This is a genomic window from Variovorax paradoxus (assembly GCF_000834655.1).
Lineage (GTDB): Bacteria > Pseudomonadota > Gammaproteobacteria > Burkholderiales > Burkholderiaceae_C > Variovorax > Variovorax paradoxus_F.
Map to the genome: position 1 here is coordinate 57,672 of NZ_JXQQ01000084.1, position 54,777 is coordinate 112,448.

General features: G+C 65.8%; 57 protein-coding genes and 1 tRNA gene (2 of these 58 running past the window's edge). 20 read left to right on the forward strand and 38 right to left on the reverse strand.

Annotated elements, in window-relative coordinates; genetic code table 11:
- On the reverse strand, window positions 1-207 hold the 5' end (the start) of the coding sequence (locus tag RT97_RS26700) for a LysR family transcriptional regulator (protein WP_042581883.1). It extends 669 nt beyond the left edge of the window; 207 of the gene's 876 nt are visible here — the first part of the coding sequence; its start codon is at window positions 205-207; its stop codon lies beyond the left edge, outside the window.
- Window positions 208-333: 126 nt separating this feature from the next.
- On the opposite strand from RT97_RS26700, the gene RT97_RS26705 reads away from it, so the two are divergent.
- Entirely contained in the window at window positions 334-570 is a 237-nt protein-coding gene (locus RT97_RS26705) for a hypothetical protein (protein WP_042581884.1), read from the forward strand.
- A 12-nt stretch (window positions 571-582) separates the two neighbouring features.
- On the opposite strand, the gene oxlT is transcribed toward RT97_RS26705, so the two are convergent.
- Window positions 583-1,911 (reverse strand): oxalate/formate MFS antiporter, encoded by a 1,329-nt coding sequence (gene oxlT / locus RT97_RS26710; protein ID WP_042581885.1) that lies wholly within the window; start codon window positions 1,909-1,911, stop codon window positions 583-585.
- A gap of 651 nt (window positions 1,912-2,562) precedes the next feature.
- Here oxlT and RT97_RS33550 point away from each other — a divergent pair.
- Window positions 2,563-2,739, forward strand: coding sequence for a hypothetical protein (locus tag RT97_RS33550; RefSeq protein ID WP_172672257.1), 177 nt, complete (start codon window positions 2,563-2,565; stop codon window positions 2,737-2,739).
- A 50-nt stretch (window positions 2,740-2,789) separates the two neighbouring features.
- Here the strand turns inward: RT97_RS33550 and RT97_RS26715 are convergent, their stop codons facing one another.
- From RT97_RS26715 to oxc, 11 genes are all read right to left on the reverse strand, one after another.
- Entirely contained in the window at window positions 2,790-3,737 is a 948-nt protein-coding gene (locus RT97_RS26715) for a LysR family transcriptional regulator (protein ID WP_042581886.1), read from the reverse strand.
- 117 nt (window positions 3,738-3,854) lie between these two features.
- The gene (gene pyk, locus RT97_RS26720; RefSeq protein WP_042581887.1) at window positions 3,855-5,276 is read right to left on the reverse strand and encodes a pyruvate kinase; all 1,422 of its coding nucleotides are present in this window, start codon (window positions 5,274-5,276) and stop codon (window positions 3,855-3,857) included.
- Window positions 5,277-5,448: 172 nt separating this feature from the next.
- Window positions 5,449-6,462: a 2-dehydropantoate 2-reductase gene (locus RT97_RS26725; RefSeq protein WP_042581888.1), complete on the reverse strand. Its 1,014-nt coding sequence runs from the start codon at window positions 6,460-6,462 to the stop codon at window positions 5,449-5,451.
- A 57-nt stretch (window positions 6,463-6,519) separates the two neighbouring features.
- Entirely contained in the window at window positions 6,520-7,296 is a 777-nt protein-coding gene (locus tag RT97_RS26730; RefSeq protein ID WP_042581889.1) for a fumarylacetoacetate hydrolase family protein, read from the reverse strand.
- 62 nt (window positions 7,297-7,358) lie between these two features.
- Window positions 7,359-8,258 carry a succinate--CoA ligase subunit alpha gene (sucD, locus tag RT97_RS26735; protein ID WP_042581890.1) on the reverse strand — a complete coding sequence of 300 codons (900 nt, stop codon included), beginning with the start codon at window positions 8,256-8,258 and terminating at the stop codon, window positions 7,359-7,361.
- A gap of 1 nt (window position 8,259) precedes the next feature.
- Window positions 8,260-9,429, reverse strand: coding sequence for an ADP-forming succinate--CoA ligase subunit beta (sucC, locus tag RT97_RS26740; RefSeq protein WP_042581891.1), 1,170 nt, complete (start codon window positions 9,427-9,429; stop codon window positions 8,260-8,262).
- Between the two features lie 4 nt (window positions 9,430-9,433).
- The gene (locus RT97_RS26745; protein WP_042582001.1) at window positions 9,434-9,763 is read right to left on the reverse strand and encodes a hypothetical protein; all 330 of its coding nucleotides are present in this window, start codon (window positions 9,761-9,763) and stop codon (window positions 9,434-9,436) included.
- Window positions 9,764-9,990: 227 nt separating this feature from the next.
- Complete coding sequence (gene frc, locus RT97_RS26750; RefSeq protein WP_042581892.1) at window positions 9,991-11,238, reverse strand: formyl-CoA transferase; 1,248 nt, start codon at window positions 11,236-11,238, stop codon at window positions 9,991-9,993.
- 16 nt (window positions 11,239-11,254) lie between these two features.
- A complete protein-coding gene (locus tag RT97_RS26755) occupies window positions 11,255-11,689 on the reverse strand; it encodes a PAS domain-containing protein (protein ID WP_080898445.1) in 435 nt (144 codons plus the stop codon).
- 35 nt (window positions 11,690-11,724) lie between these two features.
- Window positions 11,725-12,981, reverse strand: coding sequence for a formyl-CoA transferase (gene frc, locus RT97_RS26760; RefSeq protein WP_042581893.1), 1,257 nt, complete (start codon window positions 12,979-12,981; stop codon window positions 11,725-11,727).
- Between the two features lie 34 nt (window positions 12,982-13,015).
- Window positions 13,016-14,839: an oxalyl-CoA decarboxylase gene (oxc, locus tag RT97_RS26765; protein ID WP_042581894.1), complete on the reverse strand. Its 1,824-nt coding sequence runs from the start codon at window positions 14,837-14,839 to the stop codon at window positions 13,016-13,018.
- 152 nt (window positions 14,840-14,991) lie between these two features.
- Between oxc and RT97_RS26770 the strand changes: the two genes are divergently transcribed.
- Window positions 14,992-15,600 carry a Crp/Fnr family transcriptional regulator gene (locus tag RT97_RS26770; RefSeq protein WP_013543563.1) on the forward strand — a complete coding sequence of 203 codons (609 nt, stop codon included), beginning with the start codon at window positions 14,992-14,994 and terminating at the stop codon, window positions 15,598-15,600.
- Window positions 15,601-15,759: 159 nt separating this feature from the next.
- Here the strand turns inward: RT97_RS26770 and RT97_RS26775 are convergent, their stop codons facing one another.
- From RT97_RS26775 to RT97_RS26790, 4 genes are all read right to left on the reverse strand, one after another.
- A complete protein-coding gene (locus RT97_RS26775; protein ID WP_042581895.1) occupies window positions 15,760-16,596 on the reverse strand; it encodes a cytidylate kinase family protein in 837 nt (278 codons plus the stop codon).
- A gap of 27 nt (window positions 16,597-16,623) precedes the next feature.
- Window positions 16,624-18,156, reverse strand: coding sequence for a tripartite tricarboxylate transporter permease (locus RT97_RS26780; protein ID WP_042581896.1), 1,533 nt, complete (start codon window positions 18,154-18,156; stop codon window positions 16,624-16,626).
- A 19-nt stretch (window positions 18,157-18,175) separates the two neighbouring features.
- Window positions 18,176-18,697: a tripartite tricarboxylate transporter TctB family protein gene (locus RT97_RS26785; RefSeq protein ID WP_042581897.1), complete on the reverse strand. Its 522-nt coding sequence runs from the start codon at window positions 18,695-18,697 to the stop codon at window positions 18,176-18,178.
- Between the two features lie 160 nt (window positions 18,698-18,857).
- On the reverse strand, window positions 18,858-19,895 hold the full coding sequence (locus RT97_RS26790) for a Bug family tripartite tricarboxylate transporter substrate binding protein (protein ID WP_216595190.1): 1,038 nt from the start codon (window positions 19,893-19,895) through the stop codon (window positions 18,858-18,860).
- Window positions 19,896-20,149: 254 nt separating this feature from the next.
- Here RT97_RS26790 and RT97_RS26795 point away from each other — a divergent pair.
- Window positions 20,150-20,224: transfer RNA gene (locus RT97_RS26795), tRNA-Arg, on the forward strand.
- A gap of 49 nt (window positions 20,225-20,273) precedes the next feature.
- On the opposite strand, the gene RT97_RS26800 is transcribed toward RT97_RS26795, so the two are convergent.
- From RT97_RS26800 to RT97_RS26810, 3 genes are all read right to left on the reverse strand, one after another.
- A complete protein-coding gene (locus RT97_RS26800; RefSeq protein WP_042581898.1) occupies window positions 20,274-20,609 on the reverse strand; it encodes a YnfA family protein in 336 nt (111 codons plus the stop codon).
- A gap of 279 nt (window positions 20,610-20,888) precedes the next feature.
- On the reverse strand, window positions 20,889-21,080 hold the full coding sequence (locus tag RT97_RS26805) for a hypothetical protein (protein WP_042581899.1): 192 nt from the start codon (window positions 21,078-21,080) through the stop codon (window positions 20,889-20,891).
- 106 nt (window positions 21,081-21,186) lie between these two features.
- Complete coding sequence (locus RT97_RS26810) at window positions 21,187-21,693, reverse strand: STM3941 family protein (RefSeq protein ID WP_042581900.1); 507 nt, start codon at window positions 21,691-21,693, stop codon at window positions 21,187-21,189.
- Between the two features lie 212 nt (window positions 21,694-21,905).
- Between RT97_RS26810 and RT97_RS26815 the strand changes: the two genes are divergently transcribed.
- The 3 genes from RT97_RS26815 (at window position 21,906) to RT97_RS26825 (ending at window position 23,150) form a co-directional block, all read left to right on the forward strand.
- Window positions 21,906-22,091, forward strand: coding sequence for a hypothetical protein (locus RT97_RS26815; RefSeq protein ID WP_042581901.1), 186 nt, complete (start codon window positions 21,906-21,908; stop codon window positions 22,089-22,091).
- A gap of 262 nt (window positions 22,092-22,353) precedes the next feature.
- Window positions 22,354-22,563, forward strand: a complete 210-nt coding sequence (locus RT97_RS26820; protein ID WP_042581902.1) for a hypothetical protein — start codon at window positions 22,354-22,356, stop codon at window positions 22,561-22,563.
- Between the two features lie 215 nt (window positions 22,564-22,778).
- Entirely contained in the window at window positions 22,779-23,150 is a 372-nt protein-coding gene (locus tag RT97_RS26825) for a hypothetical protein (protein ID WP_042581903.1), read from the forward strand.
- 9 nt (window positions 23,151-23,159) lie between these two features.
- Here RT97_RS26825 and RT97_RS26830 read toward each other — a convergent pair whose 3' ends face one another.
- The 7 genes from RT97_RS26830 to RT97_RS26860 all read right to left on the reverse strand — a co-directional run bounded on the left by RT97_RS26830 (window position 23,160) and on the right by RT97_RS26860 (window position 28,842).
- On the reverse strand, window positions 23,160-23,447 hold the full coding sequence (locus RT97_RS26830; protein ID WP_042581904.1) for a hypothetical protein: 288 nt from the start codon (window positions 23,445-23,447) through the stop codon (window positions 23,160-23,162).
- Window positions 23,448-23,813: 366 nt separating this feature from the next.
- On the reverse strand, window positions 23,814-24,560 hold the full coding sequence (locus tag RT97_RS26835) for a lysophospholipid acyltransferase family protein (protein WP_042581905.1): 747 nt from the start codon (window positions 24,558-24,560) through the stop codon (window positions 23,814-23,816).
- Between the two features lie 21 nt (window positions 24,561-24,581).
- Entirely contained in the window at window positions 24,582-25,865 is a 1,284-nt protein-coding gene (locus RT97_RS26840; protein ID WP_042581906.1) for a dihydroorotase, read from the reverse strand.
- 139 nt (window positions 25,866-26,004) lie between these two features.
- A complete protein-coding gene (locus RT97_RS26845; RefSeq protein ID WP_042581907.1) occupies window positions 26,005-26,967 on the reverse strand; it encodes an aspartate carbamoyltransferase catalytic subunit in 963 nt (320 codons plus the stop codon).
- 88 nt (window positions 26,968-27,055) lie between these two features.
- Complete coding sequence (gene pyrR / locus RT97_RS26850) at window positions 27,056-27,556, reverse strand: bifunctional pyr operon transcriptional regulator/uracil phosphoribosyltransferase PyrR (protein ID WP_080898446.1); 501 nt, start codon at window positions 27,554-27,556, stop codon at window positions 27,056-27,058.
- A 142-nt stretch (window positions 27,557-27,698) separates the two neighbouring features.
- Window positions 27,699-28,124: a Holliday junction resolvase RuvX gene (gene ruvX, locus RT97_RS26855; protein WP_042581909.1), complete on the reverse strand. Its 426-nt coding sequence runs from the start codon at window positions 28,122-28,124 to the stop codon at window positions 27,699-27,701.
- A 118-nt stretch (window positions 28,125-28,242) separates the two neighbouring features.
- Window positions 28,243-28,842 carry a YqgE/AlgH family protein gene (locus RT97_RS26860; RefSeq protein ID WP_042581910.1) on the reverse strand — a complete coding sequence of 200 codons (600 nt, stop codon included), beginning with the start codon at window positions 28,840-28,842 and terminating at the stop codon, window positions 28,243-28,245.
- Between RT97_RS26860 and RT97_RS26865 the strand changes: the two genes are divergently transcribed.
- From RT97_RS26865 to RT97_RS26900, 8 genes are all read left to right on the forward strand, one after another.
- Window positions 28,843-30,351: a cryptochrome/photolyase family protein gene (locus RT97_RS26865; protein WP_042581911.1), complete on the forward strand. Its 1,509-nt coding sequence runs from the start codon at window positions 28,843-28,845 to the stop codon at window positions 30,349-30,351.
- Between the two features lie 92 nt (window positions 30,352-30,443).
- Entirely contained in the window at window positions 30,444-32,567 is a 2,124-nt protein-coding gene (locus RT97_RS26870) for a type VI secretion system Vgr family protein (protein ID WP_080898447.1), read from the forward strand.
- Window positions 32,525-33,070: a DUF4123 domain-containing protein gene (locus tag RT97_RS26875; protein ID WP_155403898.1), complete on the forward strand. Its 546-nt coding sequence runs from the start codon at window positions 32,525-32,527 to the stop codon at window positions 33,068-33,070. The genes RT97_RS26870 and RT97_RS26875 overlap by 43 nt, the downstream gene beginning before the upstream one ends.
- Before the next feature lie 5 nt (window positions 33,071-33,075).
- On the forward strand, window positions 33,076-33,603 hold the full coding sequence (locus tag RT97_RS26880; protein ID WP_042581913.1) for a hypothetical protein: 528 nt from the start codon (window positions 33,076-33,078) through the stop codon (window positions 33,601-33,603).
- On the forward strand, window positions 33,600-34,301 hold the full coding sequence (locus RT97_RS26885; protein WP_042581914.1) for a hypothetical protein: 702 nt from the start codon (window positions 33,600-33,602) through the stop codon (window positions 34,299-34,301). Before RT97_RS26880 ends, RT97_RS26885 begins: the two co-directional genes overlap by 4 nt.
- Window position 34,302: 1 nt before the next feature.
- Complete coding sequence (locus RT97_RS26890) at window positions 34,303-35,019, forward strand: hypothetical protein (protein WP_155403899.1); 717 nt, start codon at window positions 34,303-34,305, stop codon at window positions 35,017-35,019.
- 8 nt (window positions 35,020-35,027) lie between these two features.
- Window positions 35,028-35,381, forward strand: coding sequence for a hypothetical protein (locus RT97_RS26895; RefSeq protein WP_155403900.1), 354 nt, complete (start codon window positions 35,028-35,030; stop codon window positions 35,379-35,381).
- On the forward strand, window positions 35,378-35,641 hold the full coding sequence (locus RT97_RS26900; RefSeq protein WP_042581917.1) for a PAAR domain-containing protein: 264 nt from the start codon (window positions 35,378-35,380) through the stop codon (window positions 35,639-35,641). Before RT97_RS26895 ends, RT97_RS26900 begins: the two co-directional genes overlap by 4 nt.
- 79 nt (window positions 35,642-35,720) lie before the next feature.
- On the opposite strand, the gene RT97_RS26905 is transcribed toward RT97_RS26900, so the two are convergent.
- The 6 genes from RT97_RS26905 to RT97_RS32795 all read right to left on the reverse strand — a co-directional run bounded on the left by RT97_RS26905 (window position 35,721) and on the right by RT97_RS32795 (window position 45,883).
- The gene (locus RT97_RS26905) at window positions 35,721-41,771 is read right to left on the reverse strand and encodes an Hpt domain-containing protein (protein ID WP_042581918.1); all 6,051 of its coding nucleotides are present in this window, start codon (window positions 41,769-41,771) and stop codon (window positions 35,721-35,723) included.
- A gap of 184 nt (window positions 41,772-41,955) precedes the next feature.
- Entirely contained in the window at window positions 41,956-44,274 is a 2,319-nt protein-coding gene (locus tag RT97_RS26910) for a methyl-accepting chemotaxis protein (protein ID WP_042581919.1), read from the reverse strand.
- A 42-nt stretch (window positions 44,275-44,316) separates the two neighbouring features.
- Window positions 44,317-44,850 carry a chemotaxis protein CheW gene (locus RT97_RS26915; RefSeq protein ID WP_042581920.1) on the reverse strand — a complete coding sequence of 178 codons (534 nt, stop codon included), beginning with the start codon at window positions 44,848-44,850 and terminating at the stop codon, window positions 44,317-44,319.
- A 19-nt stretch (window positions 44,851-44,869) separates the two neighbouring features.
- Window positions 44,870-45,235, reverse strand: coding sequence for a response regulator (locus RT97_RS26920; protein ID WP_042581921.1), 366 nt, complete (start codon window positions 45,233-45,235; stop codon window positions 44,870-44,872).
- Window positions 45,235-45,633, reverse strand: coding sequence for a response regulator (locus RT97_RS26925; protein WP_013543588.1), 399 nt, complete (start codon window positions 45,631-45,633; stop codon window positions 45,235-45,237). Before RT97_RS26925 ends, RT97_RS26920 begins: the two co-directional genes overlap by 1 nt.
- A 79-nt stretch (window positions 45,634-45,712) precedes the next feature.
- Window positions 45,713-45,883: a rubredoxin gene (locus RT97_RS32795; protein WP_007838397.1), complete on the reverse strand. Its 171-nt coding sequence runs from the start codon at window positions 45,881-45,883 to the stop codon at window positions 45,713-45,715.
- A 111-nt stretch (window positions 45,884-45,994) separates the two neighbouring features.
- Between RT97_RS32795 and thiD the strand changes: the two genes are divergently transcribed.
- Genes thiD through RT97_RS26940 form a run of 3 tightly spaced genes read left to right on the forward strand, consistent with a single transcriptional unit; the run spans window position 45,995 to window position 48,733 of the window.
- On the forward strand, window positions 45,995-46,957 hold the full coding sequence (gene thiD, locus RT97_RS26930) for a bifunctional hydroxymethylpyrimidine kinase/phosphomethylpyrimidine kinase (RefSeq protein WP_042581922.1): 963 nt from the start codon (window positions 45,995-45,997) through the stop codon (window positions 46,955-46,957).
- Between the two features lie 3 nt (window positions 46,958-46,960).
- Window positions 46,961-48,241: a glutamate-1-semialdehyde 2,1-aminomutase gene (hemL, locus tag RT97_RS26935; protein WP_042581923.1), complete on the forward strand. Its 1,281-nt coding sequence runs from the start codon at window positions 46,961-46,963 to the stop codon at window positions 48,239-48,241.
- A gap of 3 nt (window positions 48,242-48,244) precedes the next feature.
- Window positions 48,245-48,733 carry a hypothetical protein gene (locus tag RT97_RS26940; RefSeq protein ID WP_042581924.1) on the forward strand — a complete coding sequence of 163 codons (489 nt, stop codon included), beginning with the start codon at window positions 48,245-48,247 and terminating at the stop codon, window positions 48,731-48,733.
- A 118-nt stretch (window positions 48,734-48,851) separates the two neighbouring features.
- Here the strand turns inward: RT97_RS26940 and purH are convergent, their stop codons facing one another.
- Genes purH through dusB form a run of 3 tightly spaced genes read right to left on the reverse strand, consistent with a single transcriptional unit; the run spans window position 48,852 to window position 51,789 of the window.
- Window positions 48,852-50,459, reverse strand: coding sequence for a bifunctional phosphoribosylaminoimidazolecarboxamide formyltransferase/IMP cyclohydrolase (gene purH / locus RT97_RS26945; RefSeq protein WP_042581925.1), 1,608 nt, complete (start codon window positions 50,457-50,459; stop codon window positions 48,852-48,854).
- A gap of 15 nt (window positions 50,460-50,474) precedes the next feature.
- A complete protein-coding gene (locus RT97_RS26950; protein ID WP_007838304.1) occupies window positions 50,475-50,711 on the reverse strand; it encodes a Fis family transcriptional regulator in 237 nt (78 codons plus the stop codon).
- Window positions 50,712-50,730: 19 nt separating this feature from the next.
- A complete protein-coding gene (gene dusB / locus RT97_RS26955; protein WP_042581926.1) occupies window positions 50,731-51,789 on the reverse strand; it encodes a tRNA dihydrouridine synthase DusB in 1,059 nt (352 codons plus the stop codon).
- Between the two features lie 174 nt (window positions 51,790-51,963).
- Between dusB and RT97_RS26960 the strand changes: the two genes are divergently transcribed.
- On the forward strand, window positions 51,964-52,434 hold the full coding sequence (locus tag RT97_RS26960; protein ID WP_042581927.1) for a YqaA family protein: 471 nt from the start codon (window positions 51,964-51,966) through the stop codon (window positions 52,432-52,434).
- Between the two features lie 7 nt (window positions 52,435-52,441).
- Here RT97_RS26960 and RT97_RS26965 read toward each other — a convergent pair whose 3' ends face one another.
- A complete protein-coding gene (locus RT97_RS26965) occupies window positions 52,442-53,116 on the reverse strand; it encodes a glutathione S-transferase (protein WP_042581928.1) in 675 nt (224 codons plus the stop codon).
- A gap of 135 nt (window positions 53,117-53,251) precedes the next feature.
- On the opposite strand from RT97_RS26965, the gene RT97_RS26970 reads away from it, so the two are divergent.
- Entirely contained in the window at window positions 53,252-54,235 is a 984-nt protein-coding gene (locus RT97_RS26970; RefSeq protein ID WP_080898448.1) for a trypsin-like peptidase domain-containing protein, read from the forward strand.
- Between the two features lie 125 nt (window positions 54,236-54,360).
- Here RT97_RS26970 and ychF read toward each other — a convergent pair whose 3' ends face one another.
- A protein-coding gene (gene ychF, locus RT97_RS26975; RefSeq protein ID WP_042581929.1) for a redox-regulated ATPase YchF crosses the window boundary here: on the reverse strand, window positions 54,361-54,777 show its 3' portion. The gene runs 675 nt beyond the window's last position; only the last 417 of its 1,092 coding nucleotides appear in the window; the start codon falls outside the window, past its right edge — the gene reads right to left on this strand; its stop codon occupies window positions 54,361-54,363.

Here is a 54,777-nt window from a genome sequence, read left to right on the forward strand (position 1 = left end):
GGTCGCATGCGGAAGAAATTGTTCGCCCGCGCGCGTGAGGGCTGCCCCGGACTTGTTGCGCACGAAGAGCTTGCGGCGCAGCAACTCTTCGAGCGTTCGCACGCGTGCGCTCACCGAGGTCTGCGTCACATGCAGGCGTTCCGCGGCGCGCTGGAAGCTGCGTGTCTCGACGATCGCGAGGAAGGTCCGGGCCAGGTTGATGTCCATCGAGGCGCCCTCTTTGAATGCATTATTTTTGCATTCAACCGGCAATTAATCTCGTTTTACTTATGCGGTGGCCGGACAGAAGATGAAGGCTCTTTTCAAAACCCCAACGCAACCCGGGAGCCATTCATGCCCACACTCGGTCACTCCATTCAGGCGAAGGGCGCCGAGCGCTTCGCCGATGCGCTCAGGGGCCTCGCCGACGAGGCCTTCATGCTCGCGGAGGCCTTGCTCAGCCCCCGAAAGCTCATCGAGGACGTGGAGCAGATGCACGCCTTGCAGGTCGCGGCGGACACCATCGAAGCCACCGACCCGTGGCGGGCCGATGTGCTGCGCTCGCGCGCATCGCGCATCGGCCTTCGCTGAAGCGCGATGGAACTACGAGGCCAGGCGGCTTTTCTCGATGTGCTTGCGGCGCATCGGGCGCAACACGAACCAGGCCATCAGCGCGGCCGCGGCATTGACCGCGCTCGCGACGATGAATACCGCATGCCAGCTGCCGGTGGATGCGGCGAGCACGCTGGAGAGCGGCACCAGCAGCGACGCCGTGCCCTTTGCGGTGTAGAGCATGCCGGCGTTCGATGCGGCGTACTTGGAGCCGAAGGTGTCGGCGCAGGTCGACGGGAACAGGCTGTAGATCTCGCCCCATGCGAAGAACACCATGCCGGTCAGCAGCACGAAGAGGATGGGGTTCTGGCCGTAGTGGTACAGCGCCAGGATGCCGACCGCTTCGAGCGCGAAGGCGATGAACATCGTCTGCTCGCGGCCGATCTTGTCGGAGACCCAGCCGAAGAAGGGTCGCGTGAGGCCGTTGAGCACGCGGTCGATGGCCAGCGCGAAGGTCAGCGCGGGCAGCACAAGGCCCATGATGTTCACAGGCACGTCCATGATCTTGAAGTCCTGCGCAATGGGCGCGAGCTGCGCGGTGGCCATGAGGCCGCCGGCCGCCACCATCACGAACATCGCGTACATCACCCAGAAGATCGGCGAGCGCAGTACTTCGGACGGCGCGTAGTCGCGCTGCGACTGCTGCACGTTGCGGCTGTTCGACGCCTTCGCATGATCGGGTGCACGCGTCAGCAGCCAGGCCAGGGCAAAGACGATGACGCCCTGGCCGATCCCAAAATAGAGAAACGCAGACTCGTAGCCGCTGGTCTTGATCATCACGGAGATCGGGATGATCGTGAGCGCCGAGCCGGCACCGAAGCCCGCGGCGGTCATGCCCGCTGCGAGCCCGCGGCGATCGGGGAACCACTTGAGCGCATTGCCCACGCAGGTGCCGTACACCGCACCCGCGCCGATTCCGCCGACGGCCGCTGCGAAGTAGAGCATCGGCAGCGATGCGGCGAACGAATTCATCACCCAGCCGAGGCCGCAGAGCACGCCGCCCACGAGCACCACGGGGCGCGGGCCGAAGCGATCGACCAGGTAGCCCTCGATGGGCACGAGCCAGGTTTCGGTGAGCACGAAGATGGTGAAGGCCACCTGGATCGCGGCGCGGCTCCAGCCGTGCTTTTCAGCGATGGGGTTGACGAAGAGCGTCCAGCCGTACTGCAGGTTCGCGATCATCGCCATGCAGACGATGCCGATCAGCAACTGTCCCCATCGGTAGGCCTCGGATCGTTTGGCGGTGACGCCGTGGGTGGAATCCGATGGTGGATACATCGCGGGGTTGGAACCCGCAATCGTGGTGGTTGGCCGAGTCATGGAGTTGTCCTTAATGTTTTGATGAGTCCGACGGTCTCGGGAAAGACGACGCAATCAGAGTGAAAAAAAGAGAAATGAATCACTTGTTTTTGCGCGTGGATGACTGTCGGACTGCACGACTCAAAAACTCTTGACCGCAGTCAAGTTCACACGAATCGCGAGTTGTTGAGACCCCCGTGATATCCCTAGCACTCGACCATCTGCGTGCGCTTGTGTTGCTCGTTTTTTCGCTGCTGTTCAGGGCTGCACTCGCGCCGACGGTGGGCCCTGTTTCGCGAATGTCCTCCGGCCTGCGGCTTCCCCCTTGATTTCGCGAAACAGGGCCCACCATCAGCGCGAGCGCTTTCAGGGCAGTCGGTTGATCGGCCGTTCGCACAGAGCGCGTCCCAGTGCGCAGGGCATCGGGTGCTCCCCGCAGCGAAATCAAGGAGGAGGGGCGAAGCCCCGGGGGACATTCGCGGAGGGGAGTACCCGGTGGCCTGTGCACCCGTCCTGAACATAGGACTCGATACAGGCCTGCTCCCATCCATCGAGAGAAAAATTGACCTAGGTCAAGAAACGCGAAATCAGCGTTTGCGTGCGTCTAGGGTAAACCCTAAAATTGCGGGTAATCCCTTCAGTCTTTTTGATTCAACCTTCAGGAGCATTTCCGTGAACAACACCACCCTCGATTCCCGCGCGATCCGCAATGCATCGCCCGCTGCCGCCACCAACGAAGATGCGCTGCGCGACCTGGTCGCCGCGATGCCCATCGTGATCATGTTCAAGGCCGCCCGCGCCGCACTCGTGCAACACCGCAAGAGCATCCGCAGCGCACTGACCCAGTGATCGTGCCCCGCCCCAAAGACAAAGAGCGCTTCATGCGCTCTTTTGTTTTTTCAGGGCGCCAGCGGCTGTAGCTGCAGCGACTTGAACGGCACGATCTGCGAGATCAGCGATGCGCCGTCGCTCAGCAGGAAGTCCTTGAAGGCCTGCGCCACCGGCGGCAGGCGCTTGGTGCGGCGATGCACCACGTACCAGTTGAGCATCAGCGGAAAACCCTCCACGTCGAGCACGCAGAGGCTGCCCGACTTCAGCTCCTGGCTGATGGTGTGCGCAGAGACGAAGCTCACGCCCATGCCCGCGATCACCGCCTGCTTGATCGTCTCGGTGCTGCGGATCTCCATCGCGATGTTGATGTTCTCCAGTTCGCGGCCGAAGCCGTCTTCCATCGAATGCCAGGTGTCCGATGCCCTCTCGCGCACGACGAAGGGCTCGCGCATCAGGCGCTTCAGGGGAATGCCCGGCACGCCCACCAGCGGATGCGTCGGCGGCGCGACGATCACGTAGGGATGCGGCGCAAAGGCCTGGTTCGATGTGTCCAGGTCGATGGGCGGCCGCACCATGATCGCGAGGTCGGTGAGGTTCTCCGCGATGTGGGTCAAAAGGCCTTCGCGGTTGTGCACGGTGAAGTTCAGCGTCACGCCGCGGTGGCGGCTCGCGAACTCCACGAGGAGGCGCGGAAAGAAGTAGTCGCCCGCGCTGATGACCCCCACGTTGAGCTTGCCGCCCGAGACGCCCTTGAACTGCATCATCGCGTTCTCGGCGGCCTCGAACTGCTGGATGATCGCGCGGCTGATCTGCAGCAACTCGGCGCCCGCGGGCGTGAGAAAGATCTTCTTGCCGAACTGCTCGAACAGCACGTTGCCCGCATGCTCCTCGAGCTTGGCGACCTGCGTGGAGACCGCAGGTTGCGTGAGATGAAGCTCTTCTGCCGCACGCGAAAAACTCAAGAGCCGCGCAACGGCCTCGAAGACCTTCAACTGGCGCAGGGTCGCGTGCTTCATCGGTAGGGGTCCGGAAAACCGTTCGGGTTGAGCTTGTCTAAACCTCGCGCGGCGCTTCGACAAGCTCAGCGTGAACGGTGGGTGGCGTGTCCAATCTATCTTCCCACGCTCCTGGCATCAGTTCGGTATCCGTGCGACGTGCAACAGGTTCGTCGTGCCCGATAAGCCGAACGGCAACCCGGCCACCACCACCACGTCGTCGCCCGCCTTCGCGAAGCCTTCGGCCTGTGCGGTGCGGCAGGCGCAGTCGATCATCTCGGCCACGTCGTGCACGTCATCGACCAGTGCCGCATGCACGCCCCAGACCATCGCCATGCGGCGCGCGGCCGCCACGTCGGGCGTGAGGCTCAGGATCGGCACCGCCGGCCGCTCGCGCGCGGCGCGCAGGCTCGTGAAGCCCGAGGAGGTGTAGGTGACGGTGGCTGCCGGCGCGAGCAGCGCGGCCACCTGGCGCATCGATGCGCACACCGCATCGGCGGTGGTCGACAGCGCCGCATCGTGCGTGGCGTCGATGCCGGTGCGGTACGACGGGTCGGCCTCCACGCGCGCGACGATGCGGTCCATCATGCCGACCGCTTCGAGCGGGTACTTGCCCGAAGCCGATTCGGCAGAGAGCATCACCGCATCGACGCCGTCGTAGATGGCGGTGGCCACGTCGGACACTTCGGCGCGCGTCGGCACGGGCGCGGCGATCATCGATTCGAGCATCTGCGTGGCCACCACCACCGGCTTTCCGTGCTGGCGGCAGGCGCGCACGATGCGGCGCTGGAGTTCCGGCACCTGCTCGGGGGGCAGCTCCACGCCGAGGTCGCCGCGCGCGACCATGATGCCGTCGGCCAGCGCGACGATGCCGTCCAGGTGCTCGATGGCCGCGGGCTTCTCCAGCTTGGCCATGATCCATGCGCGCTTGCCGATGACCTCGCGCGCCTCGGCGATGTCCTCGGGCCGCTGCACGAACGAGAGCGCCACCCAGTCCACGCCCATCGAGAGCCCGAAGTCCAGATCGTCGCGGTCCTTCGGCGTGAGCGGCGAGATCGGCAGCAGCACGCTCGGCACGTTCACGCCCTTGCGGTCGGAGATCGGCCCGCCGACGATGACTGTGGTCTCCGCGAAATCGGCGCCGTGGCTCTCCACCCGCAGGCGCAGCTTGCCGTCGTCCAGCAAGAGGTCGGTGCCGGCCTGCAGCGCCGCGAAGATCTCGGGGTGCGGCAGCGGCGCGCGGCGGTAGTCGCCGTTGGTCTTCGTGTCCATGTCGAGGCGAAAACGCCGGCCCGCCTCCAGCTGCGAACGCCCGCCCTCGAAGGTGCCCAGCCGGAGCTTGGGGCCCTGCAGGTCGAGCAGCACGCCGATGGGCCGGCCGAACTCTTTCTCGAGCCGGCGAATCGCCTCCAGCCGGCGCGCATGGTCGTGCTGCGAGCCATGGCTGAAGTTCAGCCGGAACACATCCACGCCACGCTCGAACAGCGCGCGAATGGCTTGCTCGTCGGGCGTGGCCGGGCCGAGCGTGGCGACGATCTTTGCGCTGCGTGTGCGTCTCATGGCATGGCCTTGGTTTTCGGATAGCCGCCCGCGGCGCGGCTGTTGCTCCCTCTCCCCTTGGCGAGAGGGCCGGGATGAGGGCCGGCGGCGATGGCAACGGCGGCGTGCGTGTGAAGGCCTATGCCCTCACCCCTGCCCTCTCCCCAAGGGGAGAGTGAGAGAGGCACAGCACTCATGCCGCGACCTCGTGAAGCTTCACGCGCCCGCGTTGCTCTTCCATGGTCCGAGCCAAAAGCTTCACCAGCGTGTACACGGTATCGATGTGCGGCGTCGAGGTGTCGGTGAGCCGCGCCAGCTCGACCACCGCGCCCACGAGCGCATCGATCTCCGGCGCGCGGCCGGCTTCGACGTCCTGCAGCATCGAGGTCTTGTGCTTGCCCACCTTCTCGGCGCCGGCGATGCGCTTTTCCAGCGTCACCCGGAACTCGATGCCCAGCTTGTGCGCGACGGCCTGGGCCTCGCGCATCATCGCTGCGGCCAGGTCGCGAGAGGGCGGGTACTGGCATATGTCGACCAGCGTCGAATGCGAGAGGCTGCTGATCGGGTTGAAGGTGAGGTTGCCCCATAGCTTGAGCCAGATCTCGGCGCGGATGTTGTCCAGCACCGGCGCCTTGAAGCCCGCGCCGGTGAAGCAGGCCGCGACGCGGTTCACGCGTTCGCTCGAGGAGCCGTCGAGCTCGCCGACCGGGAAGCGATCGCCTTCGATGTGCTTCACCACGCCCGGTGCGATGAGCTCCGATGCGGGATACACCACGCACCCGATCACCCGCTCGGCCGGCACCTTCGCGCTCACCAGCCCCGTCGGGTCGACGCTGCGCACCGGCGTGCCCGCGAGCGCGCCGCCGTGGTCGTGGAAGTACCAGTACGGAATGCCGTTCTGCATCGTCACGACCATCGTCCCGGGGCCGAAGAGCTTGGGCACGTCGTTCGCCACGGCCTCGACCTGGTGCGCCTTCATCGCGAGGATGACGATGTCCTGCGGGCCGGCCTCGTCGTAGCTGTCGGTGGCCTTCACGTTGCGCGCCACCTGCTCCTCGCCCTCGGCCGAGACCAGCTTGAAGCCGTTGGCCTTGATCGCCGCGAGGTTCGCGCCCCGCACGATGAACGTGACGTCCTCGCCGGCCAGCGCGAGTTTCGCGCCGACCAGGCCGCCGATGGCGCCCGCGCCGATGACTGCAATCTTCATGTCGATCCCCAGTAGTTTTGAATGCGTTGCGCGAGGCCGGCAGCCTTCTTCGCCGTCTCAACCGAAGCGGTTGGAGAGCTTGCCGATGCCTTCGATGCCGATCTCGACCTGGCTGCCCGGCTTCATCGAGCCGACGCCCACCGAGGTGCCGCACAGGATCACGTCGCCGGGGTTCAGCGTCATGTCCTGCGAGATCAGGCTGACCAGCCGCTGCACGGAAAAGCGCATGTCGCTGATCGGATAGTTCTGGCGCTCTTCGCCGTTGAGCACGGTGGTCACCACAAGCGTCGCGGGGTCCAGGCCCGTGGCCACCACGGGGCCCATCGGGCAGAAGGTGTCGAAGCCCTTGGCGCGCACCCACTGGGCGAAGGATGCGTCGCGGTTCAGGATGTCGGCCACGGTCACGTCGTTGGCGCAGGTGTAGCCGAACACGTGGTCCAGCGCATCGGCCTCGGCCACGGCGGTGGCGGTCTTGCCGATGACGATGCCCAGCTCGCCCTCGAACACCACCTTGCCCTCGCACAGGGGTTTTTTGATCGCATCGCCGTGCGCCGCGAAGGAGTTGGGCGCCTTCAGCAGGTACAGCGGCTCCGCCGGCACCGGCAGGCTCAGCTTGGCGCCGAGCGCGTGGAAGTTGTTCCACAGCGCGATCACCTTCGTGGGCTCGCTGGGCGTGAGCAGCTTCAGGCCCGCGAGCACGAACACGCGGCCCGTGGGTTCGCAGCTTGCGTACATGTCGCCCTGGTGCTCGTGCACCGCATCGCCCACGACGGTCCCGAAGGTGGCCTTGCCGGCGTCTTCGAAACGGACCCACTGCGCTTTCTGCTGTTTCATTTGTTGTGTGCTTTCTTGAAATCTGCGAAACCGTGCCACGAGCGTTCGACGGATCGGGACGATCAGTCGAACGGGAGGTAGTCGGGAACGACGAGCGATGCGAGCAGCTTTCCCATCTCCGCCGGATTGCCGGTCACGTGGATGCCGCATTCCTTCATGACCGCGAGCTTTTCCTGCGCGGTGCCGCGCCCACCCGAGACGATGGCGCCCGCGTGGCCCATGCGCTTGCCGGGCGGCGCAGTGGCGCCGGCGATGAAGCCGACCACGGGCTTGCGCATGTGGTCCTTGATCCAGCGCGCGCAGACCTCTTCTTCGTTGCCGCCGATCTCGCCGACCATGATCACGGCGTCGGTGCGCGGGTCGTCGTTGAACATCCTGAGCACGTCGATGTGCTTGAGTCCGCCCACCGGATCGCCGCCGATGCCCACCACCGTCGATTGCCCGATGCCGAAGCGCGCGAGCTGGCTGGCCGCCTCGTAGGTCAGCGTGCCCGAGCGCGACACCACGCCGATGCGCCCGCGCTGGTGGATGTGCCCCGGCATGATCCCGATCTTGATTTCGTCGGGCGTGATGAGCCCCGGGCAGTTCGGCCCGAGCAGCAAGGTCTTGCTGCCCTCCATGCGGTGGCGCGTGCGGATCATGTCGCGCACCGGGATGCCTTCGGTGATGCAGATGACCAGGTCGAGCTCGGCATCGACCGCCTCGTCGATCGCGGCGGCCGCGAACGGCGGCGGCACGTAGATCACCGACACGGTGGCGCCGGTCTCGGCCTTCGCGTCCTTCACAGTGCCGAAGACCGGAATGCCGTCGAACGACTTGCCCGCCTTGTTCGGGTTCACGCCCGCGACGAAGCACTTCTGGCCGTTGCCGTAGTCGCGGCACATCGCGGTGTGGAACTGCCCGGTCTTGCCGGTGATGCCCTGCGTGATGACGCGGGTGTGCTTGTTGACGAGGATCGACATCTCAGTGGTTCCTCCGCGCCGCGGCGACGGCCAGTTGGGCGGCATCCGCCATGTCGTCGGCCGTGATGATCGGCAGGCCCGATTGCACGAGGATCGTGCGGCCCAAGCTCTCGTTCGTGCCCTTCATGCGCACGACCAGCGGCACCGAAAGCTCGACCTCGCGCGCGGCGGCGATCACGCCCCGCGCGATCACGTCGCACTTCATGATCCCGCCGAAGATGTTGACCAGGATCGCGCGCAGCTTGGGGTTTTGCAGCATCAGCTTGAAGGCCTGCGTGACCTTCTCGGCCGTCGCGCCGCCGCCCACGTCGAGAAAGTTGGCGGGCGAGCCGCCGTAGAGCTTGATCACGTCCATCGTCGCCATCGCGAGGCCCGCGCCGTTCACCAGGCACCCGATGTCGCCGTCCAGCGCGATGTACGAAAGGTCGAAACGCGAAGCCTCGAGCTCGGCCGGGTCTTCCTCGTCGAAGTCGCGCATCGCCACGATCTCGGGCTGGCGAAAGAGTGCGTTCGCATCGAAGTTGAACTTGGCGTCCAGCGCGATCACGCGGCCGTCGCGCGTCACCACGAGCGGGTTGATCTCGGCGAGCGACGCATCGCTCGCATCGAACGCCTGGTAGAGGTTCTGCATCAGGGTGCGCGCCTGCATCACCGACTTGCCCGAGAGGCCGATGCTGCGCGCCACGATATCGGCCTCGCTGCCCTTGAGGCCCGTGGCCGGATCGATGAGCACCTTGTGGATCTTGCCGGGCGTGCGCGCCGCGACTTCCTCGATGTCCATGCCGCCTTCGCTCGACGCCATCAGCGCCACGCGGCCCGATTCGCGGTCGACCACCATGGCCAGGTACATCTCCTTGTCCACCTCGATGCCCTCCTCCACCAGGAGGCGCTTGACCACGCGGCCTTCGGGGCCGGTCTGGTGGGTCTTGAGCGTCATGCCGAGCATCTGGCCTGCGTGCCGACGCACTTCGTCGACCGACCACGCGAGCTTCACGCCGCCGCCCTTGCCGCGGCCGCCGGCGTGGATCTGCGCCTTCACCACCCAGGCGCGGCCGCCCAGGCGGGTGGCGGCGTCGGCGGCTTCGTCGGCCGATGCGCAGGCGAATCCACGGGGCGTGGTCACGCCGTATTTGCGCAATACGTCCTTGCCCTGGTATTCGTGGATATTCATTGAATTACGCGCCGATCTCTGCGCCGTGGCTTTCGGCCCAATTGAAATAACGCCGGCTGCCGAGCCCCTCGCTCAATTCGCGTTGCTGGTGAATTTCCTTCTTCTGCTCGATCACCTCGGCCAGCGATTTGGCGTCGTAGGCGCGCAGCAGATGCGGCTGGTGCGTGCTGAGGTAATGGCACAGCCGCTCGGGGCCGTCCTGGCTCAGGCGCAGCAATTGGCAATAGGTTTCGCGGTCCCAGTGCCAGCGAAGGCCCAGCTCGTGGAAGGCGGCGTTGTAGGCGTTGCGCTCCGTCTCGGAGCTCCAGTATTGAATGGGCGCATCATCGATCATCATGAAATTTCTCCTGGAAATTAATGCCGGGCGACAAATGGATGGCGGGTCGGCATGATCAAAATGTAGATTCGATGATCGATAAATAATAGTTAAACTATTTTATTGAATGCATTTGCCATGCGTTATATGTGAATTGGCAAAAAAGAGCGCGGCTGTCCATTGCAAATGGCTTTCGCCATTTGCAAAAAACTCTTTATTTATCGATCGGCCGGCGTGCTGTTAATTCAAATCACACGCTCGGTGCGCAGCATGGCGATCTCGTCCACGCCATAGCCCAGCTGACGGAGCACTTCTTCGGTGTGCTCGCCCAGCAAGGGCGCCCGTGTCACCTCGGTCCGGCTGTCGGACATCTTGATGGGGTTGCCCACGGTCAGGTACTTGCCGCGCGTCGGGTGGTCCACCTCGACGATGGTGCCGGTCTCGCGCAGCGATTCGTCCGCGGCGATCTCCTTCATCGAGAGGATCGGGCCGCACGGAATGTCGAACTCGTTGAGGATGTCCATGGCCTCGAACTTGGTCTTGGTCATGGTCCATTGCTCGATGCGCGCGAAGATGGGCTTCAGGTGCAAGAGGCGCGCGGCGGGCGTGGCGTAGGCCTCGTCGGTGATCCAGCCCTCCTCGCCGATCACCTTGCAGACAGCCGGCCACACCGCGCCCTGCGTGATGAAGTAGATGTACGCGTTCGGGTCGGTCTCCCAGCCCTTGCACTTGAGGATGGAGCCCGGCTGCCCGCCGCCCGATGCGTTGCCCGCGCGCGGCACCGCGTCGCCGAACTTGCCGTCCGGGTACTGCGGGTATTCGTGCATGGTGCCGGTGCGCTCCAGGCGCTGCTGGTCGCGCATCTTCACGCGGCACAGGTTCAGCACGGCGTCCTGCATGGGCGCCAGCACCTGCTGGCCACGCCCGGTGTTGTTGCGCTGGTAGAGCGCGGCGACGATGCCCAGCGCCAGGTGCAGGCCGGTGCCGCTGTCGCCGATCTGCGCGCCGGTGACGACGGGCGGGCCGTCCTCGAAGCCGGTGGTCGACGCGGCGCCGCCCGCGCACTGCGCCACGTTCTCGTAGACCTTGCAGTGCTCGTACTTGCCGGGGCCGAAGCCCTTGACCGAGGCGACGATCATCCGCGGGTTGAGCTTCTGGATGTGCGCCCAGGTGATGCCCATGCGGTCGAGCGCGCCGGGCGCGAAGTTCTCCACCAGCACGTCGCAGGTCTTGATCAGCGTATCGAGGACCTGCTTGCCCTTGGGGTTCTTGGTGTCCAGCGTGATCGAGCGCTTGTTGTGGTTCAGCATCGTGAAGTAGAGGCTGTCCACGCCGGGAATGTCGCGCAGCTGGCCGCGCGTGGCGTCGCCTTCACCGGCGCGCTCCACCTTGATCACGTCGGCCCCGAACCAGGCCAGGAGCTGGGTGCAGGTGGGGCCCGACTGCACATGGGTGAAGTCGAGGATGCGGACGCCTTCGAGTGCCTTGCTCATCGTGTTGTCTCCTGTCTTATTTGTTCGTCGCGGCTTCGACTTCTACCAGACGGGCGCGCAGTTTGCGCTCCTCGGCGAAGCGGGCAGTCTCGTCGCGCACGATGGCGACGATGCCCGAAACCGTTTGATCGGGGGCGAACAGCATGGAGACCGTGAAGGCGATGGAAATCGTGTGCCCGTCCTTGTGGAGCGCGGGCACGCGCAGCACGTCGGCACCGTATTTGGTGACCGCCGTTTCCATCGTCTTGTGATAGCCATCCCAATGCCTCTGGCGTTGTCGCATGGGGATGATGATGTCCAGCGACTGCCCGAGCGCTTCGGCTTCGGTAAAGCCGAAGATGCGCTCGGCAGCCTTGTTCCACAGCGTGATGGCACCCTTGGCGTCGCAGACCATGATGGCGTCGCCGGCACCGGCAACGAGTTGGTTCAGATCGACGGTCGATGACGACAAGGTGTGCTCCCGCTTCTTTCTCTTCTGCAACGGCCTCAGACGGCCTTGGCTTCGCGCAGGTTGTCGATCTGGGCCTTGGAGTAGCCCAGCTCGGCCAGCACTTCGTCGGTGTGCTCGCCCAGGAGCGGCGAACCGGTGATCTCGGGCTTGAGGTCCGAGAACTTGATCGGGCTGCCCACGGTGAAGTAGCTGCCGCGCTCCTTGTGCGGCACTTCGACGATGGAGCCGCTGGCGCGCAGCGATTCGTCGTTCAAGAGTTCCTTCATCGTCAGCACCGGTGCGCACGGAATGTCGAACTTGCGCAGGATGTCGACCGCCTCGAACTTGGTCTTGTCCTGCAGCCAGCCTTCGATGGTCGCGAAGATGTCGGTGATGTGCGGCTGGCGCGCCTTGGCGGTCATGTAGTCGGGGTCGGTCTTCCACTCGGGCTTGCCGATCGCGTCGCAGATCGGTGCCCAGGCGTGGCCCTGCACGGTGAAGTAGATGTAGGCGTTCGGGTCGGTCTCCCAGCCCTTGCACTTGAGCACCCAGCCCGGCTGGCCGCCGCCGCCCGCATTGCCGCCGCGCGGCACCACGTCGCTGAACGTGCCGTGCGGGTATTGCGGGTATTCCTCGAGGTAGCCCAGGCGGTCCAGGCGCTGCTGGTCGCGCATCTTCACGCGGCAGAGGTTGAGCACCGCGTCCTGCATCGAGCAGGCCACGCGCTGGCCCTTGCCGGTCTGCTCGCGGCCGATGATGGCCGTCAGGATGCCGATGGCCAGGTGCATGCCGGTGTTGCTGTCGCCCAGCGCCGCGGCGCTCACGGTCGGCGGGCCGTCCCAGAAGCCGGTGGTCGATGCGGCGCCGCCTGCGCACTGCGCGACGTTCTCGTACACCTTCAGGTCGTCGTAGTGGTGGCCGTCGCTGAAGCCCTTGACCGAGGCGACGATCATCTTCGGGTTCAGTTCCTGGATGCGTTCCCAGCTGAAGCCCATGCGGTCGAGCGCGCCGGGGCCGAAGTTCTCCACCAGCACGTCCGACTCCTTGATGAGCTTCTCCAGCACCAGCTTGCCTTCGGGCTGCTTGGTGTCCAGCGTGAGCGAGCGCTTGTTGCTGTTGAGCATGGTGAAGTAGAGCGCATCCACATCCGGGATGTCGCGCAGCTGCGAGCGCGTGACGTCGCCGGCGCCGGGGCGCTCGACCTTGATGACGTCGGCGCCGAACCAGGCCAGCATCTGCGTGCAGGCGGGGCCTGCCTGCACGTGCGTGAAGTCGATGATCTTGATGCCGTTGAGGGGTTTGTTGTCGCTCATGTGATATCTCCTGGATGCTGAATGCGGGATGGGATTACTTCTTCTTCGCCGTGGCGGGATTCAGGCTCGTGATGCGCCCGCTCTCCGTGCCCGCGGTCTCGTCGATGACGGCGTTGATGAGGGTCGGGCGGCGCGAGGCGACGGCCTCGGTCAGCGCCTTCTGCAGCTCGTCGGCAGTGGTGGCGTTGACGCCCACGCCGCCGAAGGCTTCCATCAGCTTGTCGTAGCGCGCGTTCTTCACGAACACGGTGGGCGCCACGTCGGAGGTGCCGCTCGCGTTCACGTCGGTGCCGCGGTACACGCCGTTGTTGTTGAAGACGATGATGCAGATCGGCAGGTTGTAGCGGCAGATGGTTTCCACCTCCATGCCGCTGAAGCCGAAGGCGCTGTCGCCCTCGATGGCGATTACCGGCTTGTCGGTGACCACGGCGGCGGCGACGGCAAAGCCCATGCCGATGCCCATGATTCCCCAGGTGCCCACGTCCAGGCGCTTGCGCGGCTCGTACATGTCCACGATGCTGCGTGCGAAGTCCAGCGTGTTGGCGCCTTCGTTCACCACGATGGCATCGGGCCGCGCCTTCACCTGGTCGCGGATCACGCTGAGCGCGCTGTGGAAGTTCATCGGCGACGGACGCGCGGCGAGCGTCACGGCCATCTTGGAGAGGTTCTTGTCCTTGCGCTCGGCGATGGCGCCGGTCCATTCGGTGGGCGGCTTGGCCCACTTGGCATCGATGCCGCCCAGCAGCGCCGCGACGCACGAGCCGATGTCGCCGATCACCGGCGCGGCGATGGCCACGTTGCTGTCGATCTCGGTCGGTGCGATGTCGATCTGGATGAACTGCTTGGCGCCCTTGTCCTGCGCCCAGGTCTTGCCCTTGCCGTGCGAGAGCAGCCAGTTCAGGCGCGCGCCGATGAGCAGCACCACGTCGGCCTCTTGCAGCACGTAGGAGCGTGCAGCGGCGGCCGATTGCGCGTGCGTGTCGGGCAGCAGGCCCTTGGCCATCGACATCGGGAGGTAGGGAATACCCGTCTTCTCGACCAGCGCGCGGATGTCGGCGTCAGCCTGTGCATACGCGGCGCCCTTGCCCAGCAGGATGAGCGGCTTCTTCGCACCCTTGAGGAGGTCGAGCGCGCGCTTGACGGCATCGGGTGCGGGGATCTGGCGCGGTGCCGGATCGACCACCTTGATGAGCGAGGCACGGCCCTTGGCCGCGTCCATGGTCTGCGCGAAGAGCTTGGCCGGCAGGTCCAGGTACACGCCGCCGGGGCGGCCCGAGAGTGCCGAGCGGATGGCGCGCGCGATACCCACGCCGATGTCTTCGGCATGCAGCACGCGGAAGGCGGCCTTGCACAGCGGCTTGGCGATGGCCAGCTGGTCCATCTCTTCGTAGTCGCCCTGCTGCAGGTCGACGATTTCGCGCTCGCTCGATCCGCTGATGAGGATCATCGGGAAGCAGTTGGTGGTCGCGTTGGCCAGCGCCGTGAGGCCGTTGAGGAAACCGGGGGCCGACACCGTGAGGCAGATGCCGGGCTTTTGCGTGAGGAAGCCCGCGGCCGCGGCGGCGTTGCCCGCGTGCTGTTCGTGGCGGAACGAAATGACCCGCATGCCCTCGGCCTGCGCCATGCGCGTGAGGTCGGTGATCGGGATGCCGGGCAGGCCGAAGATGGTGTCGATGTCGTTCAGCTTCAGCGCATCGATGACCAGGTGGAAGCCGTCGGTCGTTTCGGCCTCCGGTGCGTCGTCCGCCACCGGTTTGAGGGCTCGCACGACCGCATCGCCGTCAACGGCCCGGCTCGTGGGCTTGAGGGCGTCGTCCAGGGTCGTGGATGCCTCTTTGTCCGTTCTTACTGAAGACATGTCTCTCCTTCTGCTTTGGTGAATGGCCGAGGCCCGAGCCGGGACTATGATTCGGGGGCATGCTTTCGAACGTTGACCTCGGTCAACTTTCCGGAAAACGGCACCGGCCAGATGAACCAGAAGTTGTTGCGAATTCGAGCAAGACGGGACCCATGACGTTGTTGGAAAACCACCCGGAAAAAAACATCATTCGCGCGCAGCTCCGGCAGAACGTCCTGCTCAAGGACCTGAGCGAGAGCGACCGCGCCGAACTGGAAGCCCACCTCGTGATCGTGGACGGCAACAAGGGCGATTTCCTGTTGCACCAGGGGGTGCGCGAGATGGAGCAGTACTTCATCCTCGACGGCATCCTCAAACGCGTCGTGAGCAACCCGGAAGGCAAGGAAATGATCCTTCGCTTCGCCGACGAGCACGACATGGAAACCAGCTATGCGGCACTGCGGCTGGGCACGCCGACGCCCTACGGCATCGTGTGCGTCACCAAGGCCCGCGTGGCGAGCCTGCCGCTCAAGGAATGGATCACCTTTCTCAACCGGCATCCCGAGACCAAGGAGCTGTTCGAGTACCTGGTGATGAAGGGGATGAGCGAGATCATGGCGCACACGATCACGCTGCATCTGCTGGATGCGCCGGGGCGGGTGCACCGGTTCATGCGCAAGCACCCCGAGCTGGAAGACCGGATTCCGAGCAAGGAGCTGGCTTCGTATCTCAATCTCTCCGCGGAAACCCTTAGCCGGCTGCGCAAGCGCGGAAAAATCTAGGCGCGGCCTCGAGATTTACTCCCTCCCTCTCCGGGGGAGGGTTGGGGTGGGGGCAACCGGCACTGGAACTGCTGGCCGCGCTTCGATGAAAGCCGCCGTGCCCCCACCCCAGCCCTCCCCCGGAAGGGGACGGAGCAAGGCAGGAAGCGCTCCCAAAAATCACGTCTGTTTGGCAGAAGCGAAGCGGCGCGAAGTCGCCATCAGCCGCAACTGGTTGTGCACACCTGTCACACCGGTCACCGCAGCCGCCACCGCTTCGGTCTGCGCGCGCTCTTCGGAGTTAAGGACGATCCCGCGCAGGATCACCTCCCCCTGGTTCGCATCGACCGTGACACGGATGTCGCTCGTCTCCGTCTGCTCCTTCAACGCCGCTTTCACGCGCGCCTGCAGCGCCATGTTCTTGAGCAGCGCGCGCGACGCAGGCGTCTCCGCGAACTCGGGGCGCGCCACCAGTTGGCTGATTTGCGCGACGCAGCTGTCGACCGTCACGCGGTCGGTGTTGAGCACCAGGTCGTAGAGCACCGGGTCGCCCCAGGTCACGCCGAACTGCGCATGCATGCGCGCAGCATGCGCCTGGTCGCTGCGGCGGATCTCGGCTTCGGCGAACGCGGCGTCGTCGGTCTCCAGGTCGCCCATGAGCCACTCGACGCGCTTCTCGAGCGAGCGCGTGATGCGCACGCACACCACGTGCGGCACGGGCCGCAAGAGGCAGGTCGCGCCCCATCCGCGCAGCACCACGTTGCCTCGGTCGGCGAGCGCGAAGAGCTCGTCGGCCGAGTAGAGCGCAACGCTGCGCTGGTCGGTCTTCAGGCGCTCCAGGAGGCCGGCCTTGCCGCCGCGCAGGCGGCCGATGAGGCTCTTGGAGACCTGCATCTTCTCGGCCAGGTGGTCGATGACTTCATGGCGCATGACGGCGAGCGAGAGCGTTTCCGCAAGCTTGACCGAAACATCCTTGGCGAGGGAACCCATCTCCTGGGTCAGTGCGATGACTGGCATGTGCGTGCTCCTTATTGTTCTCGCCGATCAATCCACGGGCCGCTCGACGGCGAACTCGTCGGGCTTCTTCGGCGGCTTGATGAGCGCGATGCCCTTGGAGATCAGCGGCCAGAACAGCAGCACCAGAGCCAGCGTCGTGATGCCGCCCACCAGCGGGTTCGAGAACATGATCATCACGTCGCCTTGCGAGACCAGCATCGCCTGGCGGAACGAGTCTTCGGCCTTGTCCCCGAGCACCAGCGCCAACACCAGCGGCGCAAGCGGGAAGTCGAGTTTCTTGAACAGGTAGCCGATCACGCCGAAGCCGAGCATGAACCAGATGTCGAGCATCGCGTTGTGCACGGTGTAGGCACCGATGGCGCAGATCACGATGATCACCGGCGCGATGATCGAGAACGGAATGCGCAGGATCGAGGCGAAAAGCGGCACCGTGCTCAGCACCACGATCAGGCCCACGATGTTGCCCAGGTACATGCTGGCGATGAGGCCCCACACGAAGTCCTTCTGCTCCACGAAAAGCAGCGGTCCGGGCTGCAGGCCCCAGATCAGCAGGCCCCCCAGCAGCACAGCGGCGGTCGGCGAACCGGGGATGCCCAGCGCCAGCATCGGCAGCAGCGCGCTGGTGCCCGCGGCGTGCGCCGCGGTCTCGGGGGCGACGACGCCTTCCATCTGGCCGGTGCCGAACTTGGAGCCCTTCTTCGACATCTTCTTCGCGAGGCCGTAGGCCATGAACGAAGCCGGTGTGGCGCCGCCGGGCGTGATGCCCATCCAGATGCCGATGAGCGAGCTGCGCAGCGACGTGACCCAGTACTGCGGCAGCTGCTTCCAGGTCTGCAGCACGACCTTGGGGTCGATCTTGGCGCTCTTGCCGGAGAACTTCAGGCCCTCTTCCATCGAGAGCAGGATTTCGCCGATGCCGAAGAGGCCGATCACCGCGATCAGGAAGTCGAAGCCGCGCATCAGCTCGGGCTGGCCGAAGGTCAGGCGAAGCTGGCCCGTGACCGTGTCCATGCCGACCGACGCCAGCGCGAAGCCCAGCGCCATCGACGCGAGGATCTTGAAGGGCGAGCCCTTGCCCATGCCCACGAAGCTGCAGAAGGTGAGCAGGTACACCGCGAAGAATTCGGGCGAGCCGAACTTGAGCGCGAACTTGGCCACCAGCGGCGCGAGGAAGGTGATCATCACCACCGCGATGAACGCACCCACGAACGACGAGGTGAAGGCCGTGGTGAGCGCGGCGCCCGCATGGCCCTGCTGGGCCATCGGGTAGCCATCGAAGGTGGTGGCCACCGACCAGGGCTCGCCGGGGATGTTGAACAGGATCGAGGTGATGGCCCCGCCGAACAACGCACCCCAGTAGATGCACGACAACATGATGATGGCCGAGGTCGGCGACATCGTGAAGGTGAGGGGCAGCAGAATCGCCACCCCGTTGGCGCCGCCCAGCCCCGGCAGCACGCCGATGAGCACGCCAAGAATGATCCCCACGAACATCAGCGCGATGTTCATCGGGGTCAGGATCACTGCAAAGCCCTGCATCAGGGCGCTGATTTCGTCCATTTCGCTGTGCTCCGTGAGTTCAGTAGCCGAGGAACCGGAGGGGGTCGAGCGAGCCTTTGAAAAGCGGCACCTTGAACCACACCTCGAACATGCAGAAGAAGACCGTGTTGACCGCGAGGGCCGCGATCACGCTCTTCACCCACGAGTACTTGCCCAGCACGATCATGAAGAGCGCGATGTAGATCGCAGACGCCACATAGATTCCCAGGAACGTGATGGCCAGCACATACACCGTGGCCGGCACCAGCACCGAGAGCACGCGCTTCAGCTGCACCGAATCGACGAACACCTCGGTGTTCCGGTTCTTGCCGAGCAGTGCCTGGTACAGGATGCCGGCGCCCGAGATCGTGATGATCACGCCGATGAAGAACGGGAAGTAGCCCGACCCCGGCCCGTCGCTCGTCCAGCCCGCGCCCAGCTTGCGGGCCTCGAACACCACCACCAGTCCGATGATGAGCAGCAGCACCGCCACCACCGCCTCGACCACGTAGGTGGCAACGCCCGAACGCGCCGCCCCATCGGAAATTTCTTCGTGCTCCATGGAGCCCCCGTCATGTTTGTAAGAGAAGGAAGACAGCGCGGTGCTCGACGCACGCTGACAGACCACAACCCGTTCACGCTGAGCCTGTCGAAGCGCTGCGCAAGGCTTCGACAAGCTCAGCCCGAACGGCTGTCGTCAATTCATCGGCCCCGAGTCCGGCTTACTTGCTGCTGGCCAGGAAGCCCGCGTCGGACATCAGCGTGCGGTGCGTCGTCTCGGCGGCGGTGAGCCAGTCGGCAAACGGCTTGCCGGTCATGAAGGTCGGGTTGAAGGCACCCTTCTCCATGTACTCCTTCCACTCGGGCGTGGCGGCCACCTTGGTGAGCAGGTCGGTGTAGAACTTCAGCTGCTCGGGCGTGACGCCGGCGGGCATGAAGATGCCGCGCAGCATCGTGTACTTGGTGGGCACGCCCGCCTCCTTGCAGGTGGGCACGTCGTTCCACGATTGCGTGTCGGTCACCTTCGCCTTGAAGGGCATGCGCTCGTCGTCGAACACGCACAGCGCGCGCAGCTTGCCGGCGCGCCATTGCGCCACCGCCTCGATCGGGTTGTTGACCGTGGAGTGCACGTGGCCGCCCACCAGCTGCACCGCCACTTCGCCGCCGCCCTTGAAGGGCACGTAGATGAACTTGGTGCCCGTGGCCTTCTCGAGCGCGACGGTGATGATCTGGTCTTCCTGCTTGGAACCGGTGCCGGCCATCTTGAACTTGTTGGGGCCCGCGGCCTTGGTGGCCGCGATGTATTCGCTGGCCGTCTTGTAGGGCGCGTCCACGTTGGTCCACAGCACGAACTGGTCGAGCGCCAGCATCGCGACGGGCGTCATGTCCTTCCAGTTGAAGGGCACGCCCGTGGCCATGGGCGTGGTGAACAGGTTCGACAGCGAGATGATGATCTTGTGCGGATCGCCCTTGGCCTCCTTCACCGCCAGGAAGCCCTCGGCGCCCGCGCCGCCCGACTTGTTGACGACGATGAGCGGCTCCTTCATGAGCTTGTACTTGATGACGATGCCCTGCAGCAGCCGCCCCATCTGGTCGGCGCCGCCGCCAGTGCCGGCGGGGATGACGAACTCCACTGGTTTGGTGGGTTCCCAGGCGAAGGCCGGGGCGGCAACGGTGGTGGCACCCAGCGCCAGCACGGCCGCGCCAATGGCTTTCGCAGGCCAGCTGCGGGCGCGCGAAGCGATGTTCTTCATCGTCATGTTTGTCTCCAGTCGGTGTAGGGTGCGCCCGTTGTTATTGTTGGATCTGAGCGGAGATACGAACAGGGCGGATGTTGCGCGCAGGCGTTCCGCGTCGACTTGACCGTGGTCAACTTCTTGGAGATTTCGTATCGGGGTTAGCCCGCGCTGACGGGTTTTTTGCAGTGCAGCGAAGTCGCGGCGCGAACCCTATAAAATCGCGGCGCGCACCGGCAACCCCTCGCCGGCCGGGCACCGAGCCCCTCGCGCCAGTCGTCTTCGTAGTTCAATGGATAGAACGGGGTCCTCCTAAGACTCAGATACAGGTTCGATTCCTGTCGAAGGCACCACCACCAGCACCAACATCGACACCGGCAAGCCGGCGTCGAGCCCGCCGGACTAGGCAGTCGGCCTCGGGCCGAACATGATGATCGCCATGCCGGCGAGACTCACCGCCACGCCGACCCAATCGGTGGTCGTCGGCCGGATGCCATCCACCGACCAGAGCCACAGCATCGCCACCCCGATGTAGACGCCGCCGTACGCGGCATAGACACGGCCGGCCGCCGCCGGGTGCAGCGAAAGCAGCCAGGCAAAGAGCGCCAGCGCGATCCCCGCAGGCACCAGCAGCCACGCCGACCGATCCTGCTTCAGCCAGAGATAGGGCAGATAGCAGCCGACGATTTCCGCCAGCGCCGTCACGATGAAAAGGGAGAGGGTCTTGAGCACTTCCATCCGGCGATTGTCCTGGCCTGCGACACCGAGGGCCTTCGTTGCCGCGCGCGAACGTGTCGTGACGCTCGATGCAACGCGTAGCCGCGCGCCGAATCCATCAGCCTTGCGCGATACGTGCCATACGTATCCGCCAGCGGCTCGGGAAATGCTCGGGGTGCCGGTGCGGCTCCGGCGCGGGACGCGGCGACCAGCACGACCGGTCAGTTCGCATTTCACCGCCCCGCTGACAGCGTGCACCCGCCAAAGCCGATCGGACCCGGGCCTCGCAGCGCCGTTCGTTCAAAGAGGGTCCGGCACCGTCCGCTCTTCGATCCAGTGCGTGCCTTCGCCGAAGACCTCGTTGCCCACCTCGACCATGATCTCCAGGTCGCGGCGCAGCACGGCCGTGTCGGGCTTCCAGCTTGCGGCCGCCTGAATCTGGTGCTTGAGGTGACTGACGTCGCGCGACCAGCCCAACCGGATCTCTTTCATGGCAGCCATCATTGAACAACGCGCGCCGCGGGGCAAATGCGGGAGCTGTTGTCCCTTCGGGGAGCACCCAAACTAAGGTTTACCTGCACGTGGCGCCATGCGCCATCTACGGCTCGGCGCGCCGGAAGCGCTCGATGTGCCCGAGCAGTTCCTCGAGCGGCACGGGCAGCGATATCTGCGGAATGTTGATGACGAAGCCCACCAGCGACGAGTTCGCCTTCATCAGCGTGCGCTTGAGCGGCGACGCCTTGGCCAGGTAGTCCTTCGGGTTGCGCAGCGACACCCCGAGAAATTTTTGCTGCTGAAACCTGATGACCTGCGCATCGGCGATATCGGACCACGGGATGAATCCCGCGGACAGCCCGGAGGCGTTGTCGGTGATGCCGCTGCGATCGATGGTGATCGCAGGCTTCCTCGACACGAGCCGGCTCAGTGCAAAAAGCGCGACCGCGCCGAGGAACACGATGCTTGCCCAGCCGATCAGCCAGCCCATGGCCTCGTCGCCCCGGATCGGATTCCTCAGCAGCCAGACGCCTCCTGCAACGAACAGTGCCGAGCCCGCAAAGAGCAGGCCGACGCGCAGGCGGCTGGGATAGATGACGACAGGAGTCATGGGAAGCGGGTCCTGGAGATGAAGGCTGCGGCAGGTTAACGCCTCCGCGCGGCAACGCAAAACAGAGGCCCCGCACGCCCCGGACGGCACCCATCGCGCGGTTCAAGAAGTTCTTGCAATTGAGACAGGCCTTTGCGGCAAAACGTCTCACTGCAATTCCTCCCTCGCATCCCCTCCTCGCCTACGCTGGGCGCACAGGAAGGAAGCAACGAATGACGAAGAAGCAAGACACCGAAGAACGCCCGCGAAGGGGCCGCCCGACATTGCCGGACGACGTGCGCGCAGTGCATGGTTCGGTCCGCCTGACGCGTGACCGCTGGGCCAAGTTGAGGCGGCTGGGCACGGCGTGGCTCAGCGGGGCGATCGATCGAGCGAAGGAGCAGGCGCCCAGGAAATGAACGCCGCGTATCAGGGCGTGTTGCGGTCTCAGCGGAGGCCGCGATCTTCTGAGGCAATTCAGGCGGCTGGAACGATGCGCAAACATCGAACCAGCCTGACCACAACGTGCAACCACCTTTGAAAGAACCCGCACATCATGGCTACCAGGAAGTCTAGCAAGCCCCCGACAAAGACCCCCACCGCTGCCAAGCCGATCGACACGACACCGCAGCCCCCGAAGAAAAGGACTTCCTCGACGCCGAGCGGCGCGACGTGATCCGCATGGCATCGTACGAAGCGCTCGACTGGATCGCCATCCTCCAGTCGCTCTCCGAGTCCGACACCTTCGACCCGCCGACGCTGGCCCGCCGGCTCCCCGACATCCTCAGGTGGCTCGATGAACTGAACGGCATCGTTCTTTCCGCCATCGACGACCCGAGCGACGAGACCGCCGCGCTGCGCCAGCGCCTGCGCCGAGGCGGCGCGACATGACGAGCCGGTAATGAATCGGGCCGCAGGGATCCTGCGGCCTTTCGCCGGCTCCTCGCGAACATAGGCTGACCCCGCATTGCTGAACGACGGTCGCTTCTTCGTGCCGCGGCGTCACATTTGGGAACGCATCTTCACCTTCGCGATGTGAGCGCGCGCCTGCCGCTGGGCGTTGAATGGTGCATCAGGGCTGTTTGTCGCCCGCTTCAGGAGATGAAATGTTGAATCCCCGAACCGTTCTCAAGCTGGCCGCGGCTGGTGTCGTTGCCGCAGGTGCCTTGTTCGCCGGTGCATCGGCCAATGCGGAAACCCACTGGTCCGTTGGCGTCAACCTGCCGGGCGTCGTCGTGAGCACGCCGGCCCCCGTCTACTATGAGCCAGCACCCGTCTACTCGCGGCCGGCGCCGACGTACTACCAGCCCCCGGCGCCCGTGTATTCCGCGCCCGCGCCTGTGTATTACGAACCGGGCTCCCGTTGGGAAGACCGGCGCGCGGAGCGTTGGGAAGAGCGCCGTGCAGAGCGCCGCGAATGGCGTCGCCGGCAGTGGGAGCGCGAGCAGCATCGCCGCTATTACGAAGATCGCGACTGATCGTTCAGTTCACCTGCGCACATAGCTCTTCGCGCCGCTGTCGCTCAGGCAGTACCGGCCTCCGCGCGGGCCCGTGCAGATGCGGCCGGAGCGGCACGCGCAATCTCCCGCGCTGGTTGCCTGCTGCGGCGCCAACAGGCCGCGCACCGCGCCGCCGTCTTGGGGGCCGGTGCAGACCTTTTTCGAGCCGCTGATCGATCCGTCATTGCAGACGAACAGCGCGCCCGCGCAGTCAGACACGCCGCCCTTGTCGCCCGAACGCGGGTAGTTGGTTTCGGCGTCGAATGCCGCGAGCAATCCACCGTGGGGCCTGCGGCTCTGCGTGGCGCTGGCGCTGTCCTGGCTGGTGGCGATCGGCCTCTTCGTCGTCCGGCGCTTGTAGGCACGCGCCCACGCGCAGGGTTTGCCTTCTCCCGCAAGCGCCGGCCAGGCGCGCGGCCAATGTAGAGGCCTACTTACCTCACGGAGACCCCGATCATGAAAAGCATCATCCTTTGGCTCTGCGGCGTGCCGCTGATCGTGATCATCGGCTTGAAGGTCTTCGGCATTCTCTGACCACCAGAAACCCGAGACACGTTCGATCCCCGGTTCCTCCTCACGGCGCCTCCGTGCGCCGTTCAAGCGTCCCCCAGGGGGCGCTTTTTTTGTGTGCGGGCCGGTGCCTCAGTGGGTTTCGCGGCGAAGCTGCTGCACGTCTTCATGCAGCGACTGCGCCCAGGTGCGGCGCTCGCGGCCGTGCGAATCCTGCGGTTCGCCGAATCGCACGATGGCCAGCAAGGGTGGCGCGCGGAGGGTGTTCCACAGCGACGTGAGCAGGTTGTCGTCGTCGATGTAGCGCGGCGCCTGGCTGGTCTCGCCGGTGGCGGCATCGGCGAAGCGCAGCGCGGCGGGCAGCACCGGCGCGCCTGACGAGATCGCGGCCTGCAGCAAGTTGGCGTGGAAGGGCAGCAGCCCACGGCCATCGCTGGTGGTGCCTTCGGGGAACACCCCGATCAGGTCGCCCTCGCGCAGCGCCTCGGTCATGTGGTGCACCACGCGCAGCGCATCGCGCCGGCGTTCGCGCTCGATGTAGAGCGAGCCCGCGCCGGTGGAGAGCGTGCCGATCAGAGGCCAGTGCTTGACGCCCGACTTGGACACGAAGCGCACATGGCGTGCCGCGTGGATGGCGGTGATGTCGAGCCACGAAAGGTGGTTGCTGATGAGCAGCACCGGCCCCGCGGGCGGCGGTGTGCCCTGCACCTTGAGCGTGATGCCCATGATCTCGAGCATGCGGCGAGACCACTCCTGAACGCGCGCATTGCGCTCGGCCTGCGTGAGGCCGGGAAAGGCGAAGCGGATCGTCCACCACCCGGCCAGCGCATGCCCCACCGCGTGCAGCAGGCGCCAGCAGGCCTTCAGCGAATGAACCATGGGAAGCGGGCTCTCTCTTTTTCAGCCGTGGACGACGCGGCCAGCAACCAGCGTGTGGCGCGCGCGGCCCTGCACCGGGTAGCCGGCGAACGGCGTGTGCTTGCCCTGGCTCTTGAGCGCATCGGGCTCGACCTGCCATTCGAGCGCCGGATCGAAGATGCAAAGGTCTGCGACGCCGCCTTCGGCGAGGCGTCCGATGCCGGTGCCCGCATCGGCGGCGGCCAGCAGACGCGCCGGCGCGGACGTGACGACCTCGATCGCCCGCGCGATGCCAGCGCCGCTGCGCTCGCCCCACTGCAGCGCGAGCGGCAGCAGCAGCTCCAGGCCGGTGGCGCCGGGCTCGGCTTCGGCAAAAGGCAGCGTCTTGGCGTCGGCCTCGACCGGCGTGTGGTCGGACACCAGCGCGTCGATGGTGCCGTCGGCCAGGCCCGCCGAGAGCGCGTCGCGGTCGCCCTGCTGACGCAGCGGCGGGTTCAGGCGCGCGCGGCTGTCGAAGTAGCCGATGTCGGTGTCGGCCAGGTGCAGCGAGTTGATGCTGACGTCGCAGGTCAGCGGCAGCCCCTGGGCCTTTGCTGCGCGCACCAGCGCCACGCCCGCGGCGCTGGAGATGCGGCACAGGTGCACGCGCGCGCCGGTGCTCTTCATGAGCTCGACGATAGTGAAGATGGCAATCGTCTCGGCCGAGACGGGCACGCCCGAGAGGCCCAGCCGCGTGGCGAGCGGGCCGCTGGCGGCCACGCCCTTGCCGAGGTCGCGGTCCTGCGGACGCAGCCACACGGTGTAGCCGAAGGTGCTTGCGTAGAGCAGCGCGCGCTGCAGCACCTGGGTGTCGGCCAGCGGCACGTCGGCCTGGCTGAAGCCGATGCAGCCGGCCTCGGTGAGTTCGGCCATCTCGGTGAGCACGCCGCCGGCCAGGCCGCGCGTGAGCGCGCCGAGCGGAAAGAGGCGCGCGCACTGCAGCTTCTCGGCGCGGAACTTGAGCATCTCGACCAGGCCGGGCTCGTCGAGCACGGGGTCGGTGTCGGGCGGGCACACGAGGCTGGTCACGCCGCCCGCGATGGCCGCGGCCATCTCGCTCTCCAGCATGCCTTCGTGCTCGTAGCCCGGTTCGCGCAGGCGCGCGGCGAGGTCCACGAGGCCGGGCGCAACGACGCAGCCCGCGGCATCGATCGTGCGGTCTGCCTTGAAGCCGGCGGGTACGTTGCCGATGCCGGCGATCTTGCCGTCGGCGATGGCGATGTCTGTCTTCTTGTCGGTGCCCGATGCGGGGTCGATGACGCGGCCGTTGGTGATGAGGATGTTCATGCGTCTGTACTTCCGGTGGCCGTCAGGGCCTTTTCGGGGAACACCGTGGAACCGGCTTCGCCGGGCCACTGGTGTTGCCCCCGGTAGGGGGTTGGCGAAGCGACACGAAGTGCGCGAAGACTGGGAGCGAGCAACATGTCTAGGCTTCGTTTCCTGCCACGATGCTCATCACCGCCATGCGCACCGCGATGCCGAAAGTGACCTGCGGAAGGATCACGCTCTGCTTGCCGTCGACCACGGCGGAGTCGATTTCCACGCCGCGGTTGATCGGCCCCGGGTGCATCACGATGGCATCCGACTTGGCCAGCTGCAGCTTCTCGGGCGTGAGCCCGTAGGTCTTGAAGAACTCCTGCGACGAGGGCAGCAGCGCGCCGCTCATGCGTTCGTTCTGCAGGCGCAGCATGATGATCACGTCGCAGTCCTTGATGCCCTCTTCGAGCGTGTGGCACACGCGCACGCCCATGCCGGCCATGTCGTTGGGCACCAGCGTCTTGGGGCCGACCACCCGCACTTCGGCGCAGCCGAGCGTGGTGAGCGCGTGGATGTCGGAGCGCGCCACGCGCGAGTGCAGCACGTCGCCGACGATCGCGACCGTGAGGTTCGCGAAGTCTTTCTTGTAGTGGCGGATCGTGTACATGTCGAGCAGCCCCTGCGTGGGGTGCGCGTGGCGGCCGTCGCCGGCGTTCACCACGTGCACGTGCGGTGCCACGTGCTGCGCGATCAGGTAAGGCGCGCCCGATTCGCTGTGGCGCACCACGAAGAGGTCGGCCGCCATCGCGCTCAGGTTGGCGATGGTGTCCAGGAGCGACTCGCCCTTGGTGGCCGAGGAGCGCGCGATGTCCAGGTTGATGACGTCGGCACTCAGGCGCTTGGCCGCGATCTCGAAGGTGGTGCGGGTGCGCGTCGAGTTCTCGAAGAACAGGTTGAACACGCTCTTGCCGCGCAGGAGCGGCACCTTCTTCACTTCGCGGTCGCTCACGCTGGTGAAGTTGGCGGCAGTGTCGAGGATGTGCGTGACGATGTCCTTGGGCAGCCCCTCGATCGACAGCAGGTGGATGAGTTCGCCGTGCTTGTTGAGCTGTGGATTTCGCTTGTAGAGCATTACTTGCAGGCCTCCCGCCGGGCCGCCCCAAGGCAGGCCTGCGCCCCCTCGGGGGGCAGTGAATACACGAAGTGATGAACGTGGGGGTTCACTTGTTCTCCTCCACCTTGAGGCTGAAGGCGCCGTCGTCGGCGCGGGCGAGCGCGAGGAGTTGCGTGTCCGGGAGCGTGAGCCTGGCAGCGGCGAAATCGGCCGCCACCGGCAGTTCGCGTCCACCGCGATCGACCAGCACCGCGAGCCGCACGCAGGCGGGACGGCCGAAGTCGAACAGCTCGTTGAGCACCGCGCGGATGGTGCGGCCGGTGTAGAGCACGTCGTCCAGAAGCAGCACGTCGGTGCCGTTCACGTCGAAGGGGAGCGAAGTCTGCGCGCTCGCCGAGAGGCCGCGGCGCGCGAAGTCGTCGCGGTGCATGGCCGACGAAATGACGCCGGGCGCACCGGGCAGGCCCAGGTCTTTCTGCAGCCGCTCGACCAGCCAGGCGCCGCCGGAGGTGATGCCGACCAGTTTGGTTTCAGGGCGCAGCAGCGCCTTCACGCCGGCCAGGAGATCGAGATACAACAACTCCGCGTCGGGAACGACAGGGCTCACGATGATTGCTCCAGGAAAAGGCAAGGGGAAAGAAAAGTTCGGGAAACGCCGTGGAACCGGCTTTGCCGGGCCACAGGTGTTGCTCCCGGTGAGGGGGAAGGAGAAGCGACACAAAGTGCGCCAAGCCTGGGGGAGCGCTTCATCATTGGAGACTCCTCAAAAATTGCTCCAGGATGATGCAGGCGGAGGCGGCATCGGCATCTTTTGCGCCGGACGCCAGTGCCTCGGTCGTGCTGTAGCGCTCGTCGACCTCGAACACCTGCAGGTTGAATCGGCCCCGCAGCTGGCGCGCGAACTTCTGCGCGCGGCGGGTGTTCTCGTGCGGGGCGCCATCGGGGTGATAGGGCACGCCGATCACGAGCGCGTCGGGCTGCCACTCCTTGATGCGCGCCTCGACCTGGGCGAAGCGGGCATCGCCCTCGGCCTTGATGGTGGCCTGCGGCGTGGCCGTTCGAAGCAGCCTGTTGCCGCTGGCCACGCCCGTGCGCTTCAGGCCGAAGTCGAAGGCCAGGAAGGTCTGGAAGTGGGACGGGACGGGAACAGATGAGGACGCAGCACTGTCGGACATCGCCGGTCCACTCACAGGGGGCCGCCGCGCACGGCCGCCCGAAGCGGCCGGCCCGCCCCCGGTAGGGGGGTGGCGAAGCGACACGAAGTGCGCGAAGACTGGGGGCGAGCCGAGGTCATCATGCGTGTCCGGCGTCGGGGGAGAGCTTCCAGGCTTCCAGGCCCAGCAGCAGGAGCGCCCGGTCGTAGCGCTGCTCGATCGGCGTATCGAAGATCACCGCCGGGTCGGCCAGCACGGTGAGCCAGCTGTTCTCGGCCAGCTCGGACTCCAGCTGGCCCTCGCCCCAGGCGGCGTAGCCCAGCGAAACCAGCACCTTGCGGGGGCCGGCGCCGGTGGCCAGGGCCTCCAGCACGTCCTTGGAGGTGGTCATCTCCAGCCCGCCGGGGATGGTCATCGTCGAGGCGTAGACCGATTCCTCGGGCTTCTCGGCCTGGGTGAAGACCGGCTCGTGCAGCACGAAGCCGCGCTCGGTCTGCACCGGGCCGCCCTGGAAGACCGGGGCGTCGCCCAGCTCGGGGCGGGCCAGGTGCAGCTCGATCTTCTCGAACAGCACCTTCAGGTTGATGTCGCTGGGTTTGTTGATCACCAGGCCGAGCGCACCGCGCTCGCTGTGTTCGCAGAGGTACACGACGCTGCGGTTGAAAGTTTTGTCTTCCATCCCGGGCATCGCTATCAAAAAGTGATGCGTGAGGTTCATCGGGGCAGAATCGGCAGCCATATGCCACCCATTTTACTGGCCGTCGACAAGACCTACCCCAAGGGGCTCATGTGGTTCCGCCGCGACCTGCGCGTGGACGACAACGCAGCCCTCTATCGCGCGCTGCGGGCCTGCCGCCAGCTCGTCTGCGTTTTCGTGTTCGACAAGGCGATCCTGGAGGGGCTGCCCAGCGCCGACCGGCGCGTCGAATTCATCCGCGAATCGCTGCTGGAACTGCAGGCCGAACTGGACGCCTTGGGCGGCGGGCTGATCGTGCGGCACTCCCACGCGGTGCAGGAAATCCCCGCGCTCGCGAGCGACCTGGACGTGCAGGCCGTGTTCGCCAACCGCGACGACGAGCCCGATGCGCTGGAGCGCGACGCCAAGGTGCTCGGCGCGCTGGCCAACGCCGGCATCGCCTTCCACACCTACAAGGACTCGACCGTCTTCGACCGCGACGAGGTCATGACCAAGACCGGCCAGCCCTACACGGTGTTCACGCCCTACAAGCGGGCGTGGCTTGCGAAGGTGGACTCGTTCTTCCTCAAGTCCTACCCCGTGCGAAGCCACGCCGAGGCGCTGGTGCCGCCGCCTCAGGCCTACCGGGAGCCGATGCTGTCGCTGGGCGAGCTCGGCTTCGAGAAGACCAACCTGGGCACGCTGGAGATCCCGACCGGCTCGCTCGGGGCCGGCGTGCTGTTCGAGGATTTCTTCGAGCGCATCGACCGCTACGAAGAAGCGCGCAACTTCCCCGCCGTGCGCGGCCCCAGCTACATGGGGGTGCACCTGCGCTTCGGCACGGTGTCGATCCGGCAGGTGGCGAGCGTGGCGCACCAGCTCTCGCTGCAGGGCAACCCGGGCGCGGCGACGTGGCTGAGCGAGCTGATCTGGCGGGACTTCTACTTCCAGATCCTCATGCACTTCCCGCACGTGCACACGGACGGCGAATCGAAGAGCTTTCGCCCCGAGTACGACAAGATCCAGTGGCACCACGGCAAGCACGCCGACCAGCTCTTCGACGCCTGGTGCGAGGGCCGCACCGGCTACCCGCTGGTCGATGCCGCGATGCTGCAGATCAACCAGAGCGGCTACATGCACAACCGGCTGCGCATGGTGGTGGCGAGCTTTCTCTGCAAGGACCTGGGGCTGGACTGGCGCCGCGGCGAGCGCTATTTCGCAGTGCACCTGAACGACTTCGAGCTGGCCTCCAACAACGGCGGCTGGCAGTGGGCGAGTTCGAGCGGGTGCGACGCACAGCCCTACTTCCGCATCTTCAACCCGGTGACGCAGAGCGAGCGCTTCGACCCCGAGGGCAAGTTCATCCGCCGCTACCTGCCGCAGCTGGCGGGGCTGTCGAACGCCGCCATTCACGCGCCGTGGATGGCGTCGCCGGTGGAGCTGGAGGCCGCGGGCATCAAGCTCGGCGAGACCTACCCCGCGCCCGTGGTGGACCATGCCGAGGCGCGCGAGAAGACGCTGCAGCGCTACGGCGTGGCGCGGGCCAAGGCGCTGCAGGGCGGTGGGCGCTAGGCGCGGCGCGCAACCTATTGTGTTATTGGCATAACAAGTTGCCCTCGCTACGATCACTTTGGCCAGTCCAAAGTATCCAGGGGGGAATTTCCATGCCCAACGGCTCCGCGCAGCTTGCGCGCGTACTCAGCGTCTCGTCGTCCGCCATGCCCGCGCTGGGCAACGGGCCGGCGCTGGAACCCGTCGCCATCGAGGGCGCCGAGGGGCTGAGCAGCCTGTTCCACTACACCCTGACCCTGGCGACGCCCGAGCGGCAGGGCTACAACGAGCGCCAGGCGGCCAACGTGGCCATCAAGCAACTGCTGGGCGAGATCCTCACCACGCACATCGTGCTCGATGGCCGCCCCGGCAAGGGCTCCGATCAGCGCCATATCTCGGGCCTGGTGACGCGGGTGCGATTCATGCGGCTGGAGAACCGGCGCGCGCTGTACGAGGCCGTGGTCGAGCCTTGGCTCACGCTGGCCACGCGCACCAGCGACTACCGGATCTTCCAGAACCAGGACGTGCTGGCCATCGTGAACGAGGTGCTCGGCAAGTACGGCATGCCGTTTGCGATCCGCGCGAGCCGCAGCTATCCGCCGCGCGAATTCCAGGTGCAGTACGGCGAGAGCGACTTCGACTTCGTCGCGCGCCTCCTGCACGAGTGGGGGCTCTACTACTACTTCGAGCACGAGCAGGGCGCGCACCGGCTGGTGGTCGTGGACGACATGGCCTCCCACCAGCCGTTCGCCCACGCGGGCTACCAGACCGTCCCCTTCCACGCCGCGGAGGCCACCGTGCGCGAGGAGCACTGCGACCGCTTCAACGCCTTCGAAGAGTTGCAGAGCGGCCGCTGGGTGAGCGACGATTTCGACTTCAAGCGCCCCCGGGCGGAACTGCAGCAGGTGAGCGCCATGCCGCGCAAGACCGCGCAGAACACCTGGGAGCGCTACGGCTGGCCCGGCGACTACGTGGTGGAGTCCGAGGGCGAGCAGTTGGTGCGCACGCGCATGGAAGAAACCGGCAGCCAGGGCGAGCGCGCGAGCGGAGCGGGCAACCTGCGCGCGGTGGTGCCGGGGTGCCTTCTCACGCTGGAGCGCCATCCGCAGAACGAATCGAACCGCCAATACCTGGTGACCCACGCGCGCCTGCGGCTGCAGGACGTGGGCGATGCGAGCGCGCAGCAGGAATTCGAGTGCCGGGTGGATTTCGAGGCGATCCCGGCCAGCAAGGTCTTCCGCGCGCCGGTGCCGCCCGCGCCGCGCCCGCGCACCACGGGCCCGCAGACGGCCATCGTCACGGGCCCGGCGGGCCGCGAGATCTGGACCGACGAATACGGCCGCGTGAAGCTCAGCTTCCACTGGAACCGCTACTGCACCAAGGACGAGAACAGCTCCTGCTGGGTGCGCGTGTCCTCGCCCTGGGCCGGCACCAATTTCGGCGGCATCCACATCCCGCGCATCGGCCAGGAGGTGATCGTCGATTTCGAGAACGGCGACCCCGACCGCCCCATCGTGACCGGGCGCGTCTACAACGCCGACAACATGCCGCCGTGGGCACTGCCGGCCCAGGCGACCCAGAGCGGCCTGCTCACGCGCAGTTCCGAAGGCGGCAACGAGTCCAATGCCAATGCCTTTCGCTTCGAGGACAAGAAGGGCCAGGAGCAGGTCTGGCTGCACGCCGAGCGCAACCACGACATCGAGGTGGAGAACGACGAGACCCACTGGGTGGGCCGCGACCGCGCCAAGACCGTGGACCACGACCAGTCCGAGCGCATCGGCAACAACAAGTCGATCACCGTGGGCGCCAACCACGTCGAGGAAATCGGCGAGAACAAGACGCTCACGGTCAAGCAGCACATGAGCCGCAACGTGCTCCTGACCTCCAGCGAGAAGGTCGGGCTCATCAAGAACACGGTGGTGGGTGTCGCGCAGAACTCCATGGTGGGCGTGGAGCGCATCGACATCGTGGGCAAGCAATACGACCTGAAGGTGGGCGACGAATTCAACATCAGCGCGGGCTCCGACATCCTCCATTACGCGAAGAACAACAACACCTTCGGCACCGAGAAGATCCTCCTGAGCGGCCCCGGCGGCTTCATCCAGATCGACGACAAGGGCATCGTCATCAACGCCAGGCACATCTGGCTGAAGTCGGACCAGATCGACTTCACCGGCCGGCAGTCGAACAAGGAATGCCTCTCGAGCAAGAAGCCCCGGATCAAGAGCGCCAAATGAGCCGCCTCAAGACCCGCGTGATCCACATCGCGGACGCCGAGCAGTTCGCCTCGGTCATCGGCGCGCATGCCGGGGGCAAATACATCCTGCTGGACCCTTCGGACGCGGTGCAGTACGAGGTGATCAAGGAAGTGAACAGCGCGCACAGCCGCTGCCTTTTCGACGGCGAAGAAAAGGAGGCAGCCGGTCTCTCCGCCCCCTATCTCCTCGACTGGGAGGCGATCCGGCCGGGCAACCGCGCGGGAATTGCCGCCTACGTCGCGGCCGGGCACGGCGTGGTCATCATCTCGGCGCTCGCGCCCGATGCGCTCAAGCGCCGGCTGAAGGTGCGGCTGCATCCCAGGGGCAACTACGGGCAGCTCAACAAGTTCTATACGGCGATCAATGCCAGTTTCTTCTTTGAATCCGAGGAGCGGTTCAGCGAATTGCTCCAGCATGCATCGAAGATCTATTGCCGCAATTTCCGGGAACGGCACGATTACCTCGTCTACGAGGCGCAATAGGAACCATGGCCACCTTCGACAACGCCATTCCCAAGACGCATCCGGAAAATTCCTCGCTTCGCAAGACGCTGCGCGAATGCGACGGCGACGCCTGTACCTGCCTGAAGGAAAAGATCGAGGAAATCGCGAATTCCAACAAAGGGCCCGGCAGCCCGAAGGGATTGGCGACGCGGTTCGCGGAACAGGTGCAAAAAGGCGCGCAGCCGCCGGGTACGACTTCGTGGGCCAATCACCAGAACGAAATTGCACGCCAGCAAAAGAATTTGCAGGACCATATCGACGAATACGATCAATCTGGGTGTCCCAATGGCCAATTGCCTTCGGGTGTGCGCCAATTGGCGTCCCGCCCCTTGCCCACGCAGGCCGATTGGGATGCGAACAACGTACCGATGCAGGGCATCGACCCGACGCCCGCGTATTGGGTGGGCGGCGCGGCGGTTGCCGGGTATGTAGGGTACAAGGTCATCCGCGCCATTGGCGTGTCTTTCTTTACTTCTCCGGTGGGAGGCGCCGTGAGCCTTGCCTTGCCATGAATGCGACCGACACGCCAGACTTTCACGCCGATCGCATCTGGGGAGAAGCGGCTATTTATTTCAGCCTCGACCTGTCCTCGGCCCTTTGGGAATTTCTGGAGACCGACCTGGATTACAAGGACGTGCTGCAGATCAATAGAAAATCGATTCTTGAAAACAGAAAGAAAAACGAAAAATCCCAGTCTTCGGACGATAGAGTGAAGTCGCAGATATCGATAATTGCGAGGACGCACGCGGCCGCACTTCGAGCCGGCACCGCATCCTATTCCCGGTTTGTGGAAGAGAAATTTTCCGGCTTTCAAGGCTATAGTCGCAACGCATATTTCTTCAATCCCGCGCTGTTCGACTGCCTGAATTTCAAGGAAAACTTCCGCAAGCAACTGAAGTCCGAATTAGGCGACGAATTTGACCTCAACCTTGCCAACCGCTCGTTCGACGACCATCGGGCCATGCAACTGCACCGCGAGGCGCTGCAAATCGACCGCACCATCGAAGCCGGCAGCCTGTCGGCCTGGGACCGGGAACTGCTCGCGAAACACCGGGGCGTGCTGGGTGCGGTCGATCCGCTCGGAACGGTCGTTCAACTAGCAATTCTCCAATTGAAAAATCAAGCCGTGGAAAAATCGATCGCCAAGATGAAACCGGATATCGTAGACAAGTTGCAGTCGATTTTCAAACGCACCATCGGAATTCATTGACATGAGCAGACAAGCGCGCCTCGGCGAATTGATCGCCATTCTTTCTCTGGAAGATATGAAGGAGATTTATCCTTATATCGACCTGGAAGGCGATGCCGACTCCATTTGCGCCCTCTTCAGGGATGCATTGCTCGATGCGGGTTATTCGCAAGACTACGAGAAAATAGCTGCATCGTTCCAACAATTGGTCTTGCCGAAAAAAGACCGGGACGCGCTGGACGCCTGGAGCCGCAGGCTCTATTTCGGCGTCCATGCCGAGGACATCGACGTCTCGTGCTGGCTGAAGATACTCAATGCGCTGCAGTTCCGGGGTGTCGAAGTGCAGGATGCCGATCCAGCCGGCAAAGCGCTTGTTTCGAAGATGCTCGCGGAATACAAGCGCATCCAGGACGACGGATATGCCCGGGACGTGGACCGCATCAAGCAATCTCCCATCCTGAATTCGCTCGACAAGAAAATAGCCGAAACATACAACTTCAATTATTTCGACGATTTCGCCGGCAACGATCCCTTTTTGACCGTCAAGGCAGTTCGCTCGGGCTTTCATCTCATTCGCTTCGTTGAAACAGCCGATGTCTTTGCCGAAACCGAATTTCCTTTCGATGCCCTGCGCGCGACGGGGCAAAAACTCATCGATGAAGATGGCATATGGATGCCGCCCAAAACCAGCGTGTGCGACATCCGCGCCGTGGCCGATCGCAACAAGATACGCCCTTGATTTTTTCCATGGACTTGGCACCGGAAATCAGCGGTAAAAGCCCGATTGAAATTGCCACGCGCAATTTCTTCGAGCGGCATATTTTTCGTTTGACCGAATTCGTCTACGGCGAATACTTTTCGGACCGCGAATATCCGTTCTACCTGCTCCTTTCGGAAATCAGGACACTGGTCAGGGCGTGCGAGGAATTCGGGCTCGACGATATCGACTGGCTCGAGAAGGTCGTGCAGGATTTCTACTCGCCGCACCCGTCGCGATTCAGCCCCGAAGACATGAGCTACCTGATGTCGATCGTCGCGAGCAATTCATCCTCCGAAGGCAAAAGTGCGGCCATTGCCTCCTTCACCAAGAACCTCAGATGAGCGATCTCATCGTCTGCGTGGGCGACACCACGACCCACGGCGGCACCGTGCTCGAAGGCTTCTCGTCGTTCTCGATCGACGGAAAGATCCCCGCCGGCGTGGGCCACATGGTCGCCTGCCCGCTGTGCAAGGGCGTGTTCCCGATTTCGAGCGGCGGCCGCCGGGCCAAGGTGCAGGGCATGGAGATCGCGGTGGACGGCATGAAGACGGCCTGCGGCGCCGCGCTGATCGCGTCGCAGAGCCGCGCGGGCATCGAATAGCCAGCACGGCGGCGCGCCAAAGAAAAAAGGCCCCGAAGGGCCTTTTTTCTTTGGCGCGGTGCAAGACCCGCCAGGGGCGTCAGGCAGCGGCCGCGAGCGTCGACTCGGTGGTGTACGCACGCACCAGGCGCAGCAGTTCCTCTTCCGAGTACGGCTTGCCCAGGTAGTGGTTCACGCCCAGCGTGCGCGCATAGTCGCGGTGCTTCTCGGCGATGCGCGAGGTGATCATGATGATCGGCAGTTCGGCCAGCGCGGCATCGGCGCGGATGTTTCGGGCCAGGTCGAAGCCGTCCATGCGCGGCATCTCGATGTCCGACAGCACCACCGACGGACGCTCCTGCTGCAGCCGCTCCAGCGCCTGCAGGCCGTCGGCCGCGAGCGACACGCGATAGCCTTCGCGCTGCAGCAGACGCTGCGTGACGCGGCGCACGGTGATGGAGTCGTCCACCACCAGCACCAGCGGCACCTGCGGCGCCACGGGGGCCAGCACCGGCATCGGCACCTGCGGTGCGTCCTGGTCGGCCGTGGCCGATGCGGCATGCGCCGGCACCGCGAGCGCGGCAGCCTGGCGCTGGCGCGCCTGATCGCCGTGCACTGCAGCGAGCGCCACCGGGTTGTAGATCAGCGCCACCGCGCCCGAGGCCAGCACCGAGATGCCGGCCAGGCCGGGCAGCCGCGCGAGCTGCGGGCCGAGGTTCTTCACCACGACTTCCTGGTTGCCCAGCACTTCGTCCACGTGCAGCGCAACGCGCTGTGCCGCGCTTCGCACGATCACGAGGGTGTTGTTCTTGGCACCGGCATGCTCGCTGCGGGTCGAGGCCTGCAGGAGCGCGCCGGCCCAGTAGAACGGCACCTGTTCGCTGCCGAACGGATGGCTGTTGTGCAGATAGGCCGCTTCCAGGTCGGTTCCGCCCACGCGCTGCACCAGTTCCACCAGGTTCGACGGCACGCCGATCGACACCTCGCCGGCACGCAGCATCACCACGTGCGTCACGGCGGTGGTCAGCGGCAGCACCAGCTTGAAGGTGGTGCCCTGGCCGGCGGTGCTGTGCGTTTCGATGCGGCCGCCGAGCGCCGAGATCTGCGCGCGCACCACGTCCATGCCGATGCCGCGGCCTGCCAGTTCGGAGACCTGTCCGGCCGTCGAGAAGCCCGGCTTGAAGATGAGCTCGGTGGCTTCTTCCGGCGTGAGTTCCTGGTCGCCCGCCAGCAGTCCGAGTGCGCGGGCGCGCTCGGCAATGCGTTTCTGGTCGAGGCCGGCGCCGTCGTCGCGGAAGCTCACCGAGACGTCGTTGCCTTCATGGTGCAGGTCGATGACGATCAGGCCGCTGGCGTCCTTGCCGGCTTTCTCGCGCGCCGCCGCATCCTCGATGCCGTGCGCCACGCAGTTGCGCAGCAAGTGCTCGAAGGCGGGCGTCATCCGGTCCAGCACGCCACGGTCCATTTCGATGGAGCCGCCGACGATGTCCAGGCGCACTTGCTTGCCGGTGTCCTTGGACGCCTGGCGCACCACGCGGTAGAGGCGGTCGGAGATGCCTTCGAACTCCACCATGCGCGTGCGCAGCAGGCCGCGCTGCAGTTCGCGGGTCTGGCGTGCCTGCACGCTCAGATCGTCTTCCGTCGCCTGCACCGTCTTTTGCAGGGTGCGCTGCACGGTGGCCACGTCGTTCACCGACTCGGCCATCATGCGGGTGAGTTCCTGCACGCGGGTGAAGCGGTCGAACTCCAGCGGGTCGAAGCTCTGCTGCGAATCCTTGGCTTGCGCCAGGCGCGACTGCATCTGGCTTTCGGCCTGCACTTCGATGTCGCGCAGCTGCTGGCGCAGGCGGTCCAGGTTGCCCGTGAGGTCGGAGAGCGATCCGCGCAGCTGGCCGAGCTCGGCCTCCAGGCGCGAACGCGTGATGATGACCTCGCCGGTCTGCGCGACCAGGCGGTCGAGCAGCTGGGTGCGGATGCGCACGGCCTGGCCCGATGCGGCGCGCAGCGGCGCAAGCAATGCGTGAGCCGGACGCGGCTGCAGCATGGTGACGGCCGGGCCGGCTGCTTCTTCCTGCGCGTCGGCAACCGGTGCGGCGTCTTCGTCGTTCGCCGGCACGCCGGTTTCGGACGCGACCTGCACCACCGCGATGGCCGGAGAAGGCGCGGTGGCCGCAGCCACGGCCTGGGCCATTTCGACCTGCGTGGCGTCGTCGGCCGCGCGCAGCGCGTCGAAGGTGGCCTGCAGGGCATCCAGGCGTGCCAGCAGTTTTTCGATGTCGGCCCGCTCCGCACCCTGGGAGCCCAGGATTTCGATCTCGGACTCCATGCGGTGCGCGCGTTCGCCCAGGCGCATGGCGCCGGCCAGGCGCGCACTGCCCTTGAGCGTGTGCAGCGTGCGCAGCACCGAGGCGCGCGGCGCGCTGTCGTCGGGGTGGTGCGACCACTGGCGAAGCGCCTCGCCCAGCTGGGGCAGCAGGTCGGCGGCCTCTTCCTCGAAGATCGGGAAGAGGTCGACGTCGACCGCGTCGGCCAGGTCGATGGCGTCTTCGGAATCGTCCAGCGCCACGTCGGCCATGCCGTCGCTGCTGGAAACGACCTGCTGGAACGGACGCACTTCGCTGCGCACGGCGGCTTCGAGCGGCATCGGTGCCGCCGCGATGTCGCGCAGCGCCTGCAGCGTGCCTTCGGCCGGATCGCGGAGGAAACCTACCGCGAACTGGTGCAGCAGGCGGCGCAACTCGTCGGCCGCGGCGACCAGCACCACGCCCTGCTCACGCGTGCCGCTGCCCTGCATCTGCAGGTGCTGCAGCGCCGATTCGAGCAGGCGCGCCATGCCCGAGAGGCTGTGGAAGCCCACGGTGGCCGAACTGCCGGCCAGCGAATGCGCGAGAGCGATGGTCGAGTCGGGCAGTCGTTCGTGCGATTCGAGCGCCCATTCACCCACGTCGGTGGCCAGTTGCCTGGACCATTCGTCGGCTTCGTTGAGATAGACGTTGTAGAGCGCGATGCCGATGCGCAACGGACCGATCACCTTGACCTGGTCTTCGGCGCCCGAAGCGGCGGAGAGGTCTTGCGCGACCTCTGCAGCTTCCGTGGCTTCCACTGCTTCCAAGACGTCGGCGGCTTCCACGGTTTCGATCACTTCGACGGCTTCCACCGTCTCGACAACCTCGGGTGCCGCGACAGGCTGCGGCGTCTCTTCTTCGGCCACGACGGCCGGCGGCTCGGCGGGCACTTCGACCGGGGCGGCAACCTCTGCCACGGGTTCGGGCGCCGGCTGCGCCTCGGGCTCGGCAATCGGCTCCAGCTCGGGCAGCGCCTCCAGCGGAGGCAGTTCCATGTCGTTGGCCTTGGGCTCGTTCGCCGGCACGGGCAGCGGCTCGGGGTCCCAGGCGAAATCGGGCAGCGCGGTGGCGGTCGGCACGGTGGCCTCGATGCCTGCCACGGGTTCCGGCTCCGCAGCAGCAACGGCGGGGGCAGCGGGCGCCTGCGTCTTCGAAGGCGCCAGGAAATCGAATTCCTCGCCGGCCGGCAGCGCCTGCAGCGGCGCGGGCGACGTGGGCTGCTTGTCGAAATCGATGAAGTCGGTGGACGTGAAATCGTCGTCGGCGTCCGAGGCTGCGGGCTTCTGCGGCTCTTCGAGCGCGGGGAGTTCGAAGACCGGCTCGGGTGCAGTCCGCGCCGGAGGGTCCGGCAGGAACGACAGGTCGGGCAGCGGCGGCAGCTCGGGTTCGGCGGCGATGTGGCGGGCGGCCACGGCCAATTGCTCGGCATCGGCCACGCGCACCGGCGGCGGCACGGGCTCGCCGGCCATCAGCGCATCGGCTACGCGGCTGAACGGGCCGGCCTGCCAGGAATGGGATTCGCCCGAGGCGATGGCTTCGACCCACTGGCCGAAATCGCGCAGCGTGCGCTCGGTGGCGGACAGCATCTCCGGCGTGGCGGGACGCTGGTCGGCCAGCCAGGTGTTGAGCACCTGCTCGAGCGACCAGGCGGCATCGCCGAAGTCGGTGAGGCCGACCATGCGCGAGCTGCCCTTGAGCGTGTGGAACGCGCGGCGCAGGATGGTGAGTTCTTCGACGTCGTCCGGATGGCTGCCCAGTTCGGTGATGGCGGCCAGGCCGTTGTGCACCACCTCGCGGGCTTCGTCCAGGAAGATGTTCTGCAGGTCGTCTTCTTCGAGCTCGGTGACCTCGGTGTCGGGCAGCGCGCCCGGTCCGGTGATCTTGGAGGTCCAGCTCTCGGCCTTGCGGCTGAATTCCTCGAGCGGCGTCGGCTTGGTCTTCCGGGCGGGCGCGGCGAGCGCGGCGAGCTTGGAGGCGATCTGCGCGTCGACTTCCTCGATGCTGAGCACGGGCTCGGCCACGGGCGCGGCGGCTGCGCCTTCGGTGCTGTCGACGGCCTGGCGGCCCATGAGCGGCTTGAGCTCGCCGGCTTCGGCGTCGAACACGAACAGGCGCTTGGCCAGCGCGGGCTGGTAGCCCAGCATGTCGATCAGGAAGCCCAGCGCGCCCAGGTTGTTGCCCAGGGCGTCGAAGCCGGCCATTTCCTCGGCGGGCGAGGTGCTGACCAGCATGGCCTCGACGTCTTCGCGCATGCGCTGCACGGTGAGCGCGGCCTGATCGAGGCCGAGCACGGAGAACACGCCGCGCATCTGCATGAGCTGCGTCGGCACGGTGCGCAGCAGGCCCTTTTCGGCGGGGCGGCGGAAATACTGGTCGAGCGACTTCTCGAGTTCGCTCAGGTGGCTGCGCAGCTCGTCGACCACGGTGCCCATGGTCTGGCGGTCGCTCACGCGGCGGTACAGGTCTTCCATCCACGGCTCGAGCGGCTCGGAATGGCCGCCCGCGCGCACGCGTTCGATGCGGCCCGCCAGCTGCAGGGTGCGGGAGGTGAGTTGCGGGTCGCTCGGGTCGAGGTCTTCGAGCGCGGCTTCCAGGTACAGCACCGAGGTGGCGACTTCCATCGCCAGTTCGGTATCGGGCGGCTGGCCCGACCTGACCGAGGCGTCGACGGCATGCGTCAGCGCATCGACCATCGGCAGGCTCGGCGGGTGCAGCTTCTGCAGCGATTCGCCCAGCTGCGCGAAGGTGTCGGCCACCTGGCGGGTGCGGGTGATGTCGCCGCCCGAGAGCGCCGACCACATTTCCTTGGCGGTCTCGATGCGCTTGCGGGCCTGCGCGAGCACCAGCGGATCGAAGCGGCCGAACTGCTCGACGGTGTAGTCGACGTGCTGCTCGTGGGCCACGCCCCAGGCGCTGCGCACGGTGCGGAGCGTCGCGGCCTCGTCGCGGGCGGTGGGTACGGCCTGCGCACAGAAGAAGAGAAGGTCCTGGCCGAGGCGGTCGGACACCAGGCTGTCGCCGCGCGCGAGCGTCGCGTATTGCAGCAGCACGCGGGTGGCCGCGCGCTTCACATACGCGTCGGCGGGAATGAGGCCCAGCGACAGCGCTTCGAAGAAGCCCGCGGCCAGGGTCCAGAAGCTGGCGACGCGGGGCAGCAGCGCGCCGCGTCCGAGCCCCAGGCACAAGCCCTGCAGGCGCTGGGCGGCCTGCATGTCGCCGGCCTTGACCAGCTGCAGCACTTCGCGGTCGAGCCGCGAGCGCACGGCCGGGTCGTAGGCGACGGCGGCCTGCGTGAGCGCGGGCTTGACCTCGACCCAGCGCCAGGCGGTGCTCCAGAGGTCGGCCGGATGGACGCGTTCGTTGCCGCCCAGTTCCAGCACGTCGCGGTATTGGGGAAAGAGCGCCACCGACGACACGGGCTTGCCGGCCAGCAGCGCGGTCAGGAAGTCGGTGACGGCGAAGCCGGCACGCTCGATCTTCAGGACGGCGCTTTCGGTGCAGCGCTGCGGTTCGGCAATGAAGCCTTGCACCGCGAATTCGATGGCGCCGAGCACCAGCGCGGGCGAGGAATGCCCGACCATCTGCAGCGCGCCGACGGCCTGGTGCAGTTGCTGGCGGGCCATTTGCAGCGGGCCGCTCTCGGGCTCGGTTGCACCGCCCACGTCGCGCACGAAGCGCCGCAACGACTTGCCCACACCGTCGAGGGATTTCTGGATTTCTCCCAGCACCCAGGCCAGCGGCCCGAGGTCTTCGGTGGCCGGCAGGTTGCCGGCGATGGGGGCCGTGGCAGGGGTTTGAATCGACACGTTGGTTGCTCGCCGTTCTTGATCTATCAGTTTTTCAATGGGCGCCACGCGCCCCGAATGCATACAGCCGTCGCCGTCACTTCAAGGCACACCGCGGAACCGGCCTGGCCGGGCCGCGGGTGTCGCCCCCGCAAGAGGGTTGCCGAAGCGGCATGAAGTGCGCAAAGGCTGGGGGAGAGCTTCATCAGGCAATCTTGAAACGGGCTACCGAGCGACGCAGTTCTTCGGCCATCTGCGACAGTTCGCGCACCTGCTGGGCCGTGGTACGCGTACCTTCTCCGGTCTGCTCGGTCACCGCAAAAATGTGCTGGATGTTCGCTGCCACCACGTTGGCCGAATCGGCTTCGCGGGAGGCGGACTGCGAGATCTGCTCGATCAGCTCGGCGAGGCGGCGGGACACGCGGTCAATCTCGGTCAGCGCGGTACCCGCGTTGTCGGACAGCTTCGCCCCTTCGACCACACCCTGCGTGGAGCGCTCCATGGCGCCCACGGCATCCTGGGTGTCGGTCTGAATCGCCTTCACCAGCGCCGAAATCTGGCGCGTGGCGTCTGCGGAGCGTTCGGCCAGTCGCTGAACTTCTTCCGCCACCACCGAGAAGCCTCGACCGGCTTCACCGGCCGATGCGGCTTGAATGGCGGCGTTCAGGGCCAGCACGTTCGTCTGTTCGGTAATGTCCGAGATCAGCTCGGTGATTTCGCCAATTTCCTGTGACGACTCGCCCAGGCGCTTGATCCGCTTGGAGGTTTCCTGGATCTGGTCGCGGATGGAGTTCATACCGCCGATGGCGTTCTGCACGGCCTGCAGGCCCGACGATGCGGCTTGCAGCGACTGGCGCGCCACCGTGGCGGACTCTTGCGCTTGCGAGGACACGCCGTTGATTCGCTCGGCCATGGTCAGCACCGACTGGCCGGTTTCGCGAATTTCGCGCAGCTGTTCGGTCGAGGCGGCGAGCAGTTCGGTCGAGGTGTTTTCCACCTGCGACGTCGTCTGCGCCACGCGGGTTGCCGTGTTCTGCACGTTGCCCACCAGCAAACGCAGTTCTTCCACCGTGTAGTTCACCGAGTCGGCGATGGCGCCGGTGATGTCCTCGGTCACGGTTGCTTCCTGCGTCAGGTCGCCTTCGGCCACTGTCTGCAGTTCGTTCATCAGCCGAAGAATGGCGGCCTGGTTGGCGTTGTTGATGCGGCCGGCTTCTTCCGAAGTCTGCTCGGCAGCCAGACGCTCGCGTTCGGCGTTGGCGGCACGTTCGCGGCCTTCGCGCACCTGTACGAAACCGATGGCGCCGGCCAGTGCCAAGGCAGCCAGCGACAGCACGAACAGCAAGACGATCGTTCCGGCGCCCAGACCCGTGCGGGCCGAGAGCTTGTCCTGCAGGTCGCCCAGCGACTTACGCAGCGGTTCGCTGTCGGTCAGGATGGACGCCTGCGCTTCGCGCGCCGCCACCAGACCCTGCAGGTTGCCCAGAATGGCGGAGGCCTGCGTGCGCATCTGTTCGTAGGTCTTCAGGATGGCTTCGAGCTGCTGGCGCGTCTGCGGGTCCTTCGAGCCGGGGAAGCGCTGCTGCGCGTTGCCGTCCAGCAGGCCGCGGGTGGTTTCCTGGAAGGTGTTCAGGTCCTTGCCCAGCAGGAACACGGCGTCGGGGTTCACACCCTCGACCGTGAAGAACTCGTTGGTCGACTTGCCGATGCGCTGCGTCAGCATCACGAGCTGGCCGGCGGCCGAGATCTCGGGCAGCGTGGCGTTCTGCTGCATCTTCAGCGAAGCGACGGTTTCCGTCATTTCGAGCAGCGTGGACGACTGCTGGTTGATGTCGCGCAGAGCGGCACCCACCTGGGTCAGGATCTGGCGCTGGGCCAGCACGGCCTTGGCGCTGGTGTCGGCACGTGCAACGAGAGGATTGATCTTGTTCATCTCCTCGTCGTACTGGTTGCCCACGCGCTCCAGACGCAGTGCGTCGTCGCCGTTGGTCAGGCCCGCAACGCGGCGCGAGAGGTCGTCCGCGCTGTCCTTCACTTCGACGAACGCCGAGGCGCTGCCGACGAGGGCCTGGGAGATCGACTTGGCCAGACGCTGCGACTGCATCAGCGACTGGCCGGTGGCCGCCACCTGCTGGGCGAGGCGTTCCGCGCGGAGAATGGCGGAGCCGGCCACCAGGAGCAGCAGCAACACCACGACCGCCAGCATGATCGCCAGGATCCGCTGTTGCCGGGCCGGGTTGGAACCCGTTCGCCCGGCGGGCGGGACGGCTTCGAGGGCCGCCGCGTCGAGCGCATCGGGCGTCTGGCCGTCGGCCAGGCCTTCGACGTCGCCGAAGCCGGTGGGCGCGGGCGAAACGGGGGACGAGCTTTCGCCCTTCCTCGCCAGGCGCACGGTTTTCTCGTCCGGAACCTGAACCGTATCGACATCGTCGAGCGATATCGAACCGGAGCCGTCGACGCGGGCCTTGTCGTTCCCGTTGCTCACGGGCAGTAATTTCTTGAACTTGTCGGCGATCGAGCTCACGGTCGGTCCTTCAGGTGGTTGCCAGTGCTGCGTGCCAAGGCACTACGCACCAATACTCAAAAACTGGGGTTGCTGCGAAAGCGCTTGCAGGTTGACTTCCTGCCAGCGCTCTCCTGCTGCGTCGGTATACAGATGCCCATGCCACGCAGGTGCTTCTGCGCCCGGAGCCTCGGAGGCCGTGAAGGCCTCCGCGCCCCGCAACCCCGCCAGTCGGTCGACCAGCAATGCGCAGTTGACTTCGAGCAGCTCGTTGAATGCAACGAGCCGCGATTGCATGCGCGCGGCCTCGGTGGTGGCCTGCGTGCCCGGCCCGCCCGTGGCGAAACCCGACAGGTGGACCACGCCGTAGAGGCCGCCGCGCAGATTGGCGACGCCGAGGAACCACGGCTCCGTGTAGGGCACGGGCTGTGGCGGCGTCCAGGGAAAGATTTCGCCGGCGTGTCCCAGCGGGAAGAGGTACTTGCCCTCGCCCGCCTCGACGGCAAGCCACGTCGCGGCCACGCCTGTCGTGCGCGCAGCCTGCAGACGGCTTGCTAGCCGGGACTGGAAGGCTCTCAGTGCGTCGCGATTCGCCATGGACTCAGCCGACTGCTGCTCAGGCGAGCGCGCTGATCTTGGACATCAGATCCGCCGCGTTGACCGGCTTCACGATGTAGTCGCGTGCGCCCTGGCGCATGCCCCAGACGCGATCGGTTTCCTGGTTCTTGCTCGTGCACAGGATGATCGGGATGGCGGCGTACTTCGGGTCGCGGGCGATGGCGCGGGTGAGCTGGAAGCCGTTCTGGCCGGGCATGACCACGTCCATGAGGATCAGGTCGGGTTGCTCTTCTTCCAGGCGGCGCATCGCGTCGTCGGCGTTTTCGGCCGTCTTCACGGCGAAGCCGTTCTTCTGGAGGAGGTCGGTCAAGAACACCAATTCAGTCTTGGAGTCGTCGACGACGAGGATTTTTCGAATAGGCATTACTGCACTTCCTGTTGAACGATGCCAAACTGCTGCACGGCCTGCAGCAGTTGGTCTTTGGTGAAAGGCTTGGTCAGGTAGTCTTGCGACCCCACCATGCGGCCGCGGGCCTTGTCGAATACACCGTCTTTCGAAGACAGCATGACGACCGGAACCTTGGAGAAATGAGCATTGCGCTTGATGATGGCGCAGGTCTGGTAGCCGTCGAGACGCGGCATGAGGATGTCGCAGAAAATCAGATGGGGCTTGTGGTCGTTAACCTTGGAGAGCGCATCGAAACCGTCTTCCGCCAGAAGAACCTCGTGCCCACCCTGCTTCAGAAAAATCTCGGCACTGCGCCGGATGGTGTTGCTGTCATCGATGACCAGCACCTTGTAACCTGATCCATTCGGGCCCATTGCAAACGCTCCTGCTCATGAGACTTGGATGCCCGCCGCGCCGTACATCGACGCAGATCGCGTAGCCCTATGCCAATTTTCAGATTTCAACCATTTCGAAGTCTTCCTTGCGCGCACCGCACTCAGGACAGGTCCAGTTCATCGGAACATCGGCCCAGGCAGTGCCTGCCGCGATCCCGTCTTCCGGTACACCAACCGCTTCGTCATAGATCCACCCACAAATCAGGCACATCCAAGTTTTCGTATTCATCGGAGCTTAAAGTCCTTGTTCATTAAATGCAACGAGTGTATCTATGCGTATCTCACTGGCGAGCTATAAACGTCGCGCCTATGCCACCATCCAGGAGATTCCGCCCGGCGTATGACCATCTACTTACATCCAGCAGACAACGCCCGCAAACCGGGCGATCTTAACGACCCCTCGCAGGACGCCGAAGCGCTCGCCGAACGCGACCTCAATCCGCCCTGCGTGCTGGTCTTCAATGCCAGCGATCCGAGCGGAGCGGGAGGCCTGGGTGCCGATGCCCTCGCCATGGCGTCGGTGGGCGCACACATTCTCCCCGTGGTGACAGGCGCCTACGCCCGGGACACAGCCGAGATATTCGACCATTTCGCGTTCGACGAAGAGGCCATCGCCGAGCAGGCGCGCGCCATCCTGGAAGACGTCGAAGTGCAGCTGATCAAGGTCGGTTTCGTCGGCTCGCCCGACGCCCTCAGCACCATCGCCGAGACCGCTTCCGACTACCCTGACGTGCCCGTGGTGGCCTATATGCCCAACCTTTCCTGGTGGGATGAAAACCAGATCGAGGCCTATCTGGACGCTTTTCGCGAGCTTGTCTTGCCGCAGACCACAGTGTTGGTTGGAAACCACAGTACGCTGTGGCGGTGGCTCCTTCCGGACTGGAGCGGCGAGCGCCCGCCCGGCGCGCGCGACATCGCCAAGGCTGCCGGCGAGTTCGGCGTGCCCTACACGCTGGTAACAGGCATGGTGCTGCCCGACCAGTTCATCGACAACGTGCTGGCCTCGCCGCAGTCGGTGCTCGCCAACGAGAAGTACGAGCGGCTCGAGGCGGTCTTCGCCGGCGCGGGCGACACGCTCTCGGCCGCGCTGGCCGCCCTGCTCGCAAGCGGCACCGACCTGGTGGCCGCGACCAGCGAAGCCCTCGCCTACATGGACCGGTGCCTGGACGCGGGCTTCCGCCCCGGCATGGGCCACGTGCTGCCCGACCGCCTGTTCTGGGCCGAGCCCGAGGACGACGACGAAGACGACGACCCCGATGCACCGCAAGATTTCGCCCTGCCCCCTCACGACACCCGCCACTGATCGATGACCGACAAGAACGACACTCTCTTCGAGCGCGCCCGCGCCGTGATCCCCGGCGGCGTGAACTCGCCCGTGCGCGCCTTCAAGGCCGTCGGCGGCACGCCTCGCTTCATCCAGCGCGCCGAAGGCGCCTATTTCTGGGATGCCAACGGCAAGCGCTACATCGACTACATCGGCTCCTGGGGCCCGATGATCCTGGGCCACGGCCACCCCGCCGTGGTCGAGGCGGTGCAGAAGGCAGTGCTCGAAGGCTTCTCGTACGGCGCGCCGACCGAGCGCGAAATCGAACTGGCAGAGGCCATCCTCGCGCTCGTGCCTTCCATGGAAATGGTGCGGCTCGTGAGCTCGGGCACCGAGGCCGCGATGAGCGCACTGCGCCTGGCACGCGGCGCCACTGGCCGTAAAAGCATCATCAAGTTCGAAGGCTGCTACCACGGCCATGCCGACGCGCTGCTCGTAAAGGCCGGCTCGGGCCTGGCCACATTCGGCAACCCGACTTCGGCCGGCGTGCCGCCCGAAGTGGTGCAGCACACGATCGTGCTGGAGTACAACAACCTTCAGCAGCTCGAAGAAGCGTTCTCGCTCCACGGCAACGACATCGCCTGCCTGATGATCGAGGCCATCGCCGGCAACATGAACTTCGTGCGCGCCACGCCCGAATTCGCCCGGCGCTGCCGCGAGCTCTGCACGAAGCACGGCGCGCTCCTGATCTTCGACGAGGTGATGACCGGTTTTCGCGTGGGCCTGCACGGCGCGCAGGGCGTGCTGGGCATCAAGCCCGATCTCACGGTGCTGGGCAAGGTCATCGGCGGGGGCATGCCGCTCGCGGCGTTCGGCGGTCCGCGCGCCATCATGGAGCAGCTCGCGCCGCAGGGGCCGGTCTACCAGGCCGGCACGCTGTCGGGCAACCCGGTGGCCACGGCGTGCGGCCTTGCCACGCTGAAGGAAATTGCCAAGCCCGGTTTCTACGAAGCACTCGGCAAGAAGACGCGCTCGCTGGTCGATGGCCTGAAGGCCGCCGCAGCGGCCGAAGGCCAGCCCTTCAACGCCGACAGCGAAGGCGGCATGTTCGGCTTTTTCCTCATGAAGGACCTGCCGCAAAACTATGCCACCGTGATGACAACCGACAACGCGAAGTTCAATGCGTTGTTTCATGGTTTGCTCGATCGCGGCGTGTATATTGCCCCCGCGCTGTACGAAGCAGGCTTCGTGAGCGCAGCGCACGGGGAGGAAGATATCGCAGCCACCATAGAAGCGGCACGAGAGATTTTCAGAACGCCTTAGTCCATGAACGCCCTGCGCCTGCTGCCGGTATCGAGTGCTGCCCTTGCTCTTCTTCTACCCGGCCTGGCGCTTGCGCAGGCGTCCTTCGAGCCGAAGAACATCTGGGTCAACCCGGGCTTCTATTCGGCGCACTTCGACAGCGGCAAGGGCCTGGAAAATTCCAACTTCGGCCTGGGCTTCGAATACCCGCTGAGCGACACCTACCGCATCACGGGCGGCACCTTTCGCAACAGCGACCGCAGGCAGTCGAACTACCTCGGCCTGTACGTGCTGCCCTTCGAGTTCTACGGCGTGAAGTTCGGCGCGGTGGTGGGCGGTTTCGACGGCTACCCCAACTATCGCAACGGCAACTGGTTCCCGGCCATCCTTCCGGTGGCGGCCATCGAGGGCAAGAACTGGGGCTTGAACGTCGCCTACGTGCCGACGGTCAAGAACCGCCTGTACGGCGCGATCACCTTCCAACTCAAGTACCGGTTCGGCACCCACGAATAGGCTCGCCCCCCAGGCTGCCCGCACTTCGTGTCGCTTCGCCAACCCCCTACCGGGGGCAACACCTGCGGCCCGGCAAAGCCGGTTCCGCGGTGTTCTCGAAAAAGCGGAAGAAGCGCCTTCAGTGCCGGAAGTGGCGCACGCCCGACAGCACCATCACCACGCCGCGTTCGTCCGCGGCATCGATCACTTCCTGGTCGCGCATCGAGCCGCCCGGCTGGATCACGCAGCTCGCGCCCGCATCCACCACCACGTCCAGGCCGTCGCGGAACGGGAAGAAGGCATCGCTCGCCACCGCCGTGTCCTTCAGCGACAGGCCCGCGTGCTCGGCCTTGATGCTGGCGATGCGGGCGGAGTCGAGGCGGCTCATCTGGCCCGCGCCGACGCCCATCGTCATGCCGTCGGCGCAGAACACGATCGCGTTGCTCTTCACGAACTTCGCGACCTTCCAGGCGAACAGCAGGTCCTGCAGTTGCTGCGGCGTGGGCTGCTTCTTGCTCACTACCTTGAGGTCGCTCTCGGCGAGCTCGTGGTTGTCGGCGGTCTGCATGAGAAGGCCCGAGCCGACGCGCTTGACGTCCATCAGGTTGCGGCCGTTCTCCCAGTCGGTCTTGCCGCCCGGCGGCAGCGCGATCTCGAGCACGCGCACGTTCAGCTTGGCCTTGGTGGCCTGGAACACTTCGAGCGCCTCGGGCGTATAGCCCGGCGCCATCAGCACTTCGACGAACTGCTTGTTGACCGCTTGCGCGGTGGCCAGGTCGACCGGACGGTTGAAGGCGATGATGCCGCCGAAGGCCGAGGTCGGATCGGTCTTGAAGGCCTTGGCATAGGCCTCGTTCGCGTCCTTGCCCACGGCCACGCCGCAGGGGTTGGCGTGCTTGACGATCACGCAGGCCGGCACGTCGAAGCTCTTGACGCATTCCCACGCCGCGTCGGCGTCGGCGATGTTGTTGTAGCTCAGCTCCTTGCCTTGCAGCTGCCTGGCCGATACCAGCGAGCCGGGCGCCGGATAGAGGTCGCGGTAGAACGCGGCCTGCTGGTGCGGGTTCTCGCCGTAGCGCAGGTCCTGCACCTTCACGAAGCGGCCGTTGCTCTGCGCGGGGAAGAGCGAGCGCGTGGGCGCAGGCTGGCCGATGCTGGCGTCGAAGTCGATCGCCGAGAGGTAGTCGCTGATCGCGCCGTCGTAGTCGGCGATGCGGTTGAACGCGGCCACCGAGAACGCGAACTTGGTCTTGTCGCTGAGCTTGCCGCCGGCCTTGAGCTCGGCGAGCGCCACGGGGTACTGCGCCGCGTCGGTGAGCACGCCCACGTCCTTCCAGTTCTTGGCCGCGCTGCGCACCATGGCCGGGCCGCCGATGTCGATGTTCTCGATCGCGTCTTCGAGCGTGCAACCGGGCTTGGCCACGGTCGACTCGAACGGGTAGAGGTTGACGATCAGGAGGTCGATGGTGTCGATGCCGTGTTCCTTGATCGCCGCCACGTGCGCGGGCAGGTCCCGCCGCGCAAGCAGTCCGCCGTGGATCTTGGGGTGCAGCGTCTTCACGCGGCCGTCGAGCATTTCGGGAAAGCCGGTGTGGTCGGCCACCTCGGTCACCGGCAGGCCCGCGTCGGCCAGGAGCTTGGCGGTGCCGCCGGTGGACAGCAGCTTGATGCCCAGCGCATGCAGCGCCTGGGCGAATTCGAGGATGCCGGTCTTGTCGGAAACGGAGATGAGTGCGGTCTGAGCCATGGGTATGCCGTGAAGTTATTTCAGAAGTTTGTGCTCGACCAATTTCTTGCGGAGCGTGTTTCGGTTGAGGCCCAGCCATTGCGCGGCCTTGGATTGATTGCCCTCGGCGCGCGTCATCACGACATCGAGCAAGGGCTTCTCGACCACGCGCACGAGCATCTCGTACATGCCGTCGGGTTCGGTGCCGCGCAGGTCGCGAAAGTAGCTGTCCAGACTGGTGCGCACGCAGTCTTCGATGTGTTTCTTGCTCATTGCTTCTTCTCTTCTTCTCTCAATCGACGGCGCAGGCCGCCTCCTCTTCACCGGACAGCTCTTCGGCCGCCTGGTGTGCGGGCATGCGGTCCATCCGGTCCGCAAGCCCGTCGAAATAGTCGCCCACCGCGCGAAGCTGCTCCGCGCAGTCCTCGATGGCGTTCATCGTGCTGCGGAAGGCCTCGCCGTCGGGAAGCGTGCGCACGTACCAGCCGATGTGCTTTCGCGCGGTGCGCACGCCGCTGAAATCGCCGTAGAGCGCGTAGTGCTCCACCAGGTGATCGAGCAGCAGGCGGCGGACCTCGGCGACCAGCGGCGGCGCGCGGTGCGTGCCGGTGTCCAGGAAGTGCGAGATCTCGCGAAAGATCCAGGGCCGGCCCTGCGCGGCGCGGCCGATCATCACCGCGTCGGCACCGGTGGCCGCGAGCACGTCGCGCGCCTTCTCGGGCGATGTGATGTCGCCGTTGGCCACCACCGGCACGCGCACCGCGGCCTTCACGGCGGCGATGGTGTCGTATTCGGCGTGGCCCTTGTAGCCTTGCTCGCGCGTGCGGCCGTGAACGGTGAGCATCTGCACGCCGGCCGATTCGAAATCGCGCGCGAGCTTCACCGCGTTGCGGTTGTCTTCGCTCCAGCCGGTGCGCATCTTGAGCGTGACCGGCACGTTGAATGGCTGCGCCGCATCGACCACAGCCTGCACGATCTCGAGGGCCAGCGGCTCGTCGCGCATCAGCGCCGAGCCCGCCCACTTGTTGCAGACCTTCTTGGCCGGGCAGCCCATGTTGATGTCGATGATCTGCGCGCCGCGCTCGATGTTGTAGACCGTGGCCTCGGCCATCATGGCCGCATCGGTGCCGGCGATCTGCACCGCGATGGGGCCCGGCTCGCCGTCGTGGTTGGCACGTCGCGAAGTCTTGAGCGTGCCCCAGAGTTCCTTGCGCGAGGTGACCATCTCGCTGACCGCATAACCCGCGCCGAGTTCGCGGCACAGCATGCGGAAGGGCCGGTCCGTCACGCCGGCCATGGGCGCGACGAACAGGCGGTTTTCCAGCGTGTGGGTGCCGATCTGCAAGGTCATGGGAAAGGAGGCGGTGCGCGTTCGGCTGCTGAAAAATGAGGCACGATTGTAGCCACCTGGGATTTCGGCGACTGAAACGATTTGCGCCTGCGGGACAGGCGTAAACACCAATGTCTCGCGGGGCCTTCTCCGACGCGGATGCGGTGCGGGTGCTGCCTATACTCCGCCGACCTTATGCAAGCCTGGCTCGACTCCCTCATGGCGCTGCTGGCGCTGCCGCAGTACGGCCTCTCGACGCTGTTCGTCGCCGCCTTCGTGTCGGCCACGCTGCTGCCGGTGGGCTCCGAGCCCATCCTGTTCGGCCTGCTCAGGCTCAACCCCGAGATGTTCTGGCCCGCCATCGCGGTCGCGACGGTGGGCAACACGCTGGGCGGCGCGGTCGACTGGTGGATGGGCTACGGCGCGCACAAGGTCGCTGACAAATACTCGCACTCGAAACACCACGTGCGCGTGCTCGGATGGCTCGAGCGCCTCGGGCCGAAGGCGTGTCTCCTGAGCTGGCTGCCGCTGGTGGGCGATCCGTTGTGCGCTGTGGCGGGCTGGCTCAAGCTGCCCTTCTGGCCGTGCCTTGGCTACATGGCCATCGGAAAATTCCTGCGCTACGTCTGCATGACCGTCGCGCTCATCTACATCTTCCCGGCCTGACGCAACCTCAGCTCAACAGGCCGTAGGGGCCGCCGCGTTCCAGCGCGCGCTTGTAGGCCGGCCGCGCATGGATGCGCTCTAGGTACCCCATGAGCCTGGGCCGCTTCGCATCGAGTCCGCCGCGCGCCTGCGAGGCTTCGACCACGAAACTCATCTGGATGTCGGCGCCCGTGAATTCGTCGCCGGCGAACCACTCGCTCTTGCCCAGTTCGGACTCCATGTAGTTCAGGTGGCTCGCGATGTTCGGGTTGATGAACGCCGACTTCGCCTTCGCCGCGATGGCCTTGGCCACCGGCTTGGCGAAGAAAGGCATCTTGCTCGTCTCGATGCGGTCGAACACCAGCTTGAGCAACAGCGGCGACATCGCGGTGCCCTCGGCGAAATGCAGCCAGTAGCGATAGCGCAAGGCCTCGGGCGTGCCGGCCGCGGGCGCGAGGCGGCCATGGCCGTAGCGCTCGATCACCGTCTCGATCACCGCACCCGATTCCGCGAGCGTGAGGCCGTCGTCCGTCGTCACCACCGGCGACTTGCCAAGCGGGTGAATGGCCTTGAGCGAAGCGGGCGCCAACATGGTCTGCGGATCGCGCTGGTAGTGAACGATCTCGTACGGCAGTTCGAGTTCTTCGAGCAGCCAGAGCACGCGCTGCGAGCGCGAATTGTTGAGATGGTGGACGGTGAGCATGGGGGCGAGCCTTGTGGAGAAATCGGGGCGCGCGCAGTCTAACAACAGGAAACATCGCCAACGCGGCTTTCGCACGCCCGCACACAGCGCCCCCGCCTACGAGAAACCGGAGGCTGCGCTTTCACACTCCTGCGAATGAAAAAATCCATCCGGCCCTGGAAGCCCCTGGCAGCCGGCCTCTGGCTCGGCATGCTCGCCTGTCACGCCTCGGCGCTGCAGCCCGAGGAAGTTTTTCGCAAGGCATCGCCCGCGGTCTGGACCGTCAAGGGCGACCAGGGCAACAACAAGACATCGGTCGGCAGCGCGGTCGCCGTGACGCCGGCCGCCCTGGCCACGGCCTGCCATGTGGTGAACGGCGCCATGTCGGCTACCGTGACGCAGGGCCAGACCACCATCAAGATCAAGAGCATCCTGCGCGACCCCGACACGTCGCGCGACCTGTGCGTGCTGATGACCGAAACGCCGCTGCAGTTGCCCGCCGTGCAGATCGCGCCGGTCGGCGACCTGCGCGTGGGCCAGCGCGTGTTTGCCATCGGCAGCCCGCACGGCCTCGAACTCACCTTGACCGAAGGCCTGATCTCCGCGCTGAGGCCAAGGGCCCAGGGCCAGTTGCCGATCATCCAGACCTCCGCGCCGGTGTCCTCGGGCTCGAGCGGCGGCGGATTGTTCGATGACGAAGGCCGGCTGGTCGGCGTCACCGACAGCGTGGCGCCCGGCGGAGCGAACCTCGGCTTTGCCTATCCGGCGCAATGGGTGATGGAACTGCCGCAGCGCGTGATCGCCGAGATGACGAAGTGGCGCGAGCTGCTCAAGAACGTCGGCGTGGCGCTCGGCCCCAACGGCGAACCCGCGCCCTCAGGCCATGCCGACCTGGCCGACGAAGCCGGCCTGCCGGTTGTCGGCAGCGACCCCGCGCAGATCCGCGCCGCGTACCGCCAGTTCCTGCTGCAGGCGCGGCCGCGTGCGTTCCTGATCACGAGCGACAACAAGTTCGGCACCGCCACCAACTCGGCCGCGCTGACCGAGCACCTCAAGGGATGCGCGGAGCGCAAGGTGGTGTGTGCGGCCTATGCGGTGGACAACACCGTGGTGTGGGGCAAGCAGCAAGTCGCCAAGTAGCCGCAGAGCCCTGCCAACTCGTCGCGAGACACCGCGGAACCGGCTCCGCCGGGCCGCAGGTGTCGCCCCCGGTAGGGGGTTGGAGAAGCGACACGAAGTGCGCGAAGCCTGGGGGCGAGCCAAGTTCAGGAGCTGAACAGGAAGTTCATCACGTCGCCATCCTTGACGACGTATTCCTTGCCTTCCGATCGCATCTTCCCCGCGTCCTTGGCGCCCTGCTCGCCCTTGAACGCGATGTAGTCGTCGAACGCGATGGTCTGCGCGCGGATGTAGCCCTTCTCGAAATCGCCGTGGATCACGCCGGCCGCCTGCGGGCCGGTGTCGCCGATGTGGATGGTCCAGGCGCGCACTTCCTTCACGCCGGCGGTGAAGTACGTCTGCAGGCCCAGCAGCTTGAAGGCTGCACGGATGAGGCGGTTCAGGCCCGGCTCGTCCTGGCCGATTTCGGCGAGGAACATCTTCTTGTCCTCGTCGTCCATCTCGGCGAGGTCCGCTTCGATCTTGGCGCAGATGGCGACCACGGGCGCGCCCTGCTTGGCAGC

Excerpts from the sequence above, each read along its gene's own strand:
- RT97_RS26705 (WP_042581884.1), top strand. The coding sequence starts at position 334 with ATGCCCACACTCGGTCACTCCATTCAGGCGAAGGGCGCCGAGCGCTTC.
- oxlT (WP_042581885.1), bottom strand. The coding sequence starts at position 1,911 with ATGACTCGGCCAACCACCACGATTGCGGGTTCCAACCCCGCGATGTAT.
- RT97_RS26715 (WP_042581886.1), bottom strand. The coding sequence starts at position 3,737 with ATGAAGCACGCGACCCTGCGCCAGTTGAAGGTCTTCGAGGCCGTTGCG.
- pyk (WP_042581887.1), bottom strand. The coding sequence starts at position 5,276 with ATGAGACGCACACGCAGCGCAAAGATCGTCGCCACGCTCGGCCCGGCC.
- RT97_RS26725 (WP_042581888.1), bottom strand. The coding sequence starts at position 6,462 with ATGAAGATTGCAGTCATCGGCGCGGGCGCCATCGGCGGCCTGGTCGGC.
- RT97_RS26730 (WP_042581889.1), bottom strand. The coding sequence starts at position 7,296 with ATGAAACAGCAGAAAGCGCAGTGGGTCCGTTTCGAAGACGCCGGCAAG.
- sucD (WP_042581890.1), bottom strand. The coding sequence starts at position 8,258 with ATGTCGATCCTCGTCAACAAGCACACCCGCGTCATCACGCAGGGCATC.
- sucC (WP_042581891.1), bottom strand. The coding sequence starts at position 9,429 with ATGAATATCCACGAATACCAGGGCAAGGACGTATTGCGCAAATACGGC.
- RT97_RS26745 (WP_042582001.1), bottom strand. The coding sequence starts at position 9,763 with ATGATCGATGATGCGCCCATTCAATACTGGAGCTCCGAGACGGAGCGC.
- frc (WP_042581892.1), bottom strand. The coding sequence starts at position 11,238 with ATGAGCAAGGCACTCGAAGGCGTCCGCATCCTCGACTTCACCCATGTG.
- frc (WP_042581893.1), bottom strand. The coding sequence starts at position 12,981 with ATGAGCGACAACAAACCCCTCAACGGCATCAAGATCATCGACTTCACG.
- oxc (WP_042581894.1), bottom strand. The coding sequence starts at position 14,839 with ATGTCTTCAGTAAGAACGGACAAAGAGGCATCCACGACCCTGGACGAC.
- RT97_RS26770 (WP_013543563.1), top strand. The coding sequence starts at position 14,992 with ATGACGTTGTTGGAAAACCACCCGGAAAAAAACATCATTCGCGCGCAG.
- RT97_RS26775 (WP_042581895.1), bottom strand. The coding sequence starts at position 16,596 with ATGCCAGTCATCGCACTGACCCAGGAGATGGGTTCCCTCGCCAAGGAT.
- RT97_RS26780 (WP_042581896.1), bottom strand. The coding sequence starts at position 18,156 with ATGGACGAAATCAGCGCCCTGATGCAGGGCTTTGCAGTGATCCTGACC.
- RT97_RS26785 (WP_042581897.1), bottom strand. The coding sequence starts at position 18,697 with ATGGAGCACGAAGAAATTTCCGATGGGGCGGCGCGTTCGGGCGTTGCC.
- RT97_RS26790 (WP_216595190.1), bottom strand. The coding sequence starts at position 19,895 with ATGACGATGAAGAACATCGCTTCGCGCGCCCGCAGCTGGCCTGCGAAA.
- RT97_RS26800 (WP_042581898.1), bottom strand. The coding sequence starts at position 20,609 with ATGGAAGTGCTCAAGACCCTCTCCCTTTTCATCGTGACGGCGCTGGCG.
- RT97_RS26805 (WP_042581899.1), bottom strand. The coding sequence starts at position 21,080 with ATGAAAGAGATCCGGTTGGGCTGGTCGCGCGACGTCAGTCACCTCAAG.
- RT97_RS26810 (WP_042581900.1), bottom strand. The coding sequence starts at position 21,693 with ATGACTCCTGTCGTCATCTATCCCAGCCGCCTGCGCGTCGGCCTGCTC.
- RT97_RS26815 (WP_042581901.1), top strand. The coding sequence starts at position 21,906 with ATGACGAAGAAGCAAGACACCGAAGAACGCCCGCGAAGGGGCCGCCCG.
- RT97_RS26820 (WP_042581902.1), top strand. The coding sequence starts at position 22,354 with ATGGCATCGTACGAAGCGCTCGACTGGATCGCCATCCTCCAGTCGCTC.
- RT97_RS26825 (WP_042581903.1), top strand. The coding sequence starts at position 22,779 with ATGTTGAATCCCCGAACCGTTCTCAAGCTGGCCGCGGCTGGTGTCGTT.
- RT97_RS26835 (WP_042581905.1), bottom strand. The coding sequence starts at position 24,560 with ATGGTTCATTCGCTGAAGGCCTGCTGGCGCCTGCTGCACGCGGTGGGG.
- RT97_RS26840 (WP_042581906.1), bottom strand. The coding sequence starts at position 25,865 with ATGAACATCCTCATCACCAACGGCCGCGTCATCGACCCCGCATCGGGC.
- RT97_RS26845 (WP_042581907.1), bottom strand. The coding sequence starts at position 26,967 with ATGCTCTACAAGCGAAATCCACAGCTCAACAAGCACGGCGAACTCATC.
- ruvX (WP_042581909.1), bottom strand. The coding sequence starts at position 28,124 with ATGTCCGACAGTGCTGCGTCCTCATCTGTTCCCGTCCCGTCCCACTTC.
- RT97_RS26860 (WP_042581910.1), bottom strand. The coding sequence starts at position 28,842 with ATGGCTGCCGATTCTGCCCCGATGAACCTCACGCATCACTTTTTGATA.
- RT97_RS26865 (WP_042581911.1), top strand. The coding sequence starts at position 28,843 with ATGCCACCCATTTTACTGGCCGTCGACAAGACCTACCCCAAGGGGCTC.
- RT97_RS26870 (WP_080898447.1), top strand. The coding sequence starts at position 30,444 with ATGCCCAACGGCTCCGCGCAGCTTGCGCGCGTACTCAGCGTCTCGTCG.
- RT97_RS26875 (WP_155403898.1), top strand. The coding sequence starts at position 32,525 with ATGCCTCTCGAGCAAGAAGCCCCGGATCAAGAGCGCCAAATGAGCCGC.
- RT97_RS26880 (WP_042581913.1), top strand. The coding sequence starts at position 33,076 with ATGGCCACCTTCGACAACGCCATTCCCAAGACGCATCCGGAAAATTCC.
- RT97_RS26885 (WP_042581914.1), top strand. The coding sequence starts at position 33,600 with ATGAATGCGACCGACACGCCAGACTTTCACGCCGATCGCATCTGGGGA.
- RT97_RS26890 (WP_155403899.1), top strand. The coding sequence starts at position 34,303 with ATGAGCAGACAAGCGCGCCTCGGCGAATTGATCGCCATTCTTTCTCTG.
- RT97_RS26895 (WP_155403900.1), top strand. The coding sequence starts at position 35,028 with ATGGACTTGGCACCGGAAATCAGCGGTAAAAGCCCGATTGAAATTGCC.
- RT97_RS26900 (WP_042581917.1), top strand. The coding sequence starts at position 35,378 with ATGAGCGATCTCATCGTCTGCGTGGGCGACACCACGACCCACGGCGGC.
- RT97_RS26915 (WP_042581920.1), bottom strand. The coding sequence starts at position 44,850 with ATGGCGAATCGCGACGCACTGAGAGCCTTCCAGTCCCGGCTAGCAAGC.
- RT97_RS26920 (WP_042581921.1), bottom strand. The coding sequence starts at position 45,235 with ATGCCTATTCGAAAAATCCTCGTCGTCGACGACTCCAAGACTGAATTG.
- RT97_RS26925 (WP_013543588.1), bottom strand. The coding sequence starts at position 45,633 with ATGGGCCCGAATGGATCAGGTTACAAGGTGCTGGTCATCGATGACAGC.
- RT97_RS32795 (WP_007838397.1), bottom strand. The coding sequence starts at position 45,883 with ATGAATACGAAAACTTGGATGTGCCTGATTTGTGGGTGGATCTATGAC.
- thiD (WP_042581922.1), top strand. The coding sequence starts at position 45,995 with ATGACCATCTACTTACATCCAGCAGACAACGCCCGCAAACCGGGCGAT.
- hemL (WP_042581923.1), top strand. The coding sequence starts at position 46,961 with ATGACCGACAAGAACGACACTCTCTTCGAGCGCGCCCGCGCCGTGATC.
- RT97_RS26940 (WP_042581924.1), top strand. The coding sequence starts at position 48,245 with ATGAACGCCCTGCGCCTGCTGCCGGTATCGAGTGCTGCCCTTGCTCTT.
- purH (WP_042581925.1), bottom strand. The coding sequence starts at position 50,459 with ATGGCTCAGACCGCACTCATCTCCGTTTCCGACAAGACCGGCATCCTC.
- RT97_RS26950 (WP_007838304.1), bottom strand. The coding sequence starts at position 50,711 with ATGAGCAAGAAACACATCGAAGACTGCGTGCGCACCAGTCTGGACAGC.
- dusB (WP_042581926.1), bottom strand. The coding sequence starts at position 51,789 with ATGACCTTGCAGATCGGCACCCACACGCTGGAAAACCGCCTGTTCGTC.
- RT97_RS26960 (WP_042581927.1), top strand. The coding sequence starts at position 51,964 with ATGCAAGCCTGGCTCGACTCCCTCATGGCGCTGCTGGCGCTGCCGCAG.
- RT97_RS26965 (WP_042581928.1), bottom strand. The coding sequence starts at position 53,116 with ATGCTCACCGTCCACCATCTCAACAATTCGCGCTCGCAGCGCGTGCTC.
- RT97_RS26970 (WP_080898448.1), top strand. The coding sequence starts at position 53,252 with ATGAAAAAATCCATCCGGCCCTGGAAGCCCCTGGCAGCCGGCCTCTGG.